At 68.4% G+C, this 56,187-nt stretch carries 54 protein-coding genes, 2 tRNA genes, 1 other RNA gene and 1 pseudogene (1 of these 58 only partly in view); 29 read left to right on the forward strand and 29 right to left on the reverse strand.

Annotation, left to right across the window (positions count from 1 at the left end):
* Nucleotides 1-55: 55 nt before the first annotated feature.
* The 5 genes from IEW15_RS09045 to IEW15_RS09065 all read right to left on the reverse strand — a co-directional run bounded on the left by IEW15_RS09045 (nt 56) and on the right by IEW15_RS09065 (nt 4,875).
* Nucleotides 56-976 (reverse strand): TonB-dependent receptor, encoded by a 921-nt coding sequence (locus IEW15_RS09045; RefSeq protein ID WP_188577037.1) that lies wholly within the window; start codon nt 974-976, stop codon nt 56-58.
* A gap of 140 nt (nt 977-1,116) precedes the next feature.
* Nucleotides 1,117-2,127, reverse strand: coding sequence for a FecR family protein (locus IEW15_RS09050; RefSeq protein WP_188577040.1), 1,011 nt, complete (start codon nt 2,125-2,127; stop codon nt 1,117-1,119).
* Between the two features lie 89 nt (nt 2,128-2,216).
* On the reverse strand, nt 2,217-2,738 hold the full coding sequence (locus IEW15_RS09055; RefSeq protein WP_188577041.1) for a sigma-70 family RNA polymerase sigma factor: 522 nt from the start codon (nt 2,736-2,738) through the stop codon (nt 2,217-2,219).
* A gap of 110 nt (nt 2,739-2,848) precedes the next feature.
* Nucleotides 2,849-4,036 carry a multidrug effflux MFS transporter gene (locus IEW15_RS09060; RefSeq protein WP_188577043.1) on the reverse strand — a complete coding sequence of 396 codons (1,188 nt, stop codon included), beginning with the start codon at nt 4,034-4,036 and terminating at the stop codon, nt 2,849-2,851.
* A gap of 134 nt (nt 4,037-4,170) precedes the next feature.
* Nucleotides 4,171-4,875: a DJ-1/PfpI family protein gene (locus IEW15_RS09065; RefSeq protein ID WP_188577046.1), complete on the reverse strand. Its 705-nt coding sequence runs from the start codon at nt 4,873-4,875 to the stop codon at nt 4,171-4,173.
* Nucleotides 4,876-5,042: 167 nt separating this feature from the next.
* Here IEW15_RS09065 and IEW15_RS09070 point away from each other — a divergent pair, with 167 nt between their 5' ends.
* A complete protein-coding gene (locus IEW15_RS09070) occupies nt 5,043-6,017 on the forward strand; it encodes a GlxA family transcriptional regulator (RefSeq protein WP_188577047.1) in 975 nt (324 codons plus the stop codon).
* 200 nt (nt 6,018-6,217) lie between these two features.
* Nucleotides 6,218-6,550, forward strand: coding sequence for a hypothetical protein (locus IEW15_RS09075; protein WP_188577049.1), 333 nt, complete (start codon nt 6,218-6,220; stop codon nt 6,548-6,550).
* Nucleotides 6,551-6,590: 40 nt separating this feature from the next.
* On the opposite strand, the gene IEW15_RS09080 is transcribed toward IEW15_RS09075, so the two are convergent.
* On the reverse strand, nt 6,591-7,496 hold the full coding sequence (locus IEW15_RS09080) for a LysR family transcriptional regulator (protein ID WP_188577051.1): 906 nt from the start codon (nt 7,494-7,496) through the stop codon (nt 6,591-6,593).
* A 252-nt stretch (nt 7,497-7,748) separates the two neighbouring features.
* On the opposite strand from IEW15_RS09080, the gene IEW15_RS09085 reads away from it, so the two are divergent.
* The 12 genes from IEW15_RS09085 to IEW15_RS09140 all read left to right on the forward strand — a co-directional run bounded on the left by IEW15_RS09085 (nt 7,749) and on the right by IEW15_RS09140 (nt 22,016).
* Complete coding sequence (locus tag IEW15_RS09085; RefSeq protein WP_229707953.1) at nt 7,749-8,240, forward strand: PaaI family thioesterase; 492 nt, start codon at nt 7,749-7,751, stop codon at nt 8,238-8,240.
* A 78-nt stretch (nt 8,241-8,318) separates the two neighbouring features.
* Nucleotides 8,319-9,488, forward strand: coding sequence for an isovaleryl-CoA dehydrogenase (locus IEW15_RS09090; protein WP_188577053.1), 1,170 nt, complete (start codon nt 8,319-8,321; stop codon nt 9,486-9,488).
* A gap of 46 nt (nt 9,489-9,534) precedes the next feature.
* A complete protein-coding gene (locus IEW15_RS09095) occupies nt 9,535-10,728 on the forward strand; it encodes an acetyl-CoA C-acetyltransferase (protein ID WP_188577055.1) in 1,194 nt (397 codons plus the stop codon).
* Nucleotides 10,729-10,975: 247 nt separating this feature from the next.
* A complete protein-coding gene (locus IEW15_RS09100; RefSeq protein WP_188577057.1) occupies nt 10,976-12,109 on the forward strand; it encodes an acyl-CoA dehydrogenase family protein in 1,134 nt (377 codons plus the stop codon).
* 112 nt (nt 12,110-12,221) lie between these two features.
* Nucleotides 12,222-12,839, forward strand: coding sequence for a 2-hydroxychromene-2-carboxylate isomerase (locus IEW15_RS09105; RefSeq protein WP_188577059.1), 618 nt, complete (start codon nt 12,222-12,224; stop codon nt 12,837-12,839).
* A gap of 185 nt (nt 12,840-13,024) precedes the next feature.
* Nucleotides 13,025-14,632 (forward strand): carboxyl transferase domain-containing protein, encoded by a 1,608-nt coding sequence (locus tag IEW15_RS09110; RefSeq protein ID WP_188577062.1) that lies wholly within the window; start codon nt 13,025-13,027, stop codon nt 14,630-14,632.
* Nucleotides 14,633-14,688: 56 nt separating this feature from the next.
* On the forward strand, nt 14,689-15,486 hold the full coding sequence (locus tag IEW15_RS09115) for an enoyl-CoA hydratase/isomerase family protein (protein WP_188577064.1): 798 nt from the start codon (nt 14,689-14,691) through the stop codon (nt 15,484-15,486).
* A 95-nt stretch (nt 15,487-15,581) separates the two neighbouring features.
* A complete protein-coding gene (locus IEW15_RS09120) occupies nt 15,582-17,594 on the forward strand; it encodes an acetyl/propionyl/methylcrotonyl-CoA carboxylase subunit alpha (protein ID WP_188577066.1) in 2,013 nt (670 codons plus the stop codon).
* A gap of 42 nt (nt 17,595-17,636) precedes the next feature.
* The gene (locus tag IEW15_RS09125; protein WP_188577068.1) at nt 17,637-18,548 is read left to right on the forward strand and encodes a hydroxymethylglutaryl-CoA lyase; all 912 of its coding nucleotides are present in this window, start codon (nt 17,637-17,639) and stop codon (nt 18,546-18,548) included.
* 30 nt (nt 18,549-18,578) lie between these two features.
* Nucleotides 18,579-19,967, forward strand: coding sequence for an SLC13 family permease (locus IEW15_RS09130; RefSeq protein ID WP_188577070.1), 1,389 nt, complete (start codon nt 18,579-18,581; stop codon nt 19,965-19,967).
* 128 nt (nt 19,968-20,095) lie between these two features.
* A complete protein-coding gene (locus IEW15_RS09135; RefSeq protein ID WP_188577072.1) occupies nt 20,096-20,665 on the forward strand; it encodes a MarR family winged helix-turn-helix transcriptional regulator in 570 nt (189 codons plus the stop codon).
* A 271-nt stretch (nt 20,666-20,936) separates the two neighbouring features.
* Complete coding sequence (locus tag IEW15_RS09140) at nt 20,937-22,016, forward strand: Glu/Leu/Phe/Val family dehydrogenase (RefSeq protein ID WP_188577074.1); 1,080 nt, start codon at nt 20,937-20,939, stop codon at nt 22,014-22,016.
* A 16-nt stretch (nt 22,017-22,032) separates the two neighbouring features.
* On the opposite strand, the gene IEW15_RS09145 is transcribed toward IEW15_RS09140, so the two are convergent.
* Entirely contained in the window at nt 22,033-22,950 is a 918-nt protein-coding gene (locus IEW15_RS09145) for a LysR substrate-binding domain-containing protein (RefSeq protein WP_188577077.1), read from the reverse strand.
* A 97-nt stretch (nt 22,951-23,047) separates the two neighbouring features.
* On the opposite strand from IEW15_RS09145, the gene IEW15_RS09150 reads away from it, so the two are divergent.
* Nucleotides 23,048-23,983, forward strand: a complete 936-nt coding sequence (locus IEW15_RS09150) for an MBL fold metallo-hydrolase (protein WP_188577080.1) — start codon at nt 23,048-23,050, stop codon at nt 23,981-23,983.
* A gap of 67 nt (nt 23,984-24,050) precedes the next feature.
* Here IEW15_RS09150 and IEW15_RS09155 read toward each other — a convergent pair whose 3' ends face one another.
* The gene (locus IEW15_RS09155) at nt 24,051-25,223 is read right to left on the reverse strand and encodes an MFS transporter (protein WP_188577082.1); all 1,173 of its coding nucleotides are present in this window, start codon (nt 25,221-25,223) and stop codon (nt 24,051-24,053) included.
* Nucleotides 25,224-25,327: 104 nt separating this feature from the next.
* Here IEW15_RS09155 and IEW15_RS09160 point away from each other — a divergent pair, with 104 nt between their 5' ends.
* A complete protein-coding gene (locus IEW15_RS09160) occupies nt 25,328-26,224 on the forward strand; it encodes a LysR family transcriptional regulator (RefSeq protein WP_188577084.1) in 897 nt (298 codons plus the stop codon).
* 80 nt (nt 26,225-26,304) lie between these two features.
* Nucleotides 26,305-26,826 carry a Cys-tRNA(Pro) deacylase gene (gene ybaK / locus IEW15_RS09165; RefSeq protein WP_188577086.1) on the forward strand — a complete coding sequence of 174 codons (522 nt, stop codon included), beginning with the start codon at nt 26,305-26,307 and terminating at the stop codon, nt 26,824-26,826.
* Here ybaK and IEW15_RS09170 read toward each other — a convergent pair whose 3' ends face one another.
* The 4 genes from IEW15_RS09170 to IEW15_RS09185 all read right to left on the reverse strand — a co-directional run bounded on the left by IEW15_RS09170 (nt 26,827) and on the right by IEW15_RS09185 (nt 31,178).
* On the reverse strand, nt 26,827-27,483 hold the full coding sequence (locus tag IEW15_RS09170) for an alpha/beta hydrolase (protein WP_188577087.1): 657 nt from the start codon (nt 27,481-27,483) through the stop codon (nt 26,827-26,829). It lies immediately after the preceding gene.
* 1 nt (nt 27,484) lies between these two features.
* The gene (locus IEW15_RS09175; protein WP_188577089.1) at nt 27,485-28,591 is read right to left on the reverse strand and encodes an NAD(P)/FAD-dependent oxidoreductase; all 1,107 of its coding nucleotides are present in this window, start codon (nt 28,589-28,591) and stop codon (nt 27,485-27,487) included.
* Between the two features lie 263 nt (nt 28,592-28,854).
* Complete coding sequence (locus IEW15_RS09180) at nt 28,855-30,162, reverse strand: flavin-containing monooxygenase (RefSeq protein WP_188577091.1); 1,308 nt, start codon at nt 30,160-30,162, stop codon at nt 28,855-28,857.
* On the reverse strand, nt 30,159-31,178 hold the full coding sequence (locus IEW15_RS09185; protein ID WP_188577092.1) for an NAD-dependent epimerase/dehydratase family protein: 1,020 nt from the start codon (nt 31,176-31,178) through the stop codon (nt 30,159-30,161). Before IEW15_RS09185 ends, IEW15_RS09180 begins: the two co-directional genes overlap by 4 nt.
* A gap of 160 nt (nt 31,179-31,338) precedes the next feature.
* Between IEW15_RS09185 and IEW15_RS09190 the strand changes: the two genes are divergently transcribed.
* Nucleotides 31,339-31,980, forward strand: a complete 642-nt coding sequence (locus IEW15_RS09190; protein ID WP_229707954.1) for a TetR/AcrR family transcriptional regulator — start codon at nt 31,339-31,341, stop codon at nt 31,978-31,980.
* 33 nt (nt 31,981-32,013) lie between these two features.
* A complete protein-coding gene (locus IEW15_RS26325; RefSeq protein ID WP_268237151.1) occupies nt 32,014-32,142 on the forward strand; it encodes a hypothetical protein in 129 nt (42 codons plus the stop codon).
* Between the two features lie 11 nt (nt 32,143-32,153).
* Here IEW15_RS26325 and IEW15_RS09195 read toward each other — a convergent pair whose 3' ends face one another.
* From IEW15_RS09195 to IEW15_RS09205, 3 genes are all read right to left on the reverse strand, one after another.
* Nucleotides 32,154-32,852: an RES family NAD+ phosphorylase gene (locus IEW15_RS09195; RefSeq protein ID WP_188577094.1), complete on the reverse strand. Its 699-nt coding sequence runs from the start codon at nt 32,850-32,852 to the stop codon at nt 32,154-32,156.
* Nucleotides 32,849-33,268, reverse strand: a complete 420-nt coding sequence (locus IEW15_RS09200; RefSeq protein ID WP_188577096.1) for an MbcA/ParS/Xre antitoxin family protein — start codon at nt 33,266-33,268, stop codon at nt 32,849-32,851. The genes IEW15_RS09195 and IEW15_RS09200 overlap by 4 nt, the downstream gene beginning before the upstream one ends.
* A gap of 77 nt (nt 33,269-33,345) precedes the next feature.
* On the reverse strand, nt 33,346-33,942 hold the full coding sequence (locus IEW15_RS09205; protein ID WP_188577097.1) for a TetR/AcrR family transcriptional regulator: 597 nt from the start codon (nt 33,940-33,942) through the stop codon (nt 33,346-33,348).
* Nucleotides 33,943-34,280: 338 nt separating this feature from the next.
* Here IEW15_RS09205 and IEW15_RS25860 point away from each other — a divergent pair.
* A pseudogene (locus tag IEW15_RS25860) lies at nt 34,281-35,082 on the forward strand (enoyl-CoA hydratase/isomerase family protein).
* A 151-nt stretch (nt 35,083-35,233) separates the two neighbouring features.
* Here the strand turns inward: IEW15_RS25860 and IEW15_RS09220 are convergent.
* Nucleotides 35,234-35,698, reverse strand: a complete 465-nt coding sequence (locus IEW15_RS09220; protein ID WP_188577104.1) for a GNAT family N-acetyltransferase — start codon at nt 35,696-35,698, stop codon at nt 35,234-35,236.
* 203 nt (nt 35,699-35,901) lie between these two features.
* Nucleotides 35,902-37,158, reverse strand: coding sequence for a thiolase family protein (locus tag IEW15_RS09225; protein WP_188577106.1), 1,257 nt, complete (start codon nt 37,156-37,158; stop codon nt 35,902-35,904).
* A gap of 215 nt (nt 37,159-37,373) precedes the next feature.
* Here IEW15_RS09225 and IEW15_RS09230 point away from each other — a divergent pair, with 215 nt between their 5' ends.
* On the forward strand, nt 37,374-39,569 hold the full coding sequence (locus IEW15_RS09230) for a chorismate-binding protein (RefSeq protein ID WP_188577108.1): 2,196 nt from the start codon (nt 37,374-37,376) through the stop codon (nt 39,567-39,569).
* A gap of 130 nt (nt 39,570-39,699) precedes the next feature.
* Complete coding sequence (locus IEW15_RS09235; protein ID WP_188577110.1) at nt 39,700-40,545, forward strand: universal stress protein; 846 nt, start codon at nt 39,700-39,702, stop codon at nt 40,543-40,545.
* A 143-nt stretch (nt 40,546-40,688) separates the two neighbouring features.
* Here IEW15_RS09235 and IEW15_RS09240 read toward each other — a convergent pair whose 3' ends face one another.
* The 9 genes from IEW15_RS09240 to ssrA form a co-directional block, all read right to left on the reverse strand.
* A complete protein-coding gene (locus IEW15_RS09240) occupies nt 40,689-42,374 on the reverse strand; it encodes a GMC oxidoreductase (protein ID WP_188577112.1) in 1,686 nt (561 codons plus the stop codon).
* 201 nt (nt 42,375-42,575) lie between these two features.
* Nucleotides 42,576-42,652 (reverse strand) — tRNA-Arg (locus tag IEW15_RS09245).
* A gap of 24 nt (nt 42,653-42,676) precedes the next feature.
* A complete protein-coding gene (locus tag IEW15_RS09250; RefSeq protein ID WP_188577115.1) occupies nt 42,677-42,970 on the reverse strand; it encodes an ETC complex I subunit in 294 nt (97 codons plus the stop codon).
* A 71-nt stretch (nt 42,971-43,041) separates the two neighbouring features.
* Nucleotides 43,042-43,118 (reverse strand) — tRNA-Pro (locus tag IEW15_RS09255).
* Nucleotides 43,119-43,219: 101 nt separating this feature from the next.
* Nucleotides 43,220-43,558 carry a ribbon-helix-helix domain-containing protein gene (locus tag IEW15_RS09260; RefSeq protein WP_188577117.1) on the reverse strand — a complete coding sequence of 113 codons (339 nt, stop codon included), beginning with the start codon at nt 43,556-43,558 and terminating at the stop codon, nt 43,220-43,222.
* Nucleotides 43,555-44,196, reverse strand: coding sequence for a LysE family translocator (locus tag IEW15_RS09265; RefSeq protein WP_188577119.1), 642 nt, complete (start codon nt 44,194-44,196; stop codon nt 43,555-43,557). Before IEW15_RS09265 ends, IEW15_RS09260 begins: the two co-directional genes overlap by 4 nt.
* Before the next feature lie 76 nt (nt 44,197-44,272).
* Nucleotides 44,273-44,794 carry a YbaK/EbsC family protein gene (locus tag IEW15_RS09270; RefSeq protein WP_229707955.1) on the reverse strand — a complete coding sequence of 174 codons (522 nt, stop codon included), beginning with the start codon at nt 44,792-44,794 and terminating at the stop codon, nt 44,273-44,275.
* A 101-nt stretch (nt 44,795-44,895) separates the two neighbouring features.
* Nucleotides 44,896-45,420, reverse strand: a complete 525-nt coding sequence (locus IEW15_RS09275; RefSeq protein WP_188577121.1) for an SspB family protein — start codon at nt 45,418-45,420, stop codon at nt 44,896-44,898.
* Between the two features lie 98 nt (nt 45,421-45,518).
* Nucleotides 45,519-45,895, reverse strand: a transfer-messenger RNA (tmRNA) gene (gene ssrA, locus IEW15_RS09280).
* Nucleotides 45,896-45,997: 102 nt separating this feature from the next.
* Here ssrA and thyX point away from each other — a divergent pair.
* Genes thyX through IEW15_RS09295 form a run of 3 tightly spaced genes read left to right on the forward strand, consistent with a single transcriptional unit; the run spans nt 45,998 to nt 48,577 of the window.
* On the forward strand, nt 45,998-46,936 hold the full coding sequence (gene thyX, locus IEW15_RS09285) for an FAD-dependent thymidylate synthase (RefSeq protein WP_188577123.1): 939 nt from the start codon (nt 45,998-46,000) through the stop codon (nt 46,934-46,936).
* A gap of 25 nt (nt 46,937-46,961) precedes the next feature.
* Nucleotides 46,962-47,249: a YciI family protein gene (locus tag IEW15_RS09290; protein WP_188577124.1), complete on the forward strand. Its 288-nt coding sequence runs from the start codon at nt 46,962-46,964 to the stop codon at nt 47,247-47,249.
* A gap of 26 nt (nt 47,250-47,275) precedes the next feature.
* Entirely contained in the window at nt 47,276-48,577 is a 1,302-nt protein-coding gene (locus IEW15_RS09295; RefSeq protein ID WP_229707956.1) for a hypothetical protein, read from the forward strand.
* A 22-nt stretch (nt 48,578-48,599) separates the two neighbouring features.
* Here IEW15_RS09295 and IEW15_RS09300 read toward each other — a convergent pair whose 3' ends face one another.
* Nucleotides 48,600-49,721, reverse strand: a complete 1,122-nt coding sequence (locus IEW15_RS09300) for an Mrp/NBP35 family ATP-binding protein (protein ID WP_229707957.1) — start codon at nt 49,719-49,721, stop codon at nt 48,600-48,602.
* A gap of 408 nt (nt 49,722-50,129) precedes the next feature.
* Between IEW15_RS09300 and hflK the strand changes: the two genes are divergently transcribed.
* Entirely contained in the window at nt 50,130-51,335 is a 1,206-nt protein-coding gene (gene hflK / locus IEW15_RS09305; protein ID WP_188577131.1) for an FtsH protease activity modulator HflK, read from the forward strand.
* Between the two features lie 16 nt (nt 51,336-51,351).
* A complete protein-coding gene (gene hflC / locus IEW15_RS09310; protein ID WP_188577134.1) occupies nt 51,352-52,278 on the forward strand; it encodes a protease modulator HflC in 927 nt (308 codons plus the stop codon).
* An 89-nt stretch (nt 52,279-52,367) separates the two neighbouring features.
* Here the strand turns inward: hflC and IEW15_RS09315 are convergent, their stop codons facing one another.
* Nucleotides 52,368-53,378 (reverse strand): aldo/keto reductase, encoded by a 1,011-nt coding sequence (locus tag IEW15_RS09315; protein ID WP_188577135.1) that lies wholly within the window; start codon nt 53,376-53,378, stop codon nt 52,368-52,370.
* Nucleotides 53,379-53,594: 216 nt separating this feature from the next.
* On the opposite strand from IEW15_RS09315, the gene IEW15_RS09320 reads away from it, so the two are divergent.
* Nucleotides 53,595-53,780: a DUF2065 domain-containing protein gene (locus tag IEW15_RS09320; RefSeq protein WP_188577137.1), complete on the forward strand. Its 186-nt coding sequence runs from the start codon at nt 53,595-53,597 to the stop codon at nt 53,778-53,780.
* A 212-nt stretch (nt 53,781-53,992) separates the two neighbouring features.
* Complete coding sequence (locus tag IEW15_RS09325; protein WP_229707963.1) at nt 53,993-55,465, forward strand: DegQ family serine endoprotease; 1,473 nt, start codon at nt 53,993-53,995, stop codon at nt 55,463-55,465.
* A 96-nt stretch (nt 55,466-55,561) separates the two neighbouring features.
* On the opposite strand, the gene serB is transcribed toward IEW15_RS09325, so the two are convergent.
* Nucleotides 55,562-56,187, reverse strand: the 3' portion of a protein-coding gene (gene serB / locus IEW15_RS09330) for a phosphoserine phosphatase SerB (RefSeq protein WP_188577141.1). It continues 307 nt past the right edge of the window; 626 of the gene's 933 nt are visible here — the last part of the coding sequence; its start codon lies beyond the right edge, outside the window — the gene reads right to left on this strand; its stop codon occupies nt 55,562-55,564.

Here is a 56,187-nt window from a genome sequence, read left to right on the forward strand (position 1 = left end):
CCCCGTCTGCGAGGCTGCATAGCCTCATCAACCAGCGACGTCCGCCGAGCCCTTTTCAACATCGGGCGGGACATCCCCGTTTGAAGAAGCCCAGCGCCTCGAAACCATTATCAGTGCGGCCATAGACCGCGCCGCCCTTGGTGAAGGTGCCGCCATTGCTGTCATAGCTGCTGGTCAGATAGCCGCCGATCGACCGGCCCGGCGCCAGAACGTCGTCGACATCGACGGTTTCATAGACGATCGCGCCGCCAAGCGCGCCGGGGCCGGCATCGGCCGGCGCCACGCCCGGATCAACCCGCGCCACCTTCAGCAGCGCCGGATCGATCAGATTGGTGCCGGTGTGGTGGAAGACCTTGTTGTTCTGCCGCGCGCCATCGATGCTGACCGCCAGATTGGTTTCCTCGACCCCCTGGACATAGACCTTCTGGCTGAGCGGCTGGCCACCACCGACCGACACCGTCGCCTCGCCCGCGAAGACATCCTTCAAGGTGGTGGGGTTACGGCGCGCCAAAGTTTCAGGGCCGATGGTGATGGAATTGGCCCGGTCGGCGGCGCCGGCGCGGATATCGCGCGATACAGCCCCCTGGACCAGCATCGGGTCGAGGACGGTGGTGGTGGCGGCACCGTCGACGGCGTCCACGATCACCGCCGTGCCGCCATCCAGCCGGAAGCCCAGCCCGGTGCCGGCCAGAAGCTGGCGCAGCGCCGCATCGGGGCTCATGGTGCCGGTGACGCCGCCGGTGCGCGCCCGGCGTACCAGATCGCCATGGGCCGAGATTTGAAGCCCGGCCTGACGGCCGAATTGCGGCAGGGCATCGGGCAGCGGCTGGGCCGCAATGTCGAAGCTGCGGCTGGCCTGGGTGGTGGTCTGTTGCGCGACGGCACCCGACGCCAGGCCAATGCCGAGCGCGGTCGACACGGCCAGTGCCGCCAACCGGCGGCGAGCCTTGTCGTGATGGGTGGTGCTGCCGGCCATCCTGTCATGCCCCTGTCTGCGATGTGGTGCGTGTCGCGTCGTTTTTGTGCGACTACGACGCAATTGCATGTTTCGCAGAAGCGACGATGGCCGGGGGGCGGGTGTTCAGGCTTTTTTGAGATGACCGGCGTTTTTCCGGATCAATCCTTCGACATCACCACGATCCAGGGGGTGATCTGGCGGATATGCGCGTGCTGCGCGCCGGCGATGGCACGCAAGGCCGCCAGCGGGTCGGTGAGGCTGTAGACCCCGGTGAGCGGCTGGCGCGCCAGATCATCGCCCCGCACCAGCACCAGCCCGGTGAGATAGGGCCGCAACGCGTCGACCACCTCGGCCACCGGCCGGTCGCGGGCGATCACCTGTCCGTCGGTCCAGACAGCGATGTCCCCGGCGGCCCGATGGCCAAGGCGCGGGGCACCGGTATCGCCGAGTGCTGCCCAGTCACCGGCCTGAAGGACGGCTTCCGCGGGTGCGTTGCCGCCGGACCTCGCCACCCGCACACGGCCCTCGCGCACGGCGACGCGGGTCTCGTCGTCGTCGCGCCGCACCTCGAAGGCGGTGCCGAGAACGGTGGCGCTGACATCGCCGACGGTGACCTGGAAGGGGCGGGTCGGATCGGCTGCCACCTCGAAGAAGGCCCGGCCCTCGATCAGGGCGACCCGGCGGTCGGTGCCGGTGAGGTCGACCCGGATGGCGCTGTCGGGTGCCAGCCGGACCCGGCTGCCGTCGGACAATGTCACCTGCGCGGTTTCGGCGTGGCCGGTGACGTGGTCGGCGGTCCAGCGGGTGATCTGTGCCGGCAGGATGGCGACGGCAACGCAGGCCGCCATCGCCATGGCGACCAGGGCCGCCGCGCGCCGGCGCGGGCGGTTGGCGGGCGGGCGATTGAGGGGTGTGTGAACAGAGGGCAGCGGCCGTGGACCGGTGCCGCCGGCATCGGTCCTTCTGGCATCGCGCCAGGCCGCTTCATGCACCGGCATGGCCATGCCCATCACCTGATAGGTCCGCGCCAGCGCCGCCCAGTCGTCGGCATGGCGCGGATCGGCCGCGTGCCAGCGCGCGAAGGCCGCCGCCAGCCCGGCATCATCGGGGGCGTCGAGCAGCACCACCAGCCAGTCGGCGGCGGTTTGCGGTGGCAACGGGCCGGTCATGGCGCGGGCTGATCTCCCGGACGGGCGGTACCAAGGGGGGGGGCGCGATCGGTGGCATGATCCATAGACGTCGGCTGCCCCGCCAGCGTTCAGTCATGGTGGCCGTCCTGGTGCAGTCTCTGGCGGCAATGCTCCAGCCCCTGGACCACCAGCGCATGGGCAAGCCCGGTCGAGATGTTCAGGTGGCGGGCGATCTCGCGGATCGAACAGCCGCCGAACCGGTGCATTTCCAGCGCGATCCGGGTGCGTTCGGGCAGTTCGGCCATGGCGTCGGTGACCCGTTGCAGCGCGCGGCGGGCGCCGATCTCCGCTTCGGGCGAGGGGCGGTCCTCGGCCATTCCGGCCAGCACGCCGGTATCCTCGGCCACCAGCCGCAGCCGGTCGCGCCCCAGCCGGCGGCGCAGGTCGAGCGAGAGATTGCGCACGATGCGATAGAGATAGGCCAGCGGCTCATCGACCGGACGGTCGTCGGCAACGCCTTCAAAGCGCAGATAGGCGTCCTGGACGACATCCTCGGCATCGGCGCGATCGCCGACGATGCGGTTGGCGTAATTCACCAGCCGGCCGCGATGGGTCATGAACATGTCGAGCTTGTCGGGATTGTGGGCCAAGCTGTCGGGGATCCCGGATCGAACGGCGCCTGCCGCTGACATAGCATGACCGATATCGAAATTGCGACTGATTCTCAAAACGAAATCGGGCCGGAATCGGGCGCATGGGATCAGGCGCGCGGAATCAGGCGCAGACAGGCAAGGCTGGCAAGGGCGCAGGCGGTCAGCGCCAGGCCCAGGGCCGCCGCATCATCATGCGGCAGCAGGGCGGCGGTGGTGGCGATGATGGCTGAACCGCCCAATTGGAACAGGCCCAGCAGCGACGAGGCGGTGCCGGCAAGTGACGGTTCAAGCTGTACTGCCCGGGTCATGATGTTGGGCACCTGCATGCCGAGCCCGATGCCGAACAGCGCCATCGGCAGCATCAGCCCCCAGGCGGACAGCGCGGTCGCGAGCGCCGTTGCGGTCATCGCGATCCCGGCCAGCAGCAGAATGACGGTGCCCGCCATGATCAGCCGGCGCCCGCCCAGCCGACGGCCGAAGCGGCGAACAACGCGGGTGCCGATCAGGAAGCCCGAGGACGGCAGCAGGGACCAGAAGCCATAGGCATCGGCGCGGATGCCCAGCGTGTCGATCAGCAGCACCGGCGCCGTGCTCACGAAGATGAACAGGCCGCCGAAGGTGAAGGTGAGCATCAGCCCATAGCCCCAGAACACCGGCATGCGGATGAAGACCCGATAGCCTTCGATCACCCCGGTCAGGCGGGCCCGCGCGCGGTCGGCATCGCCCAGGGTTTCGGGCAGGCGCCGCCAGACCAGCAGGGCAACCGCCAGCGCCGAGCCCAGCAGCAGGCCGAAGCTCCACCGCCAGGACAGCAGGTTTTCGATCAACCCGCCGATCACCGGGGCGCTGCCCGGCGCCAGTGCCAGCGCCAGGCCCAGCGACGACATCGCCAGCACCAGCCGGTCGGGCGGCACGGCATCGCGCAGCACACCGCGCCCGACCACCGGGCCTGCGGCAGCGCCCAGCCCCTGCACGAACCGGAAGATCATCAGCGTGGTGACATCGCCCGCGACCATGGCGCCGGCCGAGCCCACCGACAGCAGGCCGAGCCCGATCAACAGCGCCGGCCGGCGCCCGGCCCGGTCGGCCAGCGGGCCATAGAACAACTGGCCCGCGCCATTGCCGATCAGGCAGATCGAGAGGGTGAGCTGCGCCATCCGGCGGTCCGTGTCCAGATCGCGCGCCAGGGCCGCCAGCGACGGCAGATAGATCGTGCCGGCGGCCTGCCCGACGATGATGGCGGTGATCACGATCCAGAACGCCCAGGCGGCGGTGCGGTCGGTCTTGGCAGCCATGGGCAAGGGGCACTCCGGCGGGTTGGCTTTGGCCGTCGCACCGAAACCGGTGCGCAAAGCCGCCGCCGACCATAGCCGGCCCTTGCGGGGTTCGCCAAGCCCGGGCCGCGACCGCCGGTGCCGCCGCCCGACGATCAGCCGGTGGTGAACCGGGCGGCAGCCGCTTCGGCCAGGGCGCGGCGGCGGGCGATGCGGTCGGCGAAGGCCGTGGTGACGGCATCCAGCACCGCCGGCGGCGCCGTGTCGGGCCGGCCGGCGCCCATCGGCGGTTCAGGGGCGTATTCGATGGCAAGCTCGATGCCGGCGGCGACGTCGGGGCCGGCGATGCGGGCGGCCAGTGCCACCGCGATGTCGATGCCGGCGGTGACCCCGCCGCCGCTGGCGATGCGGCCATCGACCACCACCCGGTCCGCGACCGGGATCGCGCCGAAGATCGCCAGCAGATCATGGGACGCCCAATGGGTGGTGGCGCGCGTCCCGCGCAGCAGCCCGGCCGCACCCAGCAGCAATGCGCCGGTGCAGACCGACGCGATGCCATGGGCGGTGGTGGCCGCCTGGGCGCGGACGAAATCGAGCACCGCGTCATCGGCCAGCAGCGCGTCGATGCCGCCGCCACCGGGGATCAGCAACAGGTCGAGCGGCGGGCAGTCGGCGATCGTGGCGTGCGGCGTTAGCATCAGCCCGCCATCGGCCGCGACCGGCTGGTCGTCGCGCCCGACCAGCAGCGGCGCCCAGCCGGGGATGCGCAGGAACACCTCCCATGGGCCGACCATGTCGAGGGCGGTGATGCCGGGAAAGATCAGCAGGCCGGCGCGGCTGGGGGCAGGGATGTCGGTCATCATGCGTCTCCGGGGCGGGTGATATGCGGTGGGACTGTCTGCATGCTGATCCGGATCACGCTCGACCGAAAGGTCATCAAACCCTCGTTTTCGGCAGAGGCCTCGCCCTGGCCGCCGCTGCGCGATAGGCTTCAGGTGCCGGTCGATCATCGACAAGGGAGCCTGTCATGCGCGAGATCGTTTTTCTGGGGTTCGCCCAGGCCCAGCTTCTGGACGTGACCGGGCCGTTCCAGGTCTTTGCCACCGCCAACGACCTGCTGATCGCCGGCGGCAGGGCGCCGGTCTATGGGCTGCGCTATCTGGCAGGCGGAGGCGGGCCGGTCGCGACCACGGCGGGGCTGATGCTGATGGCCGAACCCGCGGCGGTGCTGGACAGGCTGCAGCCGCACACGCTGATGGTGGCGGGCGGCGAGGGGGTGAATGCCGCCATCCGCGACCGGGATCTTCTCGACCGGTTGCAGCGCGGTGCCGCGCGCTCGGTGCGGGTGGCCTCGGTCTGCTCCGGCGCGCTGGTGCTGGCAGCGGCGGGGCTGCTCGACGGCCGCCGCGCCACCACCCATTGGTGCCGCACCGACGAATTCCGGCGACGATTTCCGCGGGTGACCCTGGACCCGGACCAGATCTGGGTGCAGGACGGACCGGTCTGGACCTCGGCCGGCATCACCGCTGGCATCGATCTGGCCCTGGCGCTGGTGGAAGCGGATGAAGGCCCGGCGCTCGCACGGGCGGTGGCCCGGCAATTGGTGGTGTTCCTGCGCCGCCCCGGCGGCCAGTCGCAGTTCAGCCCGCTGCTGCCGAAGCCGGCGACGGCCGCCGAGGATGATTTCCTGGCCCTGCGCATTCAGGCCACCGCCGATCCGGCCGCCGATCTGACCGTGCCGGCGCTGGCCGCCCGCGCCGGCATGGGGGTGCGTGCCTTTGCCCGCGCCTTTCGCGCCGCCACCGGCGAGACCCCGGCGCGCTGGGTTGAGGCGATGCGGATCGATGCCGCCTGCCGGGCGCTGGAATCCGGTGCCGGCTCGATCAAATCCGTGGCCGTGACGGCGGGCTTCGGCGATGACGAACGCATGCGCCGCGCCTTTCTGCGCCGGTTGGGCGTGACACCGGATATTTATCGATCCCGGTTCGGCAGCGCGGCCTGACCGGTTGAATGCTGCACTGCATCTTGTCATGGATCGGGCCGTCAAGATGCGAACAAGACGGTGATCGCCTGTCGGTGTGTTCAATACAGGACATGATGAAGACGGCTTGCATGATCATTTGCGGCGTGATACTTGGCGAATATCGGCGGCGCCTGTCGATCAATACAGATCGCGCCGATCATTTGCAAAGGATCGGATCTATGAAGAAAAGCGTGCTGGGCGCCGTGGCCATGCTGGTCGCCGCCGGCTGGGGCAGCGCCGCCCTGGCGAATAATTTCGCCCTGACCATCGAAAATCGTACCAAATCGGTGGTCGAGTCCTTCTACGCCTCTCCCGTCGGCGAAGACGACTGGGAAGAGGACATGTTCGAGAACAAGGTGCTGGCCCCGGGCAAGAGCCTCACGGTCCGCTTCTCGGACGACCGCCAGGTCTGCAAATACGACATCCGCTTCGAATTCCAGGGCGATCGTCTGGACCCGCTGGAAGACACCCAGAATCTCTGCGATCTCGGCACCTATACCATCACCGAGTGAGGCCGACCGGGCTGGGTGAGCCCGCAGGACTGGCCGCGCGTCACCGCATCCACGCCGCCGCTGTCTGCGGGGGCGTGGATGCGGTGCCGCCGTGCCAGTCATGCGAGGCGGCGAAGGCGCGGAATAAGGTGGTGGTTTCCGTGGGCGTGCCGCGCCAGGACAGGCCGATCAGGCGGGTCGGCTCATAGTCGGTGATCGGGATCATGGCGATGCCGGGGCGTTCGAAGCTCTGCGGCATCAGCGCCAGGCCCAGATCGGCCGCGACCAGCGCCACTGTCCATTCATCCTGCGTGGAGCGGTGGACGATGCGCGGCCGGGCGCCGGCCGCCAGGAAATTGCGCCGGACATCGCCCATCACCTCGCAATGCCGCCTGAGAATGAAGGGCAGGCCATCGAGTTCGGCCAGCCGGATCTGGCTGCGGCGGGCCAGCGGGTTGCGTTCCGACACAGCGATCCGATAACGGTCGCGGAACAGGGGGGCCGCCTCGGCGCGGTCGGCATCATCGGCGATCCGGGTGATGGCGGTGTCGACGCGTCCGGCGGTCAGCGCCTCGTCGATCTCGGCCGCCGTGCCCTCGAACAGATCGACATCGACACCGCGCTGGCCGTTGGCGAACTGGATCAGCAGGGCCGAAATCCGCTCGACCGGCTGGGTCTTGAGCACGCCCAGCCGCAGCCCCTGGCGATCGGTGCCCCGGCGCACCACCTGTTCGGCGATGGCCGCTTCCTGAAGGATCACCCGGGCATGGCCCTGGAAACGCCGCCCGGCATCCGTGAGGTCCACCCGCCGCGCCCGGCGCGTGAACAGGGCCGTGCCCAGCCCGTCTTCCAGCTTGCGGATACCCGCCGACAGGGTCGGCTGGGTCACGAACACCCGTTCGGCCGCCTTGGTGAAGCTGCCGGTCTCGGCGACCGCCAGAAAATAGCGGATCTGGTAGAGGTCCAAGGCAATGGTCTCCGGTGGCGGCATGGGACGCGGGATAGCGGGTCTGCCATAGACGCTGTCGATGCGTCATATGAAAAGATACAATTTCATCTATGGGGTGGCGACCGCTATAGTTCGCCGCATACCGGACACGCGCCACGCCAGAGGGCGCGACCGGTCTTCCTGACACCGCCTGCCATGCCGGAACACACACGCTGCGGATGATCGTCCGCGGTGGGCATCAGGGGATCGTTCAAGGGAAGACCAAGGGAGATGACCGCCATGGATGCAAGCCTGACGGAACGGCTTCTGCCGGCGCATGACCTGCCCGAATATCGTGTGCAGGATCCGGATTTCGAGCCACGGGTGCGCGCAAGCTTCGAGGCGCAGGCGATCATGCGCGCGATCGGCGCGGTGATGACGGTGTGCGCGCCGGGCATCTGCCAGATCGAACTGCCCTGGTCCGAGATGGTGACCCAGCAGGACGGGTTCTATCATGGCGGCATCGTGGGCGCCGTGGCCGACAGCGCCTGCGGCTATGCCTGCCACACCCTGATGCGGCCCAGCACCCGTGTGTTGACCGTGGAATACAAGCTGAACCTGATGGCGCCGGCGGTGGGGGCGAAGCTGATTGCACGCGCCCGCGTGCTGAGAGCGGGGCGCACCCTGTCGATCGCGCAATGCGACGTCTTTGGCGACCGCGATGGCCGGCCGGTGTTCTGCGCCGCCTCGCAATCGACCCTGATCGAAGTTGCCGAAAGCTGAGCGGCCAGACGCTGAGCGGCTGCCGCCGCTTGCCGGCTGAACTGACGCCGGGCCGCACCAAACTTGGGAGAAGACACCATGCTGTCGAATTACCCGACACTGAATTTCGACCTGGGCGAGACCGCCGACATGCTGCGCCAGACCGTGGTGAGCTTCACCGCGCAGGAGATCGCGCCGCGCGCGGCCGATATCGACCGTGAGAACGATTTCCCGGCCGATCTGTGGGAGAAGATGGGCGATATCGGCGTGCTGGGCATGACGGTGTCGGAAGATTACGGCGGAACCGGCCTCGGCTATCTGGAACATGTCGTGGCGATGGAAGAGATCAGTCGCGGCTCGGCCTCGGTGGGCCTGTCCTATGGCGCGCACAGCAATCTGTGCGTCAACCAGATCCACCGCAACGGCACCCAGGAGCAGAAGCTGCACTATCTGCCCAAGCTGTGCAGCGGCGAGCATGTCGGCGCGCTCGCGATGAGCGAGCCGGGTGCGGGTTCGGACGTGGTGTCGATGCGCCTGAAGGCCGAGAAGAAGGGCGACCGCTATGTCTTGAACGGCTCGAAGATGTGGATCACCAACGGCCCCGAGGCCGACACCCTGGTGGTCTATGCCAAGACCGACATGGAGGCCGGCCCGCGCGGCATCAGCGCCTTCATCATCGAGAAGGGCATGAAGGGCTTTTCGGTGGCGCAGAAGCTCGACAAGCTGGGCATGCGCGGATCGAACACCGGCGAGTTGGTGTTCGAGGATTGCGAGGTGCCTGAAGAAAACGTGCTGGGCGGCCTCAACAAGGGCGTCCATGTGCTGATGAGCGGCCTCGATTACGAGCGCGCGGTGCTCTCGGCCGGCCCGCTCGGCATCATGCAGGCCTGCATGGATGCGGTGCTGCCCTATATCCACGAACGCAAGCAGTTCGGCCGCCCGATCGGCGAGTTCCAGCTCATGCAGGGCAAGATGGCCGACATGTATGTGACGCTGAGTGCCACCCGCGCTTACGTCTATGCGGTGGCCAAAGCCTGCGACCGTGGTGAGACCACCCGCAAGGATGCCGCAGGTGCGATCCTCTATGCGGCCGAAAAGGCGACATGGATGGCGCTTGAGGCCATTCAGACGCTGGGCGGGAATGGTTATATCAACGATTATCCCACGGGGCGCCTGCTGCGCGACGCCAAACTCTATGAGATCGGCGCCGGCACGTCCGAGATCCGCCGCATGCTGATCGGCCGGGAGCTGTTCGGCGAGACGGCGTGACCGACGGGTCGCCCGCCGACAGTTTGTTCCAGGAGAGATCAGAGCCATGACCACCGCATCCGATCCGATCGTCATCACCGGTGCCGCCCGCACGCCCATGGGCGGCTTTCAGGGCGACTTCAAGGATCTGACCGCATCCGAACTGGGTGCCGCCGCGATCCGTGCGGCACTGGAGCGTGCCGGCGTGCCGGCCGCCGACGTCGAGGAAGTCGTGATGGGCTGCGTGCTGCCGGCGGGCCAGGGCCAGGCCCCGGCGCGCCAGGCGTCGATCGGCGCCGGGCTGCCGCTCGATGCCGGCTGCACCACCGTCAACAAGATGTGCGGCTCGGGCATGAAGGCGGCGATGTTCGCCCATGACCAGTTGCTCGCCGGTTCCAACAGCGTGATGGTGGCCGGCGGCATGGAGAGCATGACCAACGCGCCCTATCTGCTCGACAAGGCGCGCGGCGGCTATCGCATGGGCCACGGCCGGGTGATGGACCACATGTTCCTCGACGGCCTGGAAGACGCCTATGACAAGGGCCGGCTGATGGGCACCTTCGCCGAAGAGACGGCGAAGCATTATCAGTTCACCCGCGAGGCCCAGGACGACTTCGCGATCACCTCGCTGAAGCGCGCCCAGGCGGCCGACACGGATGGCAGCGCCGCCGCCGAGATCGTGGCGGTGACGGTGAAGACCCGCGGCGGCAGCGTCGAGATCGGCATCGACGAGCAGCCGCGCAAGGCCAATCTGGACAAGATCCCGACCCTGCGCCCGGCCTTTGCCAAGGATGGCACGGTGACCGCGGCCAATTCGTCGTCGATTTCCGATGGCGCGGCGGCCCTGGTGCTGATGCGCGCCTCGGAAGCGGAACGCCGCGGGCTGACGCCGCTGGCGCGGATCGTGGGCCATTCGACCCACGCTCAGGAACCGGCATGGTTCACCACGGCCCCCATCGGCGCGCTGAACAAGCTGTTCGCCAAGACCGGCTGGACCGCGAAGGATGTCGACCTCTACGAGATCAACGAGGCCTTCGCCGTGGTCACCATGGCGGCGATGAAGGAACTCGACCTCGATCACGAGCGGGTGAACATCTATGGCGGCGCCTGCGCGCTGGGCCACCCGATCGGCGCCTCGGGCGCGCGCATTCTGGTGACCCTGCTGAACGGCCTGAAGCGCAACGGCATGAAGCGCGGCATCGCCAGCCTGTGCATCGGTGGCGGCGAGGCGACGGCGCTTGGTGTCGAACTGATGAACTGATCCTGGCTGGCGCGTCCTCGCGCCCTGCCAGACCCGACGACGGTGGCCGGCCCCTTCTACCCCCTTAAGGGCGCCGGGCACCGTTGGTGCCGCCGCCGCACGAGCCAGGTCCGTCCCCCGGTCCTCAAGCCATGCGGTGGCGGCGCCGTCCCCCGCGCGGTCAGATGCTCGCGGGCGATGTTGTCAGACGATCCTGGTCCGTCCCGGTATGTTCCGGGGCGCGACCGACAGTGCCGGAGCCGGACCGATGATCCTGACCGAAGAGCAGCAGATGACCCGCGACATGGCGCGGGCTTTTGCCGAAGGCGAGTTGAAGCCCCATGCGGCCGACTGGAGCCGCGAGCACATCTTTCCGCGAGAGGCGCTGGGCAAGATGGGCGCGCTCGGCCTGCTGGGCATGATCGTGCCCGAGGAATGGGGCGGCGCCGGCACCGACAACGTGTCCTATGCGCTGGCGATCGAAGAAATCGCCGCCGGCGACGGCGCGGTCTCCACCATCATGAGCGTGCATACCTCGGTCGGCTGCATGCCGATCCTGAAATTTGGCACGGATGACCAGAAGCAGCGCTTTCTGCCGGCGATGGCCCGCGGCGAGAAGATCGGCGCCTTCTGCCTGACCGAGCCGCAGGCCGGATCGGATGCGAGCGCGCTGAAGACCCGGGCGTCGTATGAAAACGGCATGTGGACGCTGAACGGCACCAAGCAGTTCATCACCTCGGGCGCCAATGCCGATGTGGCGATCGTGTTCGCGGTCACCGATCCGGCTGCGGGCAAGAAGGGCATCTCGGCCTTCATCGTGCCCACCGACACTCCCGGCTACAAGGTCGGCCGCGTGGAGGAGAAGCTGGGCCAGCATGCTTCCGACACCTGCCAGATCATCTTCGACGACCTGAAGCTGACCCCGGATCTGATGCTGGGCCAGCCGGGCGAGGGCTATAAGATCGCGCTGTCGAACCTGGAAGGCGGGCGCATCGGCATCGCTTCGCAGTCTGTCGGCATGGCGCGCGCCGCGCTGGATTATGCCGTGCAATACGCCCTGGAGCGGGAGAGCTTCGGTGTGAAGATCTTCCAGCATCAGGCGGTGTCGTTCCGGCTGGCGGACATGGCGACCCAGGTCGAGGCGGCCCGGCTGATGGTGGTGCGGGCGGCGCAGATGCGCGATGCCGGCATGCCGTGCCTGAAGGAGGCGTCGATGGCCAAGCTGTTCGCCTCGGAAATGGCCGAAAAGGTGTGCTCGGCGGCGATCCAGACACTCGGCGGCTATGGCTATCTGGCCGAGTATCCGGTGGAGCGGATTTACCGCGACGTCCGGGTCTGCCAGATTTACGAGGGCACCAGCGACATTCAGCGTCTGGTGATCGCCCGGTCGCTGGCGGCCTGAGGGGCGTATCCGGAAGACGCGCCGGCACTGCCGCCGGCCCATCCATCAGACCATCAAGGCGGAGACGGGCGGCCAAGACCCGTCCCGCCGGTGCGGAGGAAACGCCCAGATCATGGCTGAGCCGATCGACTTCTATTTCGACTTCACCTCGCCCTATGGTTACATCGCCGCCCATCAGATCGATCAGATCGGCGACCGCCACGGCCGCGCGGTGCGCTGGCATCCGTTTCTGCTGGGGGCGGTGTTCAAGCTGACCAACATGCAGCCGCCGATCACCGACCCGATGAAGGGGCCATATGCGCTGCGCGATTTCGCCCGCTCGGCACGGCTGGCCGGGCTGCCCTTCCGGATGCCGGCCGCCTTCCCATTCCACCCGGTGGCCGCGGCGCGCGGCTTCTATTGGGCCGATGCGGTTGATCCGGAGCGGGCCAAGCGGCTGGCGCTGGCGATCTATGCCCGGCTGTTCGCGCAAGGCCCCGAGATCCACGATGCCGGCCCGACCACCCCTGAGATGGTGGCTGATCTGGCGGCGGATGTGGGCTTCGACCGCGATGCCTGCCTGGCTGGTATCGGCGCCGACGACACCAAGGCGCGGTTGCGGGCCGCCGGCGAGCAGGTGGTTGCGCGCGGCGTGTTCGGCAGCCCGTTCTTCCTGATCGACGGTGAACCCTTCTTCGGCGCCGACCGGCTGGGTCAGGTCGACCGCTGGCTTGAAACCGGCGGCTGGTGACAGTCCGCCTGCCGGTGGCGGCCTCGGCCCGCCGCACTCTTCTCCTTCTCCGCTCCTAGAGCAGATCCTGATCAGGTGGTATCACCTGGTCAGGTAAAGATGCTCGATAAACTCGTAACTTAGAGTGATTTTCGTGGACCAGACGACGCGAAAGTCACTCTAGACGTCCGGGAACCTGCTTGGCCATGCGACAGATCAGAAGTGCGATCAACACCCGCTCAGACGAGTTCCGCGACAATGCCGCCCATATGCGTGCCCAGGTCGACGACCTGCGCGACAAGGTGGCCGCGATCGCCGAAGGCGGCGGCGAGGTCGCCCGCAAGCGCCATGTGTCGCGCGGCAAGCTTCTGCCCCGCGACCGGGTGCGGGCGCTGCTCGACCCGGGCTCGCCGTTTCTGGAGCTGTCGCAATTCGCGGCCTTCGGCATGTATGGCGAGAGCATTCCCGGCGCCGGGATCATCACCGGCATCGGCCGGGTGGCGGGCGTGGAATGCGTGATCGTCGCCAATGACGCGACGGTGAAAGGCGGCACCTATTATCCGGCGACGGTGAAGAAGCATCTGCGCGCCCAGGAAGTGGCGATGCAGAACCGGCTGCCCTGCATCTATCTGGTCGACAGCGGTGGCGCCAATCTGCCGCAGCAGGACGAGGTGTTCCCCGACCGCGACCATTTCGGCCGGATCTTCTTCAATCAGGCCAATATGTCGGCGATGGGCATTCCGCAGATCGCGGTGGTGATGGGGTCGTGCACCGCCGGCGGCGCCTATGTGCCGGCGATGTCGGATGAGACCATCATCGTGCGCAACCAGGGCACCATCTTCCTGGGCGGCCCGCCGCTGGTGAAGGCGGCGACCGGTGAAATCGTCACCGCCGAGGATCTGGGCGGCGCCGACGTGCATTCGCGGGTCTCGGGCGTCACCGACCACTATGCCCAGAACGATGCCCATGCCTTGCAGATCGCGCGGCGGATCGTCGGCAGCCTGAACTGGCGCAAGCCTGCCGCGCTGGCGCTGGCCGCCCCGCGCGACCCGGCCTATGACCCGTCGGAACTGGCCGGCATCATCCCGCGCGACCCGCGCCGGCCCTATGATGTGCGCGAAGTGATCGCGCGGGTGGTCGACGGCTCGGAATTCGACGAGTTCAAGGCGCTCTATGGCACGACGCTGATCACCGGCTTCGCCCATCTCTATGGCTATCCGGTCGGCATCATCGCCAATAACGGCATCCTGTTCTCGGAATCGGCCCAGAAGGGCGCCCATTTCATCGAGCTTTGCGCCCAGCGCGGCATTCCGCTGATCTTCCTGCAGAACATCACCGGTTTCATGGTCGGGCGGAAATATGAAAGCGGCGGCATCGCCAAGGATGGCGCCAAGATGGTGACCGCGGTGGCGACGGCGCAGGTGCCGAAATTCACCATGCTGATCGGCGGCAGCTTCGGCGCCGGCAATTACGGCATGTGCGGCCGCGCCTATAGCCCGCGCTTCCTGTGGATGTGGCCCAATGCCCGCATCTCGGTGATGGGTGGTGAACAGGCGGCCAGCGTGCTGGCGCAGGTGAAGCGCGATGCGATGGAGAAGCGCGGCGAAAGCTGGGCGGCCGACGACGAGGCCGCGTTCAAGGCGCCGATCCGCGACCAGTATGAAGTGCAGGGCCATCCCTATTATTCCTCGGCGCGGCTGTGGGACGACGGCATCGTCGACCCGGCCGATACCCGCCGGGTGCTGGGGCTGGGCCTGTCGGCATCGCTGAACGCGCCGATCGGGCCGACCCGCTTCGGCGTGTTCCGGATGTGATGCGCCGCGGTGCCGCCATCGTCTCTGTTCAGTGCTTTCCGAGGATGCCCCTTGTGATGACCGAAACCTCCCCCCTTGCCGTGGTGGTTGCGACCGATGACCGGGGCGTCGCGCGCGTCACCATGGCGCGGCCAGACCTGCACAACGCCTTCGACGACAAGCTGATCGTGGAACTGACCCGGATCTTCCGGGGGCTCGATGCCGACCCGGCGGTGCGGGTGGTGGTGCTGGCGGCCGAGGGCAAGAGCTTTTCAGCCGGCGCCGACCTGAACTGGATGCGGCGGATGGCCGGATACAGCCGGGACGAGAACCTGACCGATGCCGGCGCGCTGGGCGCCATGGTCCGGGCGCTGAACGATCTGTCGAAGCCGACCTTGGCGCTGGTTCAGGGAGCGGCCTATGGCGGTGGCGTGGGATTGGTGGCGGCCTGCGATATCGCGATCGCCACGCCGCGGGCCAAATTCGCGCTGACCGAGGTGAAGCTGGGCATCATCCCGGCGGTGATCAGCCCTTATGTGATCAACGCCATCGGCCTGCGCTGGGCCCGGCGGCTGTTCGTGACCGCCGAGGCGATCGACGCCGACCGCGCGGCCGAGATCGGCCTGATCCATGAGGTGGTGGCGGCCGAAGACCTGGAAGCGGCCGGCGAGCGGCTGGTGAAACTGCTGCTGGCCAACGGCCCTGAAGCGATGGCCGCGGCCAAGGATCTGGCCTTCGCCGTGGCCGGCCGGCCGGTGGATGACGCGCTGGTGGCCGACACCGCCGCCCGCATCGCCGACCGCAGGGCATCTGCGGAAGGCCGCGAGGGATTGGGCGCCTTTCTTGAGAAGCGCCCGCCATCCTGGCGCGACTGATCCGCCCGGCCGCGCTGATCGGCTATCGGCGCTGTCCTGTTGCACAGGGGTGGCACGCCCACCACCACCTTCAGAAAAATCGGGGACCGTAACGCATGTTCGGCAAAGTCCTGATCGCCAATCGCGGCGAGATCGCCTGCCGCGTGATCCGCACCTGCCGCCGGCTCGGCATCGCCACGGTCGCGGTCTATTCCGAGGCCGACCGCGACGCGGCCCATGTCGAGATGGCCGACGAGGCCGTGCTGATCGGCCCGGCGCCGGCGCGCGAGAGCTATCTGAAGGCCGACCGGATCCTGGAGGCGGCGAAGGCCACCGGCGCCGAGGCCGTGCATCCCGGCTATGGCTTCCTGTCCGAGAATGACGGCTTCGCCGAGGCCTGCGCCGCGGCCGGCATCGTGTTCATCGGCCCGCCCGCCGATGCGATCCGCGCCATGGGATCGAAGAGCGCCGCCAAGCGGATCATGGAGGCGGCCGGGGTGCCGCTGGTGCCCGGCTATCATGGCGAGGATCAGGACGAGGCGCTGCTGTTGGCGGAAGCCCGCCGCATCGGCTGGCCGGTGCTGATCAAGGCCACCGCCGGCGGCGGCGGCAAGGGCATGCGCGCGGTGATGTCGGAGGCGGAGTTCGCGGGCGCGCTGGCAGGCGCCAAGCGCGAGGCGGCGTCCAGCTTCGGCGATGACCGGGTACTGATCGAGAAATACCTGCTGACCCCGCGCCATATCGAGATCCAGGTCTTCGCCGACCAGAGCGGCCGGGCCGTGTATCTGTTCGAGCGGGACTGCTCCATCCAGCGCCGCCATCAGAAGGTGGTGGAAGAGGCACCGGCGCCGGGCATGGACCCTGAGACCCGCGCCGCCATGGGCGACGCGGCGGTGAAGGCGGCGCAGGCGATCGGCTATGTCGGTGCCGGCACCGTGGAATTCATCGTCGATGCCTCGGCCGAGGGCGCGGGCGCGTTCTATTTCATGGAGATGAACACCCGGCTTCAGGTCGAGCATCCGGTGACCGAGGCGATCACCGGCCAGGATCTGGTGGAATGGCAGTTGAAGGTGGCCGATGGCGAGCCCCTGCCGCTGGCTCAGGACCAGCTTGCCATCGACGGCCATGCCATCGAGGTGCGGCTGTATGCGGAAGACCCGGACGGCGATTTCCTGCCGGCGACCGGGCGTCTGGCGCATCTGGTGCCGCCGGAAGGCGAGGGTGTGCGGGTCGACAGCGGCGTGCGCGCCGGCGACGAGGTGTCGATCCATTACGACCCGATGATCGCCAAGCTGATCGTTCATGCGCCCGATCGCGGCCAGGCGATCGTGAAGCTGCGTCGCGCGCTGGGCACCTATGAGGTGGCGGGGCTGAAGACCAATCTGGCGTTCCTGCGCCGGGTGGCGGCACATCCGGCCTTCGCCGCCGCAGCACTTGATACCCGCTTCATCGAACGCCACCGCGCCGACCTGCTGCCCGGGCCGCAGCCGGCGTCGGACCGGGTGCTGATCACCGCGGCACTGCATCGGCTGCTGGTGCTGGGAGGCGAGGTCAGCCGCCGGGCCGCGGCGTCGACCGACCCGCACAGCCCCTGGGCCGCGGCCGATGGCTGGCGGATGAATGCGGTGAGCCATGTCGACGATCATTTCCGCGACGGCGAGCGCGAGATCGAGGTGCGGGTGCATTTCCGCGGCAGCGATTATGCCGTGGCGGTGGGTGACGGGCCGTCGCTGCCGGTGCGCGCCACCCTGGGCGATGGCGGACGGATGACCCTGGATGTCGACGGCCACCGCTTCACGGCACGGGTGGCCGGGATCGGCGCCAGGGTTCATGTCTGGGCCGCCGACGAGCATGCGATGGTGGAACGCTTCGACCCCTTCGCCTTCACCGGCGACGAGGCGGCCGGCGGTGGCCGGCTGGTGGCGCCGATGCCGGGCAAGGTGGTGCAGGTGCTGGTGGCGGCCGGCGATGTGGTGGAGAAGGGCACGCCGATGATCGTGCTTGAGGCCATGAAGATGGAGCACACCATCGCGGCCCCGGTCGACGGCACGGTGGATGCGGTTCATTATGCCGCCGGTGATCTGGTCGAGGATGGCGCCGAACTGCTGGCCTTCAAGCCGACAGAGTGAGCGGCGCACGCCTTTGACCGAATAGTGAGGAGACAGACAGCCATGGCCCTTCCGTCGGATGTCCGCATCGTCGAGGTCGGCGCACGCGACGGCCTTCAGAACGAGAAGGCCGTGGTGCCGACCGCCGTCAAGATCGCGCTGATCGAGCAACTGGCCGCGGCCGGCCTGCCGGCGGTGGAGGCCACCGCCTTCGTCAGCCCGAAATGGGTGCCGCAGATGGCGGATCATGCCGAGGTGATGGCCGGGCTGACCCGCCGCCCCGGCACCCGCTATCCGGTGCTGACCCCTAATATCAAGGGGCTGGAGGCGGCGTTGGCTGCCGGCGCCGACGAGGTGGCGGTGTTTGGTGCTGCGTCGGAAGCGTTCAGCAAGCGCAACATCAACTGCACCATCGCCGAAAGCCTCGACCGGTTCCGGCCGGTGGTGGATGCGGCGCGCGCCGCCGGTGCCGAGGTGCGCGGCTATGTGTCCTGCGTGCTGGGCTGTCCCTATGAGGGCGAGATCGCACCCGAGAAGGTGGCCGAGGTCTCGAAGGCCCTGCTGGATATGGGCTGTTATGAGGTGTCGCTGGGCGACACGATCGGTGTCGGCACGGCCGGCCGGGTGCACAGGCTGATCGAGACCGTATCGGCGGTGGTGCCGCGCGAGCGGCTGGCGGTGCATTTCCACGACACCTATGGCCAGGCCCTGGCCAATATTCTGGCGGCGCTGGAAGAGGGCATCGCCGTGGTCGACAGTTCCGTGGCCGGGCTGGGCGGCTGCCCCTATGCCAAGGGTGCCACCGGCAATGTCGCGACCGAGGACGTGCTGTACATGCTGCACGGCATGGGGATCAACACCGGCGTCGATCTGGACGCGGTGCTGGAGGCGGGCTGGTTCATTTCCGACCAGCTTGGCCGGCCGCCGGTGGGCCGGGTGTCGCGGGCGATGCGCGCCCGGCGCGATGCCGCCTGACCGCCCGCCGCCCATGACCCGACCACATCGATGACCCGACCGACCATAGGAACAGCCCTGCCGCCGATGATATCGGCGGCAGGGCTTCTGCTTGCGGTGACGGCACCGCTGTTTGCCGGCGATGCCGCCACCGCGGTGCAGGCGGGCGGGCTGGCGCTGGCGATGCTGGTGCTGGTGGCGACCGGTGCAGCACCTGAGGCCTATGCCGCGGTGCTGTTCTTTGCCGGTGCCGCCCTGCTTGGCACCGCCCCGCCCGACACGGTGTTCTCGGGCTTTCATTCCGGGGCCTTCTGGCTGGTGCTCTCAGGGCTGGTCTTCGGGGCGGCGGCGCGTCATGCGGGGCTGGCCGACCGGCTGGCGCGGGGGGCGGCCGGCGCCTTCGGGCGGTCCTATCCGGCGCTGATCGCAGGCCTGGTGGCGGCGGGCGTGGCCCTGGCGTTTCTGGTGCCGGCGGCGGTGGGGCGGGTGGCGCTGCTGGTGCCGATCGCCCTGGCGCTGGCTGATCGCGCCGGCTATCCGACCGGGCATCCCGGTCGCACCGGGCTGGTGCTGGCGGCGGCGCTGGGCACGTTCTTTCCGCCCTTCGGCATCCTGCCGGCCAATGTGCCTAACATGATCCTGACCGGTGCCGCCGAAACCCTGTACGACCATCATTTCGGCTATGGCGACTGGCTGCTGCTGCATTTCCCGGTGCTGGGCATGGTGAAGGCGGTGCTGCTGGTGGGGTTGCTGGTGCGCCTGTTTCCGGCACCGCCGCCGGTCGCGGCCGATGCCATGGCGCAGACGGCACCGGCCGATCCACGCGCGCTGACCCGGCTGGCGGTGATCCTGGGCGCGACCCTGGCCCTGTGGGCGACCGACTGGCTGCACGGGCTGAAGCCGGCCTGGATCGGTCTGGCCGCGGCCGCGCTGATCCTGACCCCGCGCCTGCGTCTGGTGCCGGCGGATTTCATCCGCACCGGCCTGCCGGTCGGCACCCTGCTGTTCATCGCGGCCATGCTGTCGCTGGGCGCCGTCATTGCCGCCAGCGGCCTGGGCGATGCCATGGGGGCGGTGATGATCGCCATTGCCGGCTTCGAGCCCGGCGCCGATGCCGCCAATGTCTACAAGCTGGGGTTGATCTCGGCCGTCGTCGGGCTGCTGGGGTCGCTGCACGGCACCCCGGCGATCCTGGCCCCGCTTGCCGAGCGGCTGGTGGCGGCAACCGGCCTGCCGCTCGATACCGTGCTGATGACCCAGGTGCTGGGCTTTTCCACAGCGCTTCTGCCCTATCAGTCGCCGCCGGTGATCGTGGCGCTGGGGCTGTCGGGCATCGGCCAGCGCGCGGCGGCGCGCGCCATGCTGGCGCTGGGGCTGATCACCCCGCTGTTGATCTGGCCGCTGGATCTGGTGTGGTGGACCCTGCTGGGCCGGATCTGACGGACGGCGGCGGCCGGCCGGATACCGCGCACAAGTTGCATATTCTGTTCTCTGTCGCTATCTCCGGAAACATTCCTCATGCTATCGTCATAACGTGAGACGGCATTGGCTTTGGAATGGATGAACCTATGGTGTCTATCGACGGAAAGCGGCTTCCGCCGGAGGCACGCCCGGCCGCAGAGGTTTATGAGCGGGCGGCAGCGGGCGACGACTTCGCCCTGACCGACAGCATCGGTTATCTGGTGCGCGACGCCCACCGGGTGTTCCTGCGCGCCATGCAGATGCGGGTTTCGGATACCGAAATCACCATGGGCATGTGGTTCTTTCTGCGCATTCTGTGGCAGGAAGAGGGGATCAGCCAGCGCGACCTGAGCCGGCGCATCCGCATGATGGAGCCGACCACGGTGACGGCGCTGCGCCTGATGGAACGGCGCGGGCTGGTCTATCGGGAGCGTGACACCAGCGACCGGCGGCGCAGCCTGGTCTATCTGACCGATCGGGGCCGGGCGCTGCGTGCGGAACTGCTGCCGCTTGCCGCTGAAACCAACCTGGCGGCCATCGCTGGCCTGAACAGCGGCGAGATTCTGAACCTGCGCCGGATGCTGACCGCCGTGATCGCCAATCTGGACCGCGATGTCGCCAGTCGCGGGGCCGACCCTGGATTGGTCGAGGACGACATCGCCGATCACGACCCCTGATCGTGGTCGCCGGACAGGCGGCTCCCGACGGGCGGACCATTGATCAACCTGTAGCGTAATTTTATTACCGGCCGATGCGGTGTCTTTCGGACAGAAAATGCCCATGAAGTCAGGCTTCGTAAGATTCCCTCTATTTTAAACCGCGTCCCGCACGGCGATTGAATCGCAGGCGGTGCGGTGACAGATTATTTTTCAACAGACCAAGATCAATCAGAAAAATCCGATGTATTGAATACGGCCACAGTCACGTGGTGGCCGCAAGGGAGGAACCATGTCCGTTTTTTCTTCGAGGGCCTTTGATGGTCATGAACAGGTGGTGTTCGGACATGATCCGGACACTGGCCTGAAAGCGGTCATTGCCATTCATTCGACCGTGCTTGGCCCCGGTGTCGGCGGCTGCCGGATGTGGGCCTATGACGACGAGGCGGCGGCGGTGACCGATGCGCTGCGCCTGTCGCGGGGCATGACCTACAAGAACGCGATGGCCGGGCTGGCCTTTGGTGGCGCCAAGGCGGTGATCCTGGGCGATGCACGCCGCGACAAGACGCCGGCGATGATGCGTGCCTTCGGCCGGGTGGTCGACCGGCTGGCCGGCCGCTATATCACCGCCGAGGATGTCGGCATCGGCACGGAGGATATGGCGCAGGTCCGGCGCCAGACCACCCATGTTCTGGGACTGGCCGACACCAGCGGCGATCCGTCGCCCTTCACCGCGCTGGGCGTGTTTCTGGGCATCAAGGCGGCGCTGGATCATGGCAAGGCCGGCGCATCGGCCGCGACCGACAGCCTTGCCGGCGTCACCGTCGCGGTGCAGGGGCTGGGCCATGTCGGCGCCGATCTGGCGCGCCGGCTGCACGAGGCCGGCGCCAAGCTGGTGGTGGCCGACATCCATCAGGACGCGGCGGCGCGGGTGGCGCGGCTGACCGGCGCGCGTATCGCCGACCCGGCCACCATCCATGCCGAGCCGGTGGACGTCTATGCCCCATGCGCGCTGGGCGGGGTGTTGAACGACCGCACCATCCCCGAGCTCAGCGCCCGGATCATCGCCGGCGCCGCCAACAACCAGTTGGCGGAACCGCGCCATGCCCGGGAACTGGCCGATCGCGGCATTCTGTATGCGCCGGATTACGTGATCAATGCCGGTGGCGTGATCAACATCGCGGTCGAGCATGACGCGGCAGGCTATGATGCCGGCCGGGCCACCGCGCGCGTGCATGGCATTTCCGAAACCATGGCACGGATCTTCGCCGAGGCGACGGCAAGCGGCCGCACCACCGCCGAGGTCGCCGACGCGATGGCCGAGGCCCGGATCGCCGCGCATGCCGCGTCGCGCGACGCCAGCGCCGCCTGACCGCCAGCCATCCCGATCAGGCCAGCATATCCTGGATCAAACCGCGCAGCCACAGCGTCGCCGGGTCGCTGTCGAGCCGGAGCGGCCAGACCATCCGCACCGGCGGGAAGCGCAGGTCGAGCGGTACCGGGCTGACGACCAGCCCCAGCCCGGGCGCGTATTTCCGCGCGACCCGGCTGGAGATGGTGGCGATCACCGGGGCCTCGGCCGCGGTTGCCAGCACGGTGAGGAAGTCGGGCGCCGCGGTGACCACGTCGAGATCTGCATCGATGCGCTCCAGCGCCTCGTGCACGCAGCCGCGCAGATCGTCGCTCTGCGACACCACGGCATGGCGGGCGGCGAGATAATCGGCGGTCGACACCGGCACCGGCAGGGGCAGCAGCGCCGGATTGAAGCAGCAGGATACCGCGCCCGGAAACAGCACCGCCCCGCGATGACGGCTGGCCGGTTCAATGGCGCAGCCGACGGCAAGGTCGATCACGCCGGTATCGATCATCGCCTCGACCTGATGGGTCGGGGCCATCCGGGCATGCAGGCGGATGCCCGGCGCCCGGGTGCTGAGCCTGGCGGTGAGCGCCGGCAGCAGCAGAAGCTCAAGCTCGCTCGTCATGCCGAGCCGGAACACCCGGTGCTCGGTTTCAGGGGTGAAGCTGTCGCGGGTGGCCAGCGCCGCCTGGGCCTGGGCCAGCGCCGCGCGCACGGGGCCTGCCACCGCCAGCGCGCGAGCGGTGGGCTGCATCGCCTGGCCCACCCGCACGAACAGGTCGTCGTCGAGCAGCAGGCGCAGTGTCGACAGCGCATGGCTCATTGCCGGCTGGCCGATCTTCAGCCGCCGCGCCGCCGCCGTGACGCTGCCCGCCTCGACCAGCGCGTCGAAGGCAACCAGCAGGTTGAGGTCGAAGCTGCGTAAATTGAAATGGTCGATGGATGTCATGAGCCACATCGATTTGATTGCTGACCTGCCCATTGATACCTGACGCATCAGCCGCCGCAAGCCCTGCGCGGCCGATCGCTTCAGAAAGACCCTTGTCATGACACGCAGACCGATTGCCATCACAACCCTGCTGGGCCTGTTCCTGGCCACGGCCCCGGCCGTGGCGGACGACCTGCCGGCTCCGTATCGGCTGGATATCGGCCGCATCGCGGTGACGGCGCTGTCGGACGGCACTGTGCCGGTGCCGCTGACCGAGATCATGCATGGCGCGCCCAAAGCCGCGATCGAAGCGGCGCTTGATCGCGCGGGTCAAGCCTCACCCGTGCCGCTGGCGGTCAATGCCTATCTGATCGGGATGCCGGATGGCCGGCTGGTCCTGGTCGATACCGGCACCGGCGATCTGCTGGGGCCGCAACTGGGCCATCTGCCCGAGACGCTGGCGGCGGCCGGTCATTCCGTGGCCGAGATCGACGATGTGGTGCTGACCCATATCCATGCCGATCATTCTGGGGGCCTGGTCCGCGACGGCAAGGCGGTGTTCCCGAACGCACGCGTGCATGTGGCGGAACGCGACGCCGGATACTGGCTGAGCGCCGAGGCGCGGGCTGCAGCCCCCGAGCCGGCCCGGGCCAGCTTCGATGAGGCCCTGGCTGCAATTGCGCCCTATCGCGCCGAAGGCCGCTTTCAGACCTTTGTCGACGGTGCCGATCCGGTTCCAGGGCTGGGCTCGATCCTGCGCGCCGGCCATACGCCCGGCCATTCCTCGATCGTGGTCGCCGATGGCGGTGCGCGGCTGGTGATCTGGGGCGACATCACCCATGGCGAGGTGGTGCAGTTCGCCGACCCGGATGTCACGATCGATTTCGACGTCGACCAGCCGCAGGCGCGGACGACGCGGCGGGCGGCGCTGGCCGAGGCGGCGGCCGAGGGCTATCTGGTCGCCGGTGCCCATATCGCCTGGCCGGGCATCGGCCGGGTGCGGGAGGCGACCACGCCGGGCATCGCCTATCGCTGGGAGCCGCTCGCCCGCTGACCGGCGCCATCAGCCATCAACCATCAGCCATCGGCCGCATGACCTCGGCCGCGGCTGATGGCCGGCCTCAGGCCGGCCGGCGCCCGCGCGAGACCTGAAGCGCCAGCAATGCCAGAGCCGTGAAGATCAGCGATGCCACCGGCAGCATGCCCGGACCATAGCTGCCGTGAACCGCGACCCCGGCGCTGGACCCGGCCGAGATGCCGACATAGAGCGCCGAAGCGTTGAGCGCCAGCGCCAACCCGGCGCGGTCGCCCGCCAGATCGACCAGCCGCTTCTGCTGCGGGGCCATGAACGACATCGCGGTGACCGCCCAGACCCCCATCAGCACATAGAGCGGCCACAACCCGCCGGGCACCACCAGCGCGACGGCAAAGCCGGCGCCGAGCGCCACCAGGGTGATGCGCAGGGTGGCGAAGGCCCCAACCCGGCGTTCGATCCAGGCACCCAGCGCATTGCCGACCAGCCCGCCGGCGCCATAGATGAACATCGCGGTCGGCACGGCACTGGCCGGCAGGCTGCCATCGGCATTGCCGATCACTGCCGCCATCCACGGCCCCAGCAGAGCATAGGTGGCGAACACCGCCGACATCTGCATCAACGGCACCAGCAGCGCCATGCCAAGCCGGCGGTCGGCCAGCATGCGCAGCATCATTCGGGCGCCGGTGCGCACGCCGCGGGCGGTGCGCGGCACGGTCGCCCAGGCGGCCAATGCCGTGGCCAGGGCGATGCCGCCGATCAGCCACATGACACCGCGCCAGCCCAGGCTGAGCCCCAGAACGCTGCACACCGGCACGCCTACGACCACGGCGGCGGTCATGCCGCCGAACACCAGGGCCAGGGCCGCGCTGCGTTCATGTTCCGACACCAGCGCCGCGCCGGTGGCCGACACCGTGGGCCCGACCAGGCCGGCCCCCAGCGCCATCACGATCCGCCCCGCGACCAGCACGCCATAATCGGTCGACAGCGCGCAGACCGCACAGCCGGCGAAGACGATCACCAGGCCGGTCATGATCAGCCGCCGCCGGGCATGGGCGCCGAAGAAGATCTGCATCGCCGGCGCCGCCAGCGCATAGGTGATGGCGAAGGCGGTGACCAGCCCGCCGACGGCCGATGCCGGCATGCCAAGCTCCACCGTCAGCGGCACGCTGAGGCCGATCACCGACATCGAGGCGATGCCGACCACGAAATAGCCGGCGGCAAGCGCCAGCAAGGTCGGCAGATGGGCGTTGCGGCGCATACGGATGTCCCTGTGATCGGAAGCGCTGAGGATAGCGGCATTGAAGCTGCATCGCCTGCTGTCGATAATTCCAATCGATAGTTCGTATATGAAAGATAACCTTGATGGATTTACCACGGCATGACCTGGGCCTGCTGCTGTCTTTGGATGTACTGCTGGCCGAGTTGAGCGTCACCCGTGCCGCGCGGCGGCTGGGGATCAGCCAGCCGGCGCTGTCGGCGCAACTGGCGCGGTTGCGGGATCTGTTCGACGATCCGCTGCTGGTGCGCTCGGGGCGCGGGCTGGTGCCGACCAGCCGGGCCGAGGCGCTGCGTGCGCCGCTGAACCGGCTGCTGGAGGAATTGCAGTCGCTGGTCGCGGCCGAAATGCCGTTCGACCCCACGGCCGGGCCGGTGGCGGCGCGGGTGATCGCGACCGATTATGTCCATGCCACCGCGACCAGCCGGCTGGTGCAGAGCTTTCAAGCCCAGGGGCTGGCCGCGCGGGTGGTGATGATGTCGCATGATGCCCAGCGCAGCCGCGACGATCTGGAGGAGGGGCGCGCGGATCTGATGATTGCATCCGAAGCGCTGTTGCCGATGGGGCTGCGCCACGAGCCGCTGTTTCACGAGAGCTTCGTGGTGGTCCAGCGCAAGGGCCATCCGCGTGGCGCGCGGCCCTTTGATCTCGACAGTTTCTGTGGCTGTGACCACGCGCTGGTGGCGCCGGTCGGTGGCACGCTGAAGGGAGTGACCGACGAGGTTCTGGCGGCGCTTGGCCGCAGCCGGCGCATTGCCGCCTTGCTGCCGAGCTTCCTGCAACTGCCGCCGCTGATCGTGATGACCGATCTGATCGCGGTGGCGCCGCGCCGGCTGGCCATGGCCCGTGCCGATGATCTGGACATGTTTGCGCCACCGGTCGATCTGCCGGGCTTCACCATCAATCTGGCCTGGCATCCGCGTCGCGACCATGATCCGCGGGTGTCCTGGCTCCGGTCGCGGATTCTGGCGCTGGATCTGTGATCGCCACCGCTGCCTGAGCCGGATCTGCCATGCTATATGTCGACGGAACGATAGCCGGGACAGCGGGAGACGAGATGGCGATGAGCGGCGCATCGAAGGTGCCGGCGGCGAAGGGCCCGGCGGCGAAGGCCACGGCATCGACCCGTGCCACCCAGGCGCTGGTAAAGGCCGGTATCGCCTTCCAGACCGTGAGCTATACCTATGATCCGGGCGCCGAGCGGATCGGGCTTCAGGCGGCCGAGGCGATCGGCGAGCCGCCGGCGCGGGTGCTGAAGACCCTGATGGCCATGGTCGACGGCCGGCCAGTCTGCGTGGTGGTGCCGTCGGATCGCGAGGTCAGCATGAAGAAGCTGGCGGCAACTTTTGGCGGCAAATCGGCGGCGATGATGCGGCCGGCGGATGCCGAGCGCCTGACCGGCTATCATGTCGGCGGGATCAGCCCCTTCGGGCAGAAGAAGCGGGTGCCGGTGGCCGTGGAGCAGGCGGCGCTGGCGGAACCCCATGTCTATATCAATGGCGGCCAGCGCGGGCTTCAGGTCCGGATGGATCCGGCCGACGCGGTCAGGGCGCTGGAGGCGCTGACCGCGTCGCTGATCGGTTGATCAGGCAGAGGCAGGCCCCAGATGACGGGCCAGGAAGCGGCCGGCCTCGGCGGCGCCGGCCTGCGAGATGGTGTGAACCAGCCCCGGCTCAAGCCCGGCGGTGACGTCGGCGCCGGCTGCGTGCAGCCGGCGGGCCGCCTGGCGGGTTTCATCGGCCGGCACCACCGGATCGGCCTCGCCATGGATCAGCAGCAGGGGGGTCGATCCGGGGGTGAGCGGATCGGGCGTCACCAGCCGGCCTGAGAAGGCGATACCGGCCCCGACCGTCCAGCGCCCTGAGGCGATGGCGTCGAGCAGCATCATCGAGCCTTGCGAGAACCCGACCAGCGCCACCCGGTCGTGTCTGTCGGTGAAGCCATGATCGGCGATGATCGCGGTGATCAGCCGGTCGAAGCCGCTGCGTGCCGCGGCAAGCCGGCGCGCGCGGTCGTCGGGGCTGATCGCGCCGATGCTGAACCACTGGAAGGCCCGCGCGCCGGCGCCGGCCATGTCCGGCGGTATCTGGCCCGGCGGCACCTGATCGAAAGGCTCCGGCGCGTCGGGCGACACGAACATGGCCCCCGGCAGCACCGCCTGCCAGAACCGCCCCAGCGGTTCGAGATCGGCGCCATTGCTGCCGACACCATGCAGCATGATGACCAGGGCAGGCTGAGGCACGTCAGGCACCGGGCACCCCCTTGGTGGTGGAGTATTCGAAGTGCATCACCTCGCCGGGGCGGCAGATCTCGCGGGCGGCATGCACGGCCGAGGCGGCCTCGGCGAAGCCCGACAGGATCAGCTTCAGCTTGTGGGGATAGCGGGCGATGTCGCCGATGGCGAACACCCCGGGCAGGCTGGTGGCCATGGTGGTGGGTTCGGCCGTGATGTGGTGCTGGTCCAGCGCCAGGCCCCATTCCAGGATCGGCCCGAGATTCATCGACAGGCCGAAGAAGGGCAGCAGAATATCGGCATCCAGCCGGCGGACATTGCCGTCCAGATCGGCGACGGTCACGATATCCAGCCGGCCGGCTGCCGGGTCGCCTTCCAGGCCGTGAAGCTGATAGGGCACCACCAGCTCGATCTTGCCCTGGGCCGCCAGCGCATGCAGCTTCGCGACGCTTTCCGGCGCGCCGCGGAATTTGGGCCGGCGGTGGATGACCATGATCGCGGCTGCGATATCGGCCAGTTCGATCGCCCAGTCGAGCGCGCTGTCGCCGCCACCCGCGATCACCACCCGCTTGCCGCGAAAGGCTTCCTTGCGCGCGACCCGATAGAACACCGAGCGCTCTTCATAGTCCTCGATGCCGGTCAGCGGCGGGCGATTGGGGCCGAAGGCGCCGACGCCGGCGCCGATCAGCACCGCCTTCGCCCGGATCTGCGTCGCCTTGTCGGTGCCGACCAGCCAGTCGCCGGTGTCGGTGTCGCGGGCCATCGACACCACCTGCTGGCCCAGATGCCAGACCGGATCGAAGGGGGCGGCCTGGCCCGCCAACTGGTCGATCAGGGCCTGGGCCTCGATCTTCGGCCAGGCGGGGATGTCGTAGATCGGCTTTTCAGGGTACATGGCGCTGCACTGGCCGCCGATATGGGGCAGGGCGTCGATGACATGCGCCTTCAGTTTCAGCATGCCGGCCTCGAACACCGAGAACAGCCCCACGGGCCCGGCGCCAATCACGGCGATATCGGTCTGGTGCTGCCCGCCGGGCGGGGTTGCCGCGATGTCGCCGGCAGCACCGGGGGTGATGCCATAGACGGCGGGATCGAAGGTGGTCGAGGTCGCGGTCATCGGAATCCGAGCATCCGTTTGAGAGTGGGCGTTTGCGAGTGGGCGGTGACAGTGGCGGTGTCAGACAGACGTGTCGGCGCGGGCATCACCGGCCAGATGGGGGCGATCTTGGCGTCAGTCCATCCGGCTCGGCAACCAGAATACGCGCTCGTCATCGGTCATCGGTCCCGGCAGCATGCCGCCCGCCGGGAGGTTTTTCACGTAAAAGTTGATGAAGCTTGTCGATTACCTATCGTGAAATGCAAATCAGCCCGCCGATGCCGTCATGTCCCCGCCCGGCCGCGGCGCCGATCGGCCGCCATCTGCCGGATACAGGTCTTGAAATCGACCTCCAGCGCATAGCGGGCGGTGTCGAGATAGCTGCGGCGCTGCCGGTTGTGATGGCGGGCGATCTCGCGCAATTGTGTGGCGCGGTCGGGCAGTCGGATATCGCCGGCCAGCATGGCGGCCAGCCAGCGGGCCTGATGTTCGACCAGCGGAATGGTGGGGCCGATCGGCTGAACCAGCCCGGCGAAGATCAGCCCCGGATGCTCGGGCGACAGCATCCGGCGGTACAGGCTGATCGGCTGGTCGGGATCGAACAGGGCCTTGTCCAGGAACGGCATGGTGGTCTTGTAGCCGGTGGCATGGATGATGGCGTCGATCCGCTGCCGGCTGCCATCGACGAAGCAGACGCCGTCGCCGTCGAGGCGGGCGATATCGGGGCGGGGCGTGATCCAGCCATGGCCGATATAGGGCAGCAGCTCCTGGCTGAGCGTGGCATGTTCCCGCCACATCGGGTGCGCCGGGCGCGGCAGGCCGAACCGGCGCTGGTCGCCCACCCCCAGCCGGATCAGCCGGGCCATGATCATCCGGGTGATGCGGGTGGGCAGGTGCAGACGCCGGCTGATGGTGGCGGACCAGCGGTCGACCGGTATGCCCATCAGATATTTGGGCATGATCCAGGCGCTGCGTCGGGTTGAGATGGTGACACTGCGGGCGCGCCGGCACAGGTCGACCGCGATATCCACCGCCGAATTGCCCAAGCCGACCACCAGCACGTCCCGATCCTGGAACGGATCGGCGGTGCGATAATGATGGGCGTGGATCTGGCTGCCGTCGAACCGGCCCTGAAAATCCGGCCAGCGCGGATCCCACAGATGACCATTGGCGATGATGACGGTGGCATAGGCGGGGCTGCGGCCATCGGACAGGCGCACCTGCCACCGACCGCCGGCGGCCGGGGTCACGGCCTCGACACGGGTGCGGAAGGTGATGTGGCGGCGGATGTCGAAACGGTCGGCATAGTCTTCCAGATAGGCCAGGAACTGCGCATGCGACAGGAAGTCGGGCAGGTTGCGCGGGATCGGGACGTCCGAATAGCCCAGATTGTCGCGGCTGGTGTCGATATGCAGGCTGGCATAGGCCGAGGACAGGCCGTTGTCGTTCTGATACCGCCACATGCCGCCGATATCCGAGCCCGCCTCGAAACAATCGAAGCTGATGCCGCGCTGTTTCAGCGCCTTGGCCACCGCCACGCCGGATGATCCGCCGCCGATGATACAGACCGGCGCCGTTGTCGGGTTGGTCATGCCGATGTCTCCGCCAGGAAGTCGGCGATGACCGCTCCGATATCGGCATCGGCGCCAAGCCCCAGCCGGCTGGCATCGGCCGAGACGAAACCCATGGGCCAGCCGCGGATGATCCGGTCGAGCGCCGGGTCGGGGGCGATGCTGATCCGGCCGGGGGCCTGAGCGGTGCCGTCGGCTGTGCCGTGCCGGCGGACGGCGGCGATCATCTGGCCGATGGTGACGGTGAGCGAGGGCAGGTTCATCGCCCGGCCCGGGGGCAGGGCGGCTTCATCGAGATCATGCAAGGCGATGAGGGCGACGGCGACCGCGCCGGCCGATGCCACCGGGATCGCGACCTCGGCGGCCAGCGGCACCACCACATCGCGGCCACAGAGCGGTTCGCGCAGGATGGCGGCGATGCGATCCGACACAGAAGGGTTGGCAGCGTAGCTGGACACAGAAGGGCTGGCGGCACCCGGTCGGGTCAGCACGATCGGCAGGCGCAGGGCGCGGCCGTCGATCCGGCCCAGGCGGCTGTCATCGGCCAGCATCAGTTCGGCGATGGCCTTGTGGCTGCCATAGGTGGTGGCGGGGCAGGGGCGGACATCATCCCCCACCACCGCCGGCAGCGCGCCGCCGAACACAGCGATCGAACTGGTGAACACGATCCGGGGGCGGTTTCGCGCCTGATCGATGATCCGGCGCAGCGGCGCCACATTCACGGCCCAGGCCGCTCGCGGGTCGTGTTCGGCATCGAGCGTCAGGCTGGCGGCCAGATGAAAGATGCTGTCGAAGCCCTGCCGGCCCAGATCATCCGCCACCGCCGGATCGGTGATGTCGGCGGCGATGGTGTCGACCGGGCAGGCACCGGCCGTGGCATCGGGTATCGCCACCGCGACGCGGTCCATCAGGCACAGCCGGGTGATCGGCTGTGGTGCGCCGCCGCCGGATGGTTGCAGCCTGCCGGCGCGCAGCAGCGCGCCGGTGAGCCGTTGGCCCAGAAAGCCGCCGGCGCCGGTGATCAGAACGCTGACCATGGGGTATCGATCTCCTCCCAAGAGGGTATTCGCCATGTTTTCCATGCTGTTGTGATACATACTACTCAGTAGGATGTTTATCGGCAACAGGCATCGGGCGCTGGCATGGATGCGGGCCATCGACTACCATGGCGCCGGCATGGTGCAGGGGAGCAGAGGTGTGGCGCGACAGAAATCCAGGGGCGAGGCGGTGGACCCGCAGGCCCGCAAGGTGGAGATACTGAACAGTGCCGCCCGATGCTTCATGGAAAAGGGCTATCACGCCACCAGCATCGACGATGTCGCGCGGGCGCTGGGCTGCACCAAGGGCTTCATCTATCACTATTACGCCTCGAAGACCGATCTGTTCTTCGATGTTCATCGCGAGGGCATGGACCGGCTGTTCGCGGCGGTGATGCCGGCGACCCAGGCGGTCGGTGGGCCGCTGGCGGTGCTGATCGCGATGCTGACCGCCCATGCCCGGGCGATGATGGACCATCACGCCTTTGAAACCGTGGTCGCCCAGGGTGTGCAGATCCACCGTTTCGGCGCCACCACCCCCGACCAGCGCCGCACTCTGGACGAGTTGATCGCCAGCCGCGACCGGTTCGAGGATCTGTTCAAGGACCAGGCGCATGCCGCCCGTGCCGTCGGCCAGATCGTGGCCGACGACATCTCGATCGCGGTCAAGATGATGCTGGGCGCCTTGCAGTGGTCGATCTTCTGGTATCGGCCGGAAGCCGATGACGGCCCGGATGCCCGCGACCGGCTGGCCGCACGGATGGTGACCACGATCATCGACGGGGTGCGGGCGCGGAACTGACCGGGCCGGCCACCCGGTGGCGACGTCCAGGCCATGGATGACGGCGTCGAGCGCGCGCGCCACCATCACGTCCGTGTCGCCCTGCAGATCTGGATCGGGGCGGAGCTTAAGCCGCTGAAATTCCGGGCGTCGGTGGGGCTGCCGCTATGGCCGGCGGGGTGACCGGCGCAGGATCAGGCCAGCAGGCGCTTTTCATAGATCAGGTTGATCCGCCGCCCGTCCCAGACATAGCAGAGATGGGCGCCCTGGCGGACATTGCCCAGCACCGGCGGCCGGAACACCGCCGCGCATTCGCCGCCGGGGTGGCGGACACTGTCATAGGCGATGCCGTCGGCACCCTGGCGGCGCAGCCCGGCGGCCAGGGCCTGTCCGGCGCTGTAGTCGCTGTGGTGATAGACGGCGGCATGGCTGGATCCAAGACCGCGCAGATCGTGCAGCCTGCCCGCCAGATCGACCAGATAGACCCGCATGTCCAGCTCCATGGCCGGCTCGGCGGTGGCGGCCATGAAGCGCGCCCGGTGATGGCTGGTCTCGGCGATCGCGGTGTCAAGCGCGCGGGCGGCATAGAAGGCGCCGATGCTGCCATCGGCGAACCGGCTGCCCGCCGGATTGGGATGGGTGAAGGCGGCCATGATCACGCTCGATCCCGGCCCGCTGACCCGGTCGGCCGGGGCGACCAGGGCGATGTCGCCGGCCTCGTCGCGCAGGCGCGGATTGGTCATCGCCTCGATCGCGAACACCGCCTCCAGATCGGCGGGGTCGGTAATGCGTTCGAACAGGTGAATGGGGGGAAACCGGCTGGGGATGATCCGATAGGCCGGCAGCCACGTCACCGCCACCACCGGCGGCGCTGGCGCATCGGCACCGCTCATGCCCAGCCGCCGCGCTGGGCATCCAGGTACTGGCGCACCGCCAACAGGTCGGCGACATTGCCCGACAGCATCCGCGCCAGGGCCGGCCTGCCGCCGAACGGTGCCGCCTGATTGGGCCGCCGCACCCAGGCGTCGGCGGCGGCCGGGTCGGGCAGCAGGATCTGCAAGGCCTTGTAGATGCCCAGGATATAGCTGATCCGCTCGATCGTATCGCGCGACAGCCGCACGCCGCTGCCCTGTGTCTGCCGCCACTTGAAATAGGTCGACCGCGCCGGCGCGCCCAGCAGGGTGATCTGCTCATCCGTGGTCAACTGCCACAGCCCCGCGATCCGGAAAAAGCTCCGCAAAGCCGGGCCGGACAGGTCGGCGGTGCTCCCGACCGGCTGAGGCTGGATGGATCGTGCGGTGGCAGTCATCGGCGGCGATCTCTCAAATCGGACATTTATAGAAATCTAGTCCGTACACGGACTCTTCGCAAGGCCCCCATCTGTCCTCATTGATGCGCCCGCCCGCGCAGCAGCGCGACCATCTCGCGGCCGATCCGGGCGGGGGTTTTGTGGTCGGGGCCGGGGCGGTACCAGGTGCGGGCCCAGTTGAGCATGCCGAGCAGGCCCAGGCGGAGCATGCGGCGGTCGACATCGGGCGCCAGGGGCAGGGCGTCGACCAGGCCGGCAAATTTGCGTTCATAGGCGTCGCGCTGGGCGATCAGGCTGGCGGAGGCCTGGGCGAGCTTGGTGGAGTATTCGGGGGTGACGACCGAGGCGAAGCCGCTATCGGCCAGCAGGGCTTCCATATGGCCGGCGGCGGCGGCTTCCAGCCGGTCCCACGGGTCGTCGATGCCGGCGATCGCCGCTTCGACCGCGTCGGTGATCTGGCGCACGCCTTCATCATGCACCGCCACGAACAGGTCTTCCTTGGACGGGAAATGATAATAGACCGAGCCGGGCAGCATGCCGACGGCGCTGGCGATGTCGCGCATCGATGTCGCCTCATAGCCCTGGCTTGCGAACAGATGCGCCGCCGCCTGCAACAGCTTGTCGCGGCGGTTGTTCTGCCGCTGGGCATCGGCGGTGTCGGTATCGGTTGCCATGCCATCCCTCGCCACAGCCTTGGTCTCCTGATCGTGCGAACCGGGTGCGGGTTCAAACACGGCTTGAACCTGTGCGGGCCTTCTGTATAGGGCGCTGGCCGCCGCGGGGCAAGGTGGCGGACGGGACCACGATCGCTCCATACTCTGGCCGGCCGCGGCCTGATAGACTGGAGGGAAAGCCATAGAGGAGATGCCCCCCGATGACAGCCGAAACCGCCACCGGCCTCGATGCCGGGTCCGCTACCGCCGCGGACGACGCAACCCTGCCGCTGATCGAGATCGACCGGCCCGCTCGTGGCGTGGCGCTGGTGCGGTTCGATCCGGGTGCCCTGGGGCTGATGGATGCCGCCGCGGCCGATGCGCTGGCCGGTGCCGTCGCCGCCCTGGATGGCGATGCCGCCGTGCGGGCGGTGGTGCTGACCGGGGCGGTGACCGGCATGTTCGTGCGCCATTACAGCCTGATCGAACTGGCGGCGACCGCCGGCAAGGTCGCGGCATCGGGCCGGCGGTTCAACGATCTGTCGCGGCCGGTGAAGCCCGCGCCGTTCAATGCCTGCCTCGATCGCATCCAGGCGAGTTCGAAACCCTGGATCGCGGCGCTGAATGGTTGGGCCATGGGCGGCGGGTTCGAACTGGCGCTGGCCTGCGATCTGCGGCTTGGCCTGGATGGCCCGTGGAAATTCGGCCTGCCGGAAGTCCGCGCCGGCCTGCTGCCCGGCGGTGGCGGCACCCAGCGCCTGACCCGGCTGCTGGGCGAGGCGCGCGCTGGATTTCGTGCTGCGTGGCCGTATCGTCTCTCCGGCCGAGGCCGAGCGGCTGGGCCTGCTGTCGGCGCTGGTGCCTGAGGGCGGCGATGTCGTGGCGGCGGCCGTGGCACTGGCCGCAGATCTGGCCGCCCTGCCGGGCCTGGGTGTGGCCCATGCCAAGCGGCTGGTGCGCACCGCCATGGACGGCACGCTGGAACAGGGACTTGGCGCCGAGCGCACGCTGTTCGTCGATACGCTGACCGATGCCGATACCCGGGCCGTGATCGGCCGGATGGCGGCTGAGTCGGAAGGCCGGATCGACGACGCGGCGCTGACCGCCGCTGCGGCCGCCATCGACCTTGCGCCGCAACCGGCCGCCCCTGAGGGAGAGTGATCTCATGCCCCGTATCGACGGAGGACGTCATCAGGATCGCCGATGCCGATGACAACGCCGTGCCGGCGGCTGGATCTGGCGATCGAGGCGCGCCATCCGATTGCGCAAAGGGTTGGGGTGCTGCTGCATGCGGTGCCCCCAGGTGCTGGTATCAGAGCGTCAGCTTGTAGCCCAGATGGCTGGCGGTGAAGCCCAGCCGGTCATAGAAGCGATGGGCGTCCGTGCGGCTGCGGTCGGTGGTGAGTTGCACCAGCGCGCAGCCGCGGGTGCGGCAGGCCTCGATCGCCCAGCGGATCAGGGCCTCGCCCAACCCGGCACCGCGTTCCGATGCCGCCACGCGCACGCCCTCGATCTGGCCACGGGTCTGGCCCATGCGCGACAGGCCGGGGATGATCGTGACCTGAAGCGTGCCGACCACCACGCCATCGCGATCGGCCACGACCTGGATCTGATTGCCATCGGCCATCATCGCATCGAAGGCCCGGACATAGGCGTCGGCCGGTGGCATGCTGGCATCCTCACGCGTGCGGCCCAGCACGTCATCGGCCAGAAGGGCGATGATCGCCGGCAGGTCATCGGTGGTGGCGGGGCGGATGATGGGATCGGAGGGCGGCATGACGGCACCTTCGCGGGCTGGAGGAGACCTCTTGCGGGATCCAAACCCATGCCTGCCCGGTGGCGCAAGCCGAGATGCCAGGCTGTGAAGAAAAAGCGGGGCAGCCCAAGGGGGACCGAAGGGCTGCCCCGTCAGATGGCCGCTGCTGCCAGGGATTTTGCGCGCGCGGCTGTAAACCTGTGGATCGCGGATGCGCGGCCGGCTCAGGCGTCGGCGCGGGTGAGGATGGCAACCGCGCAGGCGGCCTCGTCGAAACCCACCACACCGCCGCCATTCTCGGCCAGGGCCACCCGGGCATTCGCCACCTGCCGGTCGCCGGCTTCATGGCGCAATTGTGCTGCCAGTTCCGACACCATCGACAGACCGGTGGCGCCGACCGGATGGCCCTTCGACACCAGACCGCCCGAAGTGTTGACCGGCAGCCGGCCACCCAGCCGGGTCTCGCCCGCCTCGATGAAGCGGCCGCTGGTGCCGGGTTCGCAGAAGCCCAGCATTTCCAACTGATAAAGCTCGCAGAACGCGGTGGCGTCGTGCAGCTCCACCACATCGATATCGGCGGGGGTGAGGCCGGCGCGGGCATAGGCCTTCTGCGCCGCCACCGAACTCAGGCCCGGCTCGTCGAGGTCGCGATATTTGCCACCCGACATGGCGAGCCCGGCGATGCGGATGGCGCGCGCCCGCACCGCTTCGGGCTGGCCGTCGAGATAATCTCTCGAACAGACCAGCGCGCCGGCGGCGCCATCGCCGATCGGCGCGCACATCGACCGGGTGAGCGGGAAGCTGACCGGCCGGTCGGCCAGAACCTCGTCGGGCGACACCTCGAAACGGTATTGCGCCTTGGGGTTCATGCTGCCATGCCAGTGGTTCTTCGACGCGGCGATCGCGATCTGCCGCTGCGTCGTGCCCCACCTGGCCATGTGATAGCAGGCCTGCATGGCATAGGTGTCCATGAACACCGTGCGGTCGGGGCCCATATCGAACGGCTTGTTGGCCTTCTGGCCGGCGGCGGCGTAATAGGCCTGCCATTCCTGCGGGTCGAACTGGTCGATCCCGCCTTCGAAGATTTCGGCGGTGCGGGCGGCATCGCCCGGCACGAAGGTCTTCTCGACCCCTATCGCCATGGAAACTTCAACCTCGCCCGAGGCCACGTCCTTGAAGGCGCCGGACAAGGCCATCATCGCCGAGGCACAGCCACCCTCGACGTTGATCATCGGCACCCGTTCCGGAAACAGACCATCCTGGACCAGCGGCGTGAAACACACCTGACCACGAATGTTGCGCTGCCCCCAGCTGCCCATGCCGCAATTGCTGAACCAGCCGGTCTCGATCCCGGCGCCGGTCTCAAGCCCCGCATCGGCGAGCAGGCCCAGATAGGCTTCACGGGCCAGGCCCTTGAAGCTGGTATCGGGTTTCTTGCCGAAGGCGGTGGAAAAGGCCCCGATGATATAGACATCGCGCATGACCGGCGGCTCCTGCGGGGGGATGGCGGCGGCACGGCGCCATATCGTCGGTCAAAAACTTACCAGCGGGTCATGTGTCTTGCAAGCACAGTGTCCGGGACGGCCATGGTATCTGCGGAGGCTCGCCTGAGTGTGGCCCAGAGGCTATATCATCGGACACCCGCCGGGTGGGCCGATCGAGAGAAGCTGGCCCTGACACAGAAGACGGAGACCGGATGCGCTGCCTGCTGATCGACAATCATGACAGCTTCACCGGCAATCTGGCACGGCTGTGGTGGCAGGTGACCGGCGCCTTGCCGGTGATCGTGCCGCATGACGCGGCGCATTGGCGGGATCTGGCCGGCGATGGCTTCCGGGTGGTGCTGATTTCACCGGGGCCGGGGCGGCCCGATACGCCGGCCGATTTCCGGCTGGGGGCCGAGGTGCTGGGCGCGGCGCTGGCGCCCGGCAGCCGGCTCGCCGTGCTTGGCATCTGCCTGGGCCATCAGGGACTGGCGATCGCCGCCGGTGGCGCCGTGATCCGCGCGGGCGAGCCGCGCCACGGCCGGCTGAGCCCGGTGGTTCATCACGGCCACCGGCTGTTTTCAGGGCTGGCATCCCCCTTCATGGCGGTGCGGTATCATTCGCTGATGGCAGCCGAACCGGTGCCCGATGACCTGCATGTGCTGGCGCGGGCCGGCGATGACGGCGCGGTGATGGCGCTGGGCCACCGGACAGCGCCGGTGTTCGGCGTGCAGTTTCATCCGGAATCGATCCTGACCGACGATGGCGCGCGGCTGCTGGCGAATTTCGCCGGGATCGCGGCCGACCAGGGTGCTCGGCAGTGTGATGCGGCACCGGCAGAGGGCTGGCCCCGCCATGACAGGCCCCGCCATGACAGGCCGGCTATGGTGATCGCAGGCAGCACGCCCGCCGCCGGCTGTCATGACTGGCCGGCGGGCGTGCTGCCCGATCCGGGGCCGGCGGGCTGGCAGGTGCTGCGGCGGCGGGTGGGCGACGGCGTGGATATCGAGGCGGTGGCCGATCTGGCGCGCCGCGAGGGCGGCTGGTCGCTGTGGCTGGATGCGGCCGATGGCGACCCGGCGGCGCGGCCGGTGATCCTGGCGGGCCAGGGCCCTGCCGCCCGGCGCCTGCGCTATCGGGTGGCCGCGCGGCGGCTGACTGTGGCCGATGGTGCCGGCCGCCTGCTGGGCCATGTCGACGGCCCGGCCTTCGACCTGCTGGACGACATGGCCCGCCGGATCGGCCGGGTGGCACCGGTGGCGGGCGATGACGGCGCGCCGCTGCCCGGGCCCGGCTTCTATGGCTATCTGGGCTATGAACTGGCCGAGATCGCGATCGGCGTGCCGCATCATGCCAGCCGCCACGACGATCTGCGGCAGATTCTGGCCGACCGGCTGCTGGTGGCGGTGCCGGGGCCGGATGGCGGCCATGCCATCGAGGCGGTGATGCTGGTGCCGGCGGCCGACCCCGCCGCCATCGCTGCGGCACAGGCCTGGGCGGATGACTGGTCGGCGCGGCTGGCGGTGGCCCGCCCCCTGCCGGATGTGGACATGACCCCGATCGCCCATCGGGTGACCGCCCGTCACGGCCCCGACGGCTATCGCCGCCGCATCCGGGCGGCGCAGCGGCTGATCCGGATGGGGCAGTCGTTCGAGATCTGCCTGACCAGACAGATGCATGTCGCCGGGCCGGTGGATGCCTGGACCAGCTATCGCCGGCTGCGGCGCATGGCGCGGGCGCCGTTGATGGCGTGGCTGGGCTTCGGTGATGTCAATGTGCTGTCGGCATCGCCCGAACTGTTTCTGGAGGTGGACATGACCGGCGGCTGCGCGATCGCCCGGCCGATCAAGGGGACCATCGGCCGGGGCGCCGACCCGGCGGCCGATGCCGCGCTGATCGGCAGGCTGGCGGGCAGTGAAAAGGAGCGGGCCGAAAACCTGATGATCGTGGATCTGATGCGCAACGATCTGGGCCGGATGGCACGGCCCGACGGGGTGGATGTGCCGGTGCTGTTCGGCATCGAGAGCTTCACCACTCTGCATCAGATGGTGAGCACCGTGCGGGCCAGGCTGCGGCCTGATGCAACGGCGATCCAGGTGCTGGCGGCATGCTTTCCCGGCGGATCGATGACCGGCGCGCCCAAGCGCCGGACGCTGGAGATCATCGCCCGGCTGGAAGGCGGCCCGCGGGGGATCTATTCCGGCGCCATCGGCCGGATCGGCCTGGACGGGTCGATGCGCCTGGCGATGGTGATCCGCACCGTGGTGGTGGATGAGGATGGCGCCAGCATCGGCGCCGGCGGCGCCATCACCCATCTGTCCGATCCCGATGGCGAGGTGACTGAAATGGCGCTGAAGGCGAGAGTACCGGTCGCCGCGGTTTTTCCGCAGCGAAATGGGGTATCTTGATCCCGATCAAGGTTTCGGGCCACGCTCCGGCTAGACTTGAAACCAAGAGGACGGGCATTGCCGCTCGTCCCGGTGCGAGACGGGCTAGCATGCCCGCCATCGCGGTCAGGTGCCCTCAGGAGATCCGGTCATGTCCTATAAGTCCCTGCTCGTTCATGTCGATGATCGTCCGTCGACCGAAGCCCGGCTCGACGTCGCGCGGATCCTGAAGGAGCGGTTCGGCGCGCATCTGACCGCGGTGTACATGTCGGTCGACATCGTGATGCCCGGCTACATGATGGAACATGTGCCCTCCAGCGTGCTTGAGTCGGCCGCCGCCGAGCGTAAGCGCCAGTCCAAGGCGCGTCTGGCCGAAATCGAAACCATGCTGAAGCGTCGCCATCTGACCGTGGAGATGCGCAGCGAAAGCGTGATCGCGACCGATTACATCGACCGCGTGGCCCTGCATGCCCGCTATGCCGACCTGACCATTCTGGGCCAGCCGGAGCCCGGCACCGACGATGCCGGCGACCTGCTGATCGAGGAGACCATGTTCGGCGCCGGCCGGCCGGTGCTGGTGGTGCCCTATATCGGCCTGCCCAAGGAGCGGACAGTGGGCGAGCATATTCTGGCCGCCTATGATGGCGGCCGCGAGGCCACCCGCGCCCTGGTCGACGCCCTGCCGATGCTGAAGACCGCCAAGACCGTGCAACTGCTGGTGATCAACCCCAAGCCCGGCCGTCATGGCGAGATGCCGGGCAGCGACATGGCCAGCTATCTGGCCCGCCACGGTGTGAAGGTCGAGGTGGTGGTCGAGAAGCTGTCGACCAGTGATGTCGGCATCGGCGACGCCGTGCTGAACCGGATCGCCGAGACCGGTATCGACCTGCTGGTGATGGGCGCCTATGGCCACAGCCGGCTGCGCGAGCTGGTGCTGGGTGGCGTGACCCGCCACATCATGGGCCATATGACCGTGCCGGTGCTGATGTCGCACTGATCATCGGACAAGGGGATCATCGGACAAGGGGCGGGCCGCCCGCGCGCTCGACGCCCTGAGAGACGCAGATGGCCCACCACGGGGAAACCCGTGGTGGGCCATCTGCTGTTGACCGGAGGCCTGTCGATTGTGGAGGCAGCCGGTCAGGTCGCCGCGACCCGCCCCGGACCGTGATCGCCCTTTGCCGGGATCAGGGCCATGGCGCGTTCGGCCATCGCGGTGATGGTGAGTGACGGATTGACACCGGGATTGGATGGCACGGCCGAGCCATCGACGACATAGAGCCCGTCATAGCCGAACAGGCGGTGGGCGGTGTCGATGACCCCCCGGCTGGCATCGGCGCCGATCACCGCGCCGCCCAGGATATGGGCCGTGGTCGGCTTGCCGGCCAGGGTTTCGGTGATCAGCGAGAAGGCGATGCCGTTGATCCGTTGCGCGAAGCGCCGGGCGAAGGCGCTGGCGGCCGGCACCACGGCGGTGGGCAGGGGGCCGGTGTCGGGCCGGCTGATCAGACGGCCCCGGGCGTCCAGATCCAGGCGCAGGCAGCCGCCCCCGGTCTGCATCGCCAGGATGGTGTTGCTGTGGGCGCTGCGGTCGCGGCGGAACAGGGCGCGGGCATGTGCGCGGGGGTGGCGGAGCATGCGGCCCAGAATGCCGCGCAGCCGCGCGCCGGCGGTGGCGCCTTCGCCATGGGGAAAGCTGACCGGGGCGAAGACGTTCGATCCTGGCGGATAGCGCACCAGCTCGATATGGGTGCCGTCGGCCAGGGTGTAGCCGGCCGTGATGCCGATGCCGGTGGCATAGATGGTGTCGTCCAGCGACTGAACCTGGATGACCGCTTCGGAATTGGTCCGCACCGCATGCCCCAGCCTGTCGGACAAGGCCGGCAGGCTGCCCTGGCGTTTCAGACGCAGCAGCAGCGGCACGGTGCCGAGCACGCCGCCTGCAAACACCACCCGGCCGGCGGTCACCGTATCCACCGGCAGTGGTGTCTTGCGGCCCTTGGTCGCGGTTCTCAGCCCTGTGCCCGTCAGCGTGACGACATAGCCGTTGCCACCATCCCGGCTGGTGGGCAGGGGGCGGACATCGGTGACGGTGGTTTCCGCCCGGACCTCCGCCCCCAGCCGCTCCGCCAGCCACAGATAGTTCCGGTCCAGCGTGTTCTTGGCCCCGTGGCGACAGCCGAGCATGCAGGCGGCGCAGAACCGGCAGGGTTGGCGGTCGGGGCCGGCGCCGTCGAAATACGGATCGGCGACCGCCGGCGCATCGGGGCCGGGCGGGCTGTTGGGGGTGGGCGGGCCGTCGCCGAAGAAGATGCCGACCTCGGTGGGGCCGGCATGATCGGCGCGGCCATCTTCCGCGGCCAGATCATAAAGGGCGGTATCGCCGGGTTCCCGGCGCGGCTGGGTGGCGACCCCCAGCATCCGGCGCGCCATCTGGTAATGCGGCGCCAGTTCAGCCCGCCAGTCGGCAAGGCCCCGCCAGTCGCCGCCGTCATAGAAGCCGTCGCGCGGCACCGGCAAGGTGGCGCCATAGACCAGCGACCCGCCACCGACACCCACGCCCGACAGGATGGTCTGATGCTTCAGCAGGGTCATCCGGAACGGGCCCCGCCAGCCGCGCGACGGCGCCCACAGCCAGCGGCTGAGCTGGCGGTTGGTGGTGGGGAAATCATCTGGCGCGAACCGCCGGCCCTGTTCGACCACCAGCACCCGATAGCCCTTCTCGGCCAGTCTGAGCGCCGAGACCGAGCCACCGAAGCCCGAGCCGACCACGACCACATCCCAATCGGTCGTGGCGCCGGTCTTTGCACCGTCAGCGGTTGTCATTGCGTCGTCCTATCCCGATCGATCTCCGGCGCCAACGCCGGATCAACACGTTTCAGGACAGGTTATGTAGAAATAAATCGCGCAGAAAGGGAATTCTGTTGGTGGTATCGCCGTCCTGATCGGGGCGGTTGCGCCAAGCATGGGGGCGACATGAAAACGCGCCGCAGCCGGGAATGCCCGGGCTGCGGCGCGTTTCTCATATGGCGTGCCCTGCAGGATTCGAACCTGCGACCGCCGGCTTAGAAGGCCGATGCTCTATCCGACTGAGCTAAGGGCACTTGAGGCATGGGGCCGGGGCCCGATCAGCGCACCCGGTCCCAGCGGAAACGGTCGGCATAGGCCTGGATCTTGGGCGCGCGCAGATGCGGCTCGAAGATCTCATAGGTCAGGCCCTTGCGTCTGGCGAAGGCGATGGCGGCCTCTTTGCTGTCGAAGCGCAGCACCACCTGCTGATCGGTGTCGGCCGAACTGGTCCAGCCCATCAGCGGATCGATGCGCTTCGCGGTTGCGGGTTCCATCTCCAGCACCCATTTACGGGTGTTGCCACGGCCGGACTGCATGGCGGTCTTCGCCGGCTGGTAGATGCGCGCGTCCATCGCCCTGCAAGATCCTTGATCGACCGGCCCGCGGGCGCGGGCCGTGTTGATGATCCGTGCCCGAAGAAAGATGGTCGGGGCGGCGTGATTCGAACACGCGACCCTCTGCTCCCAAAGCAGATGCGCTACCAGGCTGCGCTACGCCCCGCCCTGACGCCCCGGGGCCGGGGGCGTCACCTGTGCTTTCGGCTTTGACTTATACCACTCGGGCCCCGCTGCGCAAGCGTCGGGGCGGCGGTTTGGGCTTCGTCAGCGATCACCGGGTGCGATCGCGGCCTTTTCCGTGGCCGACGGATCATGACCGGCGGCGCCGGGGCGCGCCGTGCCCCGCTCGGACTCGGCCAGCGCGAACAGGCGCAGCGCACTCGACAGGTTCACCCGCTCCACCACCCGCGCCGCATCGACCGCAGCGATCAGGCCGCCCAGCGACATGCCCCGGGCCCGCGCCGCCCGCTTCAGCACCTGCCAGAACGGCGTTTCCAGAGACACGCTGGTGCGGTGGCCACGGATCGAGACCGACCGCTTTTCGACCGCCGCATCCAGTGGCGGCAGCGCTGCCGGATTGCCCTCCGGGCCGATGCTCGTCATCCGAACAGACCTCCACCATGATCCCAGATCAGCAGCATGCCGAAGCCCGTCAGGATGGCGCCGGTCAGCCGGTTGATCCAGCGTTGCACCATGGGCCGCGACAGCTGACGCCGGGCTGCTTCCGCCGCCAGCGCCACCGGCACCTGCCACACGATGTTGATGGCCAGCAGGGCCAGGGCCAGCATCACCAGTTGCGGTGTGGCCGCGCGGGCGGGATCGACGAAGCCGGGCATCAGCGCCAGAAACAACAGGATGACCTTGGGATTGAGCAGGTTGGTGAGCATCGCGTCGCGCAGGGCGGCCCCCGCGCCGACCGTGCGGCCGGCGGTATCGATGCGCATCAGCCCGCCGCGAAAGGATTGCAGGCCCAGCCAGCCCAGATAGCCGCCGCCGGCCAGTGCCACCAGACCGAACAGGCGTGGCGATGACGCGATCACCACCGACAGCCCCAGCGCCGCCAGCGCGGTATGGCCCACCAGCCCCAGCTGAACGCCGGCCACCGTGGCCATGCCGGTGCGGGTGCCGGAATTCAGGGTGTTGCGCAGGATCAGCAGCGTGTCCGGCCCGGGGGAGATCACGATCGCCAGGGCAACCGACAGAAAGGCCAGCAGCGTGGCCGGCGCGACGGGAAGGTCCATGATGGCCGTTCTGTGCGGGTGAGGCGTGCGCGGGTTAGTTAGTCACGGGTGCGCGGATTACGGGCGTGCAACCAACTCAGCGGTCGGCGGCGATGGCGGCCGTGATGGCACCGGCGATCCGCGCCAGATCGGTGGTGGTGGTCTGAAACACGGCGTGCGGCGTGCCGGCGGCAGCCCAGACCGTGGACAGCGCGAACAGTCCCTGGTCGATCACCGAAACCGGTGGCGTCGCATGGCCGACCGGCGGCACGCCGCCGATGGCGAAGCCGGTATGGCGGCGGACGAAATCGGCATCGGCCCGCACGATCCGGCCGCTCACGGCCGTGGCCAGGCGGGTGGTGTCGACCCGGTCGGCGCCGCCGATCAGCGCCAGCACCGGCAGGTCATCATCGGCGCGGCGGAAGATCAGCGATTTCACGATCGCCTCAGGAGGGCAGCCGACAGCGGCGGCCGCCTCGGCAGCCGAGCGGGTGCTGTCGGGGAAAATGCGGATCAGCGCCGGATGGCCAGCCCGCGCCAATGCCGCCGCCACCCGGCGGCTGGCGGCGGGCAGGTCGTCTGGCATAGAGAAGAGCGCGGCGGCTTCGTGCTGGGTCATCAGATCACGCTAAACCGAGGCGTGAGACAAGACAAGCCCGCACATCGGAATGCGCGGGCCTGGATGAGAAAGCGCAGAGAGAGCGGAGCCGAAGCCAGCGGTCAGCGCTTGCGGAACCGGTCCAGCGCCACGACGTTGTCGCCGGCGTCGCTGCCCTCGGCGGCGGCAGGCTTTGCCGCTGCGTCGTTGTCCTGAGCGCCGGGAAGGCGGTCTTCCAGCTCGAACAGATCGTCCTCGACATCCTCGCCGTCTTCGTCGAACACGTCGTCGGCGTCGTCGACCGCGTGGAACTGAAGGCCGAACTTGACGCTGGGATCGGCGAAGCCGGTGATCGTGGCAAAGGGCACGACCAGCCGTTCATGACGCCCGCCAAAGGCCAGCGTCACCGCGAAGCCGTGGCTGTTGACGTCCAGGCCCCAGTACTGATGCTCGATGACGATGGTCATCTCGTCCGGATAGCGGGCGCGAAGATACTCCGGCACCTCGACACCCGGAGCCTGGGTCCGGAAGGTGAGGTAGAAATGATGACCGTCGCTGAGGCCGTGTTCCGCGGCCTCTTCGAGTACCGTGCGGACCACCCCGCGCAAGGCGGTGTCGATGAGCTGGTCGTAAGCGATCTGCGGCATGCGGCGTCCGGTCTCGATGTCGGTTGCCCGGCCCGCCCCCTGGCACTCAGGGCCCGACCCCGGGGATGGCCCCGACGACGGCAGCGGCCGGCGTATGAAGTGGGGGGCTTCTGTTGCCCGGTGCCCCCCGGACCGCGCTTACCGATTAGGCAGCGAGGGCAAAACGATTATCGTTCGCACCTGTTTTGTTGACCCGATAACGGCGGTATCATGCCGGGCGAAGACCAAACCTTTACCTCGCACGTCGATCCTGGCTCGCCCCCCCAAAACACCGGCCCGGAAGCCGGTGGTCGTTCACCGGCCCGAAGACCGGAGATCTGACCGCCGGCCCGAAAGCCGGTGGTCTGAAGCTGGTGGAGGCGCCGGGCACTGCCCCCGGGTCCGATACGATTATTCCGAGAGGCCCTGTATCGCCATAGCCGACCTTGCGGCCGGCACCTCATATATAGGCGGTCGATCGCCACATGCAAAGCCCAAGCTGCGGCAATGCGTCCTGATACCGCGCCCTACTTGCGCATCCGTGGCGCCGCGGGGTATCCAGTGGCCACCGTAGCAATGCCCCGAGGAGGCTGACCCCATGACCGTAACCCCTGAGCAGCAGGCGGAAATCGACGCTCTGCGCGCGGAGGCGGTGCCGACCCTGCGCGTGGTGGCGCCCGGCATGGAAAGCGTGCTGCACACGGCTTTTCCCGTGCTCGATCATGGCTTCATCCGCGTGGTCGATTATATGGGCGACGACGCGGCGGTGGTGCAGGCGGCGCGGGTTTCGTATGGCCGCGGCACCCGCCGGGTCAATGAAGATCGCGGGCTGATCAACTATCTGATGCGCCACCGCCACACCACGCCGTTCGAGATGTGCGAGATCAAGCTGCATGTGAAGCTGCCGATTTTCGTGGCACGGCAGTGGATCCGCCATCGCACGGCGAATGTGAACGAATATTCCGCCCGCTATTCGATCCTCGATCGGGAATTCTATGTCCCGGCGCCGGATCAGGTGGCGGCACAGTCGACCAGCAACCGCCAGGGCCGCGACCAGGTGTTGCCGCCCGATCAGGCCGGCCAGGTGCTGGACATGCTGCGCGACGACGCCCGGCGGGCTTACGACAATTATCGCCACATGCTGAACGAGGCCGACGACGGCACGCCGGTGGACCCCGCCCGCGATGGTCTGGCGCGTGAACTGGCGCGGATGAACCTGACGCTGAATTACTACACGCAGTGGTACTGGAAGACCGACCTGCACAATCTGCTGCATTTCCTGTCGCTGCGCGCCGACCCGCATGCCCAGTACGAGATCCGCGTCTATGCCGACGCGATGATGGATGTGGTGCATCGCTGGGTGCCGCTGGTGGCGGCGGCGTTTGAAGAATATCGCCTGGGCGGGGCGCATCTGTCGCGTTCCGCGCTGCATGTGGTGCGCCGGATGCTGGCGGGTGAGCAGCTTCTGCGCGAAGATAGCGGCATGAGCGCGCGAGAATGGCGCGAGTTGATGGACCTGCTGGGCCGCGAGGCTTGAGCGGTCGACCACGAGGACATATACGATGCAGTTTCTGGTCATCGCCCGTGACGGCACCGATGCCGAGGCCCTGAACCGCCGGATGGCCGCCCGGCCGGCGCATTTCGAGAATGCCCGCCGGATGAAGGCCTGCGGGCAGCTGATCACCGGCGGCGCCATGCTCGACGCCGAGGGCCGGATGATCGGATCGATGATGCTGGCCGAATTCCCCGATCAGGCGGCATTGGAGGCGGCGATCGCCGCCGACCCTTATGTCGAGGGTCAGGTGTGGAAGGATATCGAGATCAAGCCGTTCCGGGTCGCGCCGCTTTGAACTGGCGGCGATTGACGGGGGTTGTGGTGGTTGCCACCTCGCTTGGGGCCGCATCGACCGCATCGGTGGCTGCCGGCACGGCGGCGCCGGGGGGCGAGCCGCCGAGCGTGCGGTCGCTGTGCCAGGTGCTGGCCGGGCGGATGGATGCGATCAACAAGGGCCAGGGCCCGGCCTTTCTGCGCAGCTGGGACAATGCGGCCGGCGAAGGCCCGCATGACGATCCGGCGCTGGTCGGCGCCGCCTTTGCCTATGACAACGCCCTGGCGGTGCAGGCCCTGATCGCCTGCGGCCGCCACGATGCCGCGGGCCGGATCGCGGCCGCCCTGGCCGATGCGGTGCTGACCGGCGCCCGCAGCCTGCCCGATGCCGATCGCAACCGGGTGCGCAACGCCTATCGTGCCGGCGCCCAGACCGAAAGCCCGCCACCGCCGAACGGCTGGTGGGACGACAGCGCCGGTCGCTGGGTGGAAGATCCCTATCAGGTCGGCACGGCGACCGGCAACGCCGCCTGGGTGGCGCTGGCGCTGTTGAGCGTGGCCGAGCGTGGCGCCCGTGGCGCGGATGACAGCCCGCCGCCGTTCAGCGCCATGCTGCGCGACGAGGCCCGCAATGCCGCGCGGCTGATCGGCCGCTGGGTGATCAATGCCACGGCCGACGGCGATGATGACGACGGGCCGGGCGGCTATACCGGCGGCATCGCCGGCGCCGGTGAGGGCCGGCAGGCAATCGGCTGGAAATCGACCGAACATAACGCCGATCTGGCGGCGATGTTCACCCGGCTGGCCGCGATCGACCCCGACCAGCCCGACTGGCCGAAGGCCGCGGCGCGGGCACGGGCGTTTCTGGATGCGATGTGGGCGGCGGGCAAGGGGGATCATTTTCCCACCGGCACCCTGCCGGATGGCCGGACGATCAATACCGCGACATCGGGGCTGGATGCCCAGCTATGGCCGTTATTGCTGGCCGACGCGTCAGAGGACTGGCGCGCGGCCTTCGCTTATGCCGAGGCAGCCCACGGCGTGGATGGCGGCTTCGATTTCAACGATGACCGCGACGGCATCTGGATCGAGGGCACGGCCCAGGCCGCCCTGGTGCTGCGGGTGCTGGACCGGCGCGACGAGGCGCGGGTGATGCTGGAGGGCCTGCTGGCCGAGCAGTCGCCCGGCGGCTATCTGTTCGCGACCCGCGCGCCTTCCATCACCACTGGCCTTGCCATCGGCCCCGACAGCACCACCGATGATTTCAGATATCACCGGTGGCCGCATCTGGGGGCGACGGCCTGGGCGGTGCTGGCGGGGCTGGGATTCAATCCGTTCATCGGGCGTTGATCGCGTCCATGGTTGCGTGAGATCAGTCCTCGATCATGATGCGCGGCGGCTCGCGATGGGCCTTGGCGATGCTGTCGACCACGCCGGCGGCGATGGCGTGATAGGGGGCAGCCGCCTCGCTGTCGGGGGCAACCGCGACCACGGGGCGCCCCTCATCCGACATGATCCGCACGTCGAGGTCGAGCGGCACGGCCCCCAGAAATGGCAGGCCCAGCTTCAGCGCCTCGTCGCGGGCACCGCCATGACCGAAGATGTCGGAGCGGCCACCGCAATGCGGGCAGGTGAACCAGCTCATATTCTCCACCAGCCCCAGGATCGGCACCTCGACCCGGCGGAACATGGCAAGGCCCTTGCGCGCATCCAGCAGGGCGATGTCCTGCGGCGTCGAGACGATCACGGCGCCGGCGAGCGGCACGCGCTGGGCGATGGAGAGCTGAACGTCGCCGGTGCCGGGCGGCATGTCGAGCACCAGGATATCGAGCGGCGCCCAGTCGGTTTCGCGCAGGAACTGGTCGAGCGCGCCCTGAACCATCGGCCCGCGCCAGATAAGCGGCGTGTCTTCCTCGACCATCAGGCCGATCGACATGGCCTTCAGGCCCCAGCCGATCTTGGGGGTGATCCGCTTGCCATCGGGGCTGTCGGGGCGCCCGGACAGGCCCAGCATTCGCGGGATCGATGGACCGTAGACATCGGCATCCAGCAATCCCACCTTCAGGCCGCGGGCCTGAAGCGCCAGCGCCAGATTGACCGCCAGTGTCGACTTGCCGACACCGCCCTTGCCCGAGGCGACCGCGATGACCGCTTTCACGCCGGGCAGGGTGGGGGCCGCGGGTCGTGGCCGGGCAGCGCCCGGGGCTGCCCCCTCAGGGGCAGAGGCACGGCGCTGGGCAGGGCCGCGTTCGGCCGTCAGCACCGCCGAGGCGCGCTTGACACCGCGCACGGATGCGGCGGCGGCTTCAACCGCCCGACGCAGCGGCTCGGTGGCGCCGGCCCGTTCGGGCGTGGTCTCGACCATGATCCGCGCGACGCCATCTTCGACGGCGACACCCGATATCCGGCCCGATGCGACCACGTCGCGACCGCGTTCCGGATCGGCTATCCCGGCGAGCGCTGACAGAATCTGATCGCGAACGGTCCGTGACATGGTTGAAAACTCCGGGTTCATTGCGATATAGCCCGTGGATCGGGCATTTGGACGACCGATGCCGGGGCGGTCCGATATGGAGCGGCCGGCACCGGTGGACACCGTCGGGAAACCGGCGGGGCTGGCCGAAAGGCTGCCGGTGGCAGTGATATAAGCGCAACGACGCGCCATGTACCATATGGTCTGGCATCATATGGTGAGGTGCGACGGTGTGGCACCATGTGGTGTCGGGCCCCGGCCGCGCAAGCGGCGGGCCGTGCCGATATCTCGACACCGGCCGATGATGGGGCCATGCGGCTGTGGTATCGCATGGGTTCGAGACGCCGGCGGCGGTGCGACCGATGGTCGCAAACAACCGTCCGTCGCGCGACGGGTTCGACCACGACAGGAAGCGGGGATCAATCGAGCATGCCGTGGAACACGCCGGGCGGTGGACAGGGAGGCGGTCCTCAGGGGCCATGGGGGCGCGGGCCCAGCGGGCCGCAGCCGCCAGACCTGGATGAACTGCTGCGCAAGAGCCAGGAACGCATGCGCCGCGTGCTGCCGGGCGGAGGTGGCGCCGGCAGCGGGCGTCTGATCGCCGTGGTCGCGGCGGTCGGTCTGGCCATCTGGCTGGGCACCGGGTTCTATCGCGTGCAGCCCGACGAGCAGGGCGTCGAACTGGTGTTCGGCCGCTGGGTCAACACCACGACACCGGGCCTGCACTATAACTGGCCGACCCCGATCGGCGAGGTCTACAAGCCCGCGGTCACCAAGGTGAACCGGGTGGAGATCGGCTATCGGTCGGGCACCGATTTCGGGCGCGCCGCCGGCGTGCGCGAGGTCAATGCCGAAAGCCTGATGCTGACCGGCGACGAGAACATCATCGATATCGACGTGACGGTGTTCTGGCGGATCAAGGATGCCGGCGCCTATCTGTTCGAGATCCAGCGCCCCGACACCACCATCAAATCGGTGGCGGAAAGCGCTATGCGTGAAACGGTCGGCCAGACGCCATTGCAGTTCGTGCTGACCGAGGGCCGCGCGCGGATCGAGCAGCAGACCCGCGAGTTGATGCAGTCGGTGCTGGACACCTACAAATCCGGCGTCGAGGTCACCCAGGTGCAGTTGCAGAAGGTCGACCCGCCGCAGCAGGTCATCGATGCCTTCCGCGACGTCCAGGCGGCCCGCGCCGATCAGGAGCGGGCGCAGAACGAGGCGGAAGCCTATCGTAACGGCATTCTGCCCCGCGCCCGCGGTGAAGCGGAACGGCTGGTGCAGGAAGCCCAGGCCTATCGCGAGCAGGTGGTGGCGGATGCCGAAGGCTCGGCCGATCGCTTCACCTCGATCCTGACCGCCTATAACAACGCCAAGGACATCACTGCCCGCCGTCTGTATCTGGAGACGATGGAAGAGGTGCTCGGCGGCATGAGCAAGATCATCATCGAGCCGGGTGTGTCGGGCAATGGCGCGGGTGGCGGCCAGTCGGTCGTGCCGTATCTGCCGCTCGACCGCCTGATCCGCGAGCCGCAGCCCGCCGCACGCGACGGGGCCGAGGCCGCAGGGACGTCGGGCTATTCCAGCCCGGCGGCGCCGGCATCGGCGCCGGTGCCCAACAGCAACCAGCCGCGTTGAGCGAGGAGACGACGAGATGAGGAAAGGTCTTCTCACCATCGCCGGCATCGCTGCGGTGGCTGTTGCCATCGTCGGCATCTCGGCGAGCTATGTGGTTCACCAGACCGAACAGGCCCTGGTCCTGCAGCTTGGTGAGCCGCGCAAGGTGGTCAAGGAACCGGGGCTGCATTTCAAGCTGCCCTTCATCCAGAACGTGGTGTTCTATGACAACCGCGTGCTGGATTTCGACGCCGACGTGCAGGAACTGATCGCCTCCGACCAGAAGCGGCTGGTGGTCGACAGCTTCGCCCGCTTCCGCATCGTCGATCCGCTGCGCTTCTATCAGGCGGTGGGATCGGAAGCGGTGGTGCGCGCCCGTCTGGACAGCATCGTGAATGCCAGCCTGCGTAACGTGCTGGGCTCGGTGCCGCTGTCATCCGTGCTGACCAGCCAGCGTGCCGAACTGATGGCCCAGACCGCCCAGATCGTGAATGGCGAGGCCAAAAGCTTCGGCATCGAGGTGCTGGACGTGCGCATGCGCCGCGTGGACCTGCCGGAAGCCAACAGCCAGGCGATCTTCAGCCGGATGCGCACCGAGCGTGAACGCGAGGCGACCGAACTGCGTGCCCAGGGCGCCGAGCTTGCCCAGCGCATCCGGTCGCGGGCCGATCGCGAGCGGACCGTGCTTCTGGCCGAGGCCCGCCGGGAAGCCCAGATCGCCCGCGGTGAAGGCGACGCGACCGCCAGTAAGATCTTTGCCGACAGCTTCGGCCAGGATGCGGCGTTCTTCGACTTCTATCGCAGTCTGCAGGCCTATCGGGCGGCGTTGGGCAATTCCGACACCACCATGCTGTTGAGCCCGAATGGCGAGTTCTTCCGCTATTTCGGATCGGACGGCACGCTGAACCTGCCGGGTGGCAATGGCGCGGCGCCCGCTGCCTTGGCGCCCGCTCCGGCCGGCTGATCGCCCATCCGTCCGGATCAATGGATAACGGCCGCCCGGCCAGACCGGGCGGCCGTTTCCATGTCCTGACGCCCCTGTGGTGGAGCCGGTCAGATCACCGGGTTGGGCATCTCGCGGTGCACGGCATCGATTGCGTCGAGCAGATCGGCGGGCAGATCGAGACCGGCAGCGGCCAGAATGGCATCCAACTGGTGATCGGCCGAGACCCCGGGCAGGGCCGAGGTGACACCCGGCCGGCCGGCGGTCCAGGCAACGGCCATGGTGGTGGGGTCCAGACCGAACTCATGGGCCAGCGCCACATAGCGGCCGGCGGCGGCGAGGGCGCGCGGGTGTAGATAGCGGCCGGCGAAGCGGGGCGGGAAGGTGTAGAGCCGCGAGGCCGGCGGCGCGTCCTGGCCGGTGCCGTATTTTCCGGTCAGCAGTCCCATGGCGAGCGGCGAGAAGGCGAGCATGCCGACGCCCTCGTTCCGGCAGACCTCCATCATGCCGTCGTCATAGACCCGCTTCAGCATGTGATAGACGTTCTGGACCGACACCACGGCGGCGGTGCCTTGTGCCTCGGCGGTGGCGGCCAGCCGGGTCAGGCCCCAGGGGGTTTCGTTGCTGACCCCCGCATAGCGGATCTTGCCCGCCTGGACCAGCCGGTCCAGGGCATCAAGCTGTTCGGCCATCGGCACGACACGGTCGGGCCAGTGGGTCTGGTAGAGATCGACGACATCGGTGCCAAGCCGGCGCAGGCTGGCCTCCACCGCCCGTTCGATGTGGAAGCGGTCGATCGCCGACAGGCCGCCGCGCATATGGGCGGTGATGCCGGTGAGCGGCCCCTCGCCCGGGCCATTGACCTTGGTGGCGACGATCACCCGGTCGCGCGGGACGGTCTTGAGAAAGGCGCCGAGGATGCGTTCGCTGGCGCCCTGGGTCTCGGGCGTCTGGGGAACCGCGTACATTTCGGCGGTGTCGAACAGATTGACCCCGGCGTCGAAGGCGCGGGACATGATCCGCACGGCCTCGGCCTCGGGCACCTGGCCGCCGAAGGTCATGGTTCCCAGGGATATTTCGGACACGAGCAGGCCACTTCGGCCCAGTCGGCGATAACGCATGGTGAGGCTGCCTCTCGACGTCTCAGGGTGGGCGCGGGCGGCCCGCTGCCAGGGGCACCGGGCAATGGCCCTGGCCAGCGCCGTTGCCGGGCGGGCGCAAGCTTGCTACAGGTGGTGGGGACTGTCCACCGCGCGTCCGCCGACCGGCTCCAACCGTCACGGCTGCCGTCTCCGTGGTCCTCAACCCGCCCGCATATCCGCCTTGAGGAGCCCGGCATGAACGACCTGCTGACCGCCATCGGCCTGGTGCTGGTGTTCGAAGGCGCGATCTATGCGTTGTTTCCGCGCGGCATGAAGCGGATGATCGTCGCCGTGCTGGCCGAACCGGAAGACCGCTTGCGGGTCGGCGGGGCGGTGATCGCCGGCATCGGCGTCGCCATCGTGTGGTGGCTGCGCAGTTGACCGTTCAAGAGCCTCAGCCATGCCAGTCCGGGGGGCACCCATGGGCCACCCCAAGGCGATCCGCGCTTGATCCGCGAGGAAGCGCCGACTACATCGACTTCCGTAGCATGCCGGCAACGTATCAGGGAGACAAACACGTGCCAGGTTCCCTTCCGCCCTCGGCGCGCATCCGGCGACCGGTCGCAGCCGTCGCGCGCGACCGCACCAGCGCCATGGCCGATCCGGTCATGCGCCGCCTTTTCGCCGCGCTGATGGCCTTGACCCTTGCCGCATGTCTGGCACTGGCGGCCGGGCAGGCCAATGCCCGGCCCGCGCCCGAGAGCTTCGCCGACCTGGTCGAGAAGCTGACCCCGGCGGTGGTCAATATTTCGACCACGCAGAGCGTCGAGGTTCAGGGCCCGCAGATCCCGATGCCGCAATTCCCGCCCGGATCGCCGTTCGAAGACCTGTTCCGCGACTTCTTCGGCGATCGCGGCGGCCAGCCGGGTGCCACCCGCAAGGTCCAGGCGCTGGGATCCGGCTTCATCATCAGCGCCGAAGGCCTGGTGGTGACCAACAATCACGTCATCAAGGATGCCGATGAAATCTCGGTGATCCTGACCGACAACACCACCCTGCCGGCCGAAGTGGTCGGCACCGATCCCAAGACCGATCTGGCGGTGCTGCGGGTGAAATCGACCAAGCCGCTGCCCTTCGTCTCGTGGGGCGACAGCGCCACCTCGCGGGTTGGCGACTGGGTGATCGCGGTCGGTAATCCGTTCGGTCTGGGCGGTTCGGTGACCGCAGGCATCATCTCGGCGCGCGCCCGTGACATCAATGTCGGGCCGTTCGACGATTTCCTTCAGACCGATGCCGCCATCAACCGCGGCAATTCGGGCGGCCCGATGTTCAACATGGCCGGCGAGGTGATCGGCATCAACACCGCGATCTTCTCGCCCACCGGCGGCTCGGTCGGCATCGGCTTTGCCGTGCCCTCGATGCTGGCACGGCCGGTGATCGAGCAGCTGGTGGAATATGGCCGCACCCGTCGCGGCTGGCTGGGCGTGCAGATCCAGCCGGTCACCGACGACATCGCCGAAAGCCTGGGCCTGGATCGCGCCCATGGCGCGCTGGTCGCCCGGGTGATGCCCGACAGCCCCGCCGCCACCGCCGGTATCGAGGTGGGTGATGTGGTGGTGCGCTTCGACGGCAAGGACGTGGCCGAGATGCGCGAACTGCCCCGGATCGTGGCCGAGACCGAGATCAACCGCTCGGTGCCGGTGGAGATCTGGCGCAACAACCGCAAGGTCGACCTGAAGGTGACGGTCGGCGAGCTGGACGAGGCGGATATCGCCGAGGCGGCACCCGATGCCGGTAACGCTCAACCCGAGCAGCAGGTCGGCACGAGCCTGCCGGCCGTGGGCCTGACCGTGGCCCAGGCCGATGGCGCGATCCGCGACCGTTATGGTCTTGGCCCTGATGTCACCGGTGTCGTGATCACCGAGATCGACGCCAACGGCCCCGCCAACGACAAGCCGATCCGGGTTGGCGACGTGATCGTCGATGTCGGCCAGCGCAAGGTGGAACGGGTGGCGGATATCGAGACCGCGATCAAGGAAGCCCGTGACGCTGGTCGCAAATCGGTGCTGATGCTGGTACGGACCGGCGATGACAGCCGCTTCGTGGCCCTGCGCCTGAAGGACTGATCCGCCATTGGTCGGCCTGAACGACCAAGCCCCGCCCGGAGCGATCCGGGCGGGGCTTGTCTTTGATCGGACTGCCGCGCGGCCGGCTCGGGGATGTCAGTCTTCGGCGGCGATGAAGGTGTCGCGGTGATAGCCCTGCAGATAGAGCAGGGCCGTCAGATCACCATGGTTGATCCGCACGGGTGCCGCCGCCGCGACCTTGGGCTTGGCGTGATAGGCGACGCCCAGCCCGGCCCTCAAGATCATCGGCAGATCGTTGGCGCCATCGCCCACCGCCAGCGCACCGCCGGTGCCGCCCGACCACAGCCCGGCATAATGGTCGAGCGCCGCGACCTTGGCATCGGCGCCCAGGATCGGCGGAATGACCTGGCCGGTCAGGCGGTGGCCCGCCACCTCCAGCCGATTGGCGCGGTTGTCGTCGAAGCCGCACAGCGCCGCCACCCGGGCGGTGAAATAGGTGAAGCCGCCCGACACCAGAACCGCGCGCGCATCATGGGCGCGCATGGTGGCCACCAGCGTGCGGGCACCCGGCATCAGCCGCACCCGCTCACTGAAGGCCCGTGCCAGAACGCCTTCGGGCAGGCCGGCAAGAGTGGCGACGCGGGCGACCAGCGCTTCGGCGAAATCGAGTTCGCCGCGCATCGCCCGCTCGGTCACCGCGGCAACCTCGGCCTTGACCCCGGCATAATCGGCCAGTTCGTCGATGCATTCGCAGGTGATGA

The organism is Tistrella bauzanensis (genome assembly GCF_014636235.1).
Lineage (GTDB): Bacteria > Pseudomonadota > Alphaproteobacteria > Tistrellales > Tistrellaceae > Tistrella > Tistrella bauzanensis.

Coding starts and splice junctions, on each gene's coding strand:
- IEW15_RS09250 (WP_188577115.1), bottom strand. CDS start 42,970: ATGGACGCGCGCATCTACCAGCCGGCGAAGACCGCCATGCAGTCCGGC.
- IEW15_RS09045 (WP_188577037.1), bottom strand. CDS start 976: ATGGCCGGCAGCACCACCCATCACGACAAGGCTCGCCGCCGGTTGGCG.
- IEW15_RS09090 (WP_188577053.1), top strand. CDS start 8,319: ATGCTGTCGAATTACCCGACACTGAATTTCGACCTGGGCGAGACCGCC.
- hflK (WP_188577131.1), top strand. CDS start 50,130: ATGCCGTGGAACACGCCGGGCGGTGGACAGGGAGGCGGTCCTCAGGGG.
- IEW15_RS09065 (WP_188577046.1), bottom strand. CDS start 4,875: ATGACCGACATCCCTGCCCCCAGCCGCGCCGGCCTGCTGATCTTTCCC.
- IEW15_RS09320 (WP_188577137.1), top strand. CDS start 53,595: ATGAACGACCTGCTGACCGCCATCGGCCTGGTGCTGGTGTTCGAAGGC.
- IEW15_RS09100 (WP_188577057.1), top strand. CDS start 10,976: ATGATCCTGACCGAAGAGCAGCAGATGACCCGCGACATGGCGCGGGCT.
- IEW15_RS09150 (WP_188577080.1), top strand. CDS start 23,048: ATGACACGCAGACCGATTGCCATCACAACCCTGCTGGGCCTGTTCCTG.
- IEW15_RS09110 (WP_188577062.1), top strand. CDS start 13,025: ATGCGACAGATCAGAAGTGCGATCAACACCCGCTCAGACGAGTTCCGC.
- IEW15_RS09115 (WP_188577064.1), top strand. CDS start 14,689: ATGACCGAAACCTCCCCCCTTGCCGTGGTGGTTGCGACCGATGACCGG.
- IEW15_RS26325 (WP_268237151.1), top strand. CDS start 32,014: ATGGATGACGGCGTCGAGCGCGCGCGCCACCATCACGTCCGTGTCGCC.
- IEW15_RS09300 (WP_229707957.1), bottom strand. CDS start 49,721: ATGTCACGGACCGTTCGCGATCAGATTCTGTCAGCGCTCGCCGGGATA.
- thyX (WP_188577123.1), top strand. CDS start 45,998: ATGACCGTAACCCCTGAGCAGCAGGCGGAAATCGACGCTCTGCGCGCG.
- IEW15_RS09220 (WP_188577104.1), bottom strand. CDS start 35,698: ATGCCGCCCTCCGATCCCATCATCCGCCCCGCCACCACCGATGACCTG.
- IEW15_RS09270 (WP_229707955.1), bottom strand. CDS start 44,794: ATGACCCAGCACGAAGCCGCCGCGCTCTTCTCTATGCCAGACGACCTG.
- IEW15_RS09085 (WP_229707953.1), top strand. CDS start 7,749: ATGACCGCCATGGATGCAAGCCTGACGGAACGGCTTCTGCCGGCGCAT.
- IEW15_RS09230 (WP_188577108.1), top strand. CDS start 37,374: ATGCGCTGCCTGCTGATCGACAATCATGACAGCTTCACCGGCAATCTG.
- IEW15_RS09050 (WP_188577040.1), bottom strand. CDS start 2,127: ATGACCGGCCCGTTGCCACCGCAAACCGCCGCCGACTGGCTGGTGGTG.
- hflC (WP_188577134.1), top strand. CDS start 51,352: ATGAGGAAAGGTCTTCTCACCATCGCCGGCATCGCTGCGGTGGCTGTT.
- IEW15_RS09235 (WP_188577110.1), top strand. CDS start 39,700: ATGTCCTATAAGTCCCTGCTCGTTCATGTCGATGATCGTCCGTCGACC.
- IEW15_RS09175 (WP_188577089.1), bottom strand. CDS start 28,591: ATGACCGCGACCTCGACCACCTTCGATCCCGCCGTCTATGGCATCACC.
- IEW15_RS09180 (WP_188577091.1), bottom strand. CDS start 30,162: ATGACCAACCCGACAACGGCGCCGGTCTGTATCATCGGCGGCGGATCA.
- IEW15_RS09260 (WP_188577117.1), bottom strand. CDS start 43,558: ATGACGAGCATCGGCCCGGAGGGCAATCCGGCAGCGCTGCCGCCACTG.
- IEW15_RS09135 (WP_188577072.1), top strand. CDS start 20,096: ATGGTGTCTATCGACGGAAAGCGGCTTCCGCCGGAGGCACGCCCGGCC.
- IEW15_RS09125 (WP_188577068.1), top strand. CDS start 17,637: ATGGCCCTTCCGTCGGATGTCCGCATCGTCGAGGTCGGCGCACGCGAC.
- IEW15_RS09195 (WP_188577094.1), bottom strand. CDS start 32,852: ATGAGCGGTGCCGATGCGCCAGCGCCGCCGGTGGTGGCGGTGACGTGG.
- IEW15_RS09225 (WP_188577106.1), bottom strand. CDS start 37,158: ATGCGCGATGTCTATATCATCGGGGCCTTTTCCACCGCCTTCGGCAAG.
- IEW15_RS09145 (WP_188577077.1), bottom strand. CDS start 22,950: ATGACATCCATCGACCATTTCAATTTACGCAGCTTCGACCTCAACCTG.
- IEW15_RS09120 (WP_188577066.1), top strand. CDS start 15,582: ATGTTCGGCAAAGTCCTGATCGCCAATCGCGGCGAGATCGCCTGCCGC.
- IEW15_RS09290 (WP_188577124.1), top strand. CDS start 46,962: ATGCAGTTTCTGGTCATCGCCCGTGACGGCACCGATGCCGAGGCCCTG.
- IEW15_RS09275 (WP_188577121.1), bottom strand. CDS start 45,420: ATGCCGCAGATCGCTTACGACCAGCTCATCGACACCGCCTTGCGCGGG.
- IEW15_RS09075 (WP_188577049.1), top strand. CDS start 6,218: ATGAAGAAAAGCGTGCTGGGCGCCGTGGCCATGCTGGTCGCCGCCGGC.
- IEW15_RS09105 (WP_188577059.1), top strand. CDS start 12,222: ATGGCTGAGCCGATCGACTTCTATTTCGACTTCACCTCGCCCTATGGT.
- IEW15_RS09265 (WP_188577119.1), bottom strand. CDS start 44,196: ATGGACCTTCCCGTCGCGCCGGCCACGCTGCTGGCCTTTCTGTCGGTT.
- IEW15_RS09325 (WP_229707963.1), top strand. CDS start 53,993: ATGGCCGATCCGGTCATGCGCCGCCTTTTCGCCGCGCTGATGGCCTTG.
- IEW15_RS09240 (WP_188577112.1), bottom strand. CDS start 42,374: ATGACAACCGCTGACGGTGCAAAGACCGGCGCCACGACCGATTGGGAT.
- IEW15_RS09160 (WP_188577084.1), top strand. CDS start 25,328: ATGGATTTACCACGGCATGACCTGGGCCTGCTGCTGTCTTTGGATGTA.
- IEW15_RS09155 (WP_188577082.1), bottom strand. CDS start 25,223: ATGCGCCGCAACGCCCATCTGCCGACCTTGCTGGCGCTTGCCGCCGGC.
- IEW15_RS09315 (WP_188577135.1), bottom strand. CDS start 53,378: ATGCGTTATCGCCGACTGGGCCGAAGTGGCCTGCTCGTGTCCGAAATA.
- IEW15_RS09095 (WP_188577055.1), top strand. CDS start 9,535: ATGACCACCGCATCCGATCCGATCGTCATCACCGGTGCCGCCCGCACG.
- IEW15_RS09200 (WP_188577096.1), bottom strand. CDS start 33,268: ATGACTGCCACCGCACGATCCATCCAGCCTCAGCCGGTCGGGAGCACC.
- IEW15_RS09205 (WP_188577097.1), bottom strand. CDS start 33,942: ATGGCAACCGATACCGACACCGCCGATGCCCAGCGGCAGAACAACCGC.
- IEW15_RS09070 (WP_188577047.1), top strand. CDS start 5,043: ATGCGCGAGATCGTTTTTCTGGGGTTCGCCCAGGCCCAGCTTCTGGAC.
- IEW15_RS09130 (WP_188577070.1), top strand. CDS start 18,579: ATGACCCGACCGACCATAGGAACAGCCCTGCCGCCGATGATATCGGCG.
- IEW15_RS09140 (WP_188577074.1), top strand. CDS start 20,937: ATGTCCGTTTTTTCTTCGAGGGCCTTTGATGGTCATGAACAGGTGGTG.
- ybaK (WP_188577086.1), top strand. CDS start 26,305: ATGAGCGGCGCATCGAAGGTGCCGGCGGCGAAGGGCCCGGCGGCGAAG.
- IEW15_RS09060 (WP_188577043.1), bottom strand. CDS start 4,036: ATGGCTGCCAAGACCGACCGCACCGCCGCCTGGGCGTTCTGGATCGTG.
- IEW15_RS09185 (WP_188577092.1), bottom strand. CDS start 31,178: ATGGTCAGCGTTCTGATCACCGGCGCCGGCGGCTTTCTGGGCCAACGG.